We start from the raw sequence: 57,671 nt of genomic DNA on the forward strand, positions 1-57,671 counted from the left end.
CCTTTTTGAGCTCATCAACTGACTTAAAATTACCGTTGGACTCACGATGGTCGATGATATCCTGAGCACGTTTGGCTCCCAACCCCTTGACTTGTTTAAGTTCTTCTAAACTGGCTTTATTAAGATTGACTTTCTTATTTTCTTTGGTGTTGGAAGCATTTGAATGCGCCTCTTGACTGGTAGCTTCTTCCTTAGTTGGAACATAAACAAGTGCTTCGTCACTAATTCTCTGGGCAAGATTGATAGACTTACTATCAGCATTATCTGTAAGTCCACCAGCTTTTTGGACAGCATCGTTGATCCGACTTCCAACTGGCAAATCATAGATTCCTGGTGATTTGACAGCACCTTTGACATCGACAGTAATCAGATCTTGCTCCACCACTTCTTCCTTCTGATTTTTATCTTCCTTTTCATCCTTTGAAACAGTTGTAACTTCTGTTTGCAAATTGCTTTCCTTAGCCGGTGTTTGAGCGACTGGCTTTAGGAAGAAAAATCCGCCTAAGACCATGCCCAAACTAGCACAGATAACAATGATTTTATATTCTTTGATTTTCTCAATAAGTTCTTCCATAATTTCTCCTCTCTTATCTTATTCGTAAGAGAAAGAAAAAACAGCTGAAAAAACTTTTCAACTGCTTACTTATTTGCAAAATATTCTTCTTTGGTCAAGACATATCTTAAGTAGAGAAATAAGTTTTTCTTGCAATTTATAGCGGTTTCATATAAAATAAAAACATCACAAGAAAAGACTGGGTTCTTCCTGTGATGATTTCGTATAAGAACCTAGATGTTAAATAAGGAGCTAAACTCTATGTTAATTGGAATTCCAAAGGAAATTAAAAATAATGAAAATCGTGTTGCTTTGACACCTGCTGGTGTACAGAGTCTTGTTGGTCGTGGTCACCGTGTCCTCATCGAAACAAATGCGGGACTTGGATCTGGCTTTGCTGATGCTGACTATGAAAAGCAAGGAGCTGAGATTGTCGCAACTGCTGCTGAAGCATGGGCTGCAGAGTTAGTTGTTAAAGTCAAGGAGCCCCTTGCTAGTGAGTACCAGTTCTTGCATGACGATTTACTTCTCTTCACCTACTTGCACATGGCAGCAGCCCCAGAATTAGCTGATGCTATGCTTGCAGCGAAAACAACTGGTGTTGCTTATGAAACTGTACGCAATACTGAAGGTCAACTTCCGCTATTGGTTCCAATGAGTGAGGTTGCAGGTCGTATGGCTGTCCAAATCGGAGCTCACTTCTTGACGAAACAAGCTGGTGGTTCTGGAGTTCTTTTAGGTGGTGTCCCAGGTGTACCAAAAGGAAAAGTAACCATTATCGGTGGTGGTGTCGTTGGTACACACGCAGCACGTATCGCTCTTGGTTTAGGAGCTCAAGTAACTATTCTTGATATCAGCGCTAAACGTCTCTCTGAACTTGAAGATGTCTTTGGTCACCAAATCCAAACACTCATGTCTAACCCATTTAATATCGAAGCAAGTGTGCGTGAGGCAGACGTTGTTATCGGTGCAGTATTGATTCCTGGTGCCAAAGCTCCAAAATTAGTGACAGATGACATGGTTCAACAAATGCGTCCTGGTTCTGTCATCGTAGACGTTGCTGTAGACCAAGGTGGTGTTATTGCAACAGCTGACCGTGTGACAACCCATGATGAGCCTGTATATGAGAAACACGGTGTCCTTCACTATGCGGTTGCTAACATTCCTGGAGCAGTTGCTCGTACTTCTACTATCGCCCTTACAAATGTGACCCTTCCTTATATCGAAGCCTTGGCAGGAAAAGGATTTAAGAAAGCAATCCTTGAAGACGCAGGCTTGCTTGAAGGTGTAACAACTTACCAAGGTCAACTCACAAGTCAACCAGTTGCTGAAGGTTTAGAACGTGACTTCACACCTATCAGTGAACTTGTCTAATAAGAAATTCAAAAAATTAAGAGCAGTTTTTCAACTGCTCTTTTTTTTATTCTGTTTCTTCTTGATTTTCTTCAGCTTTGACAGGTCGAGGTTCATAGGCTCTGATAATCTGAGCAACGACTGGATGGCGAACCACATCCTTGGCTGAGAAGTGTACAAAGTCGATCTGGTGAATGTTCTTAAGTTTTTCCTGGGCATCAATCAAACCTGATTTAACATTACGCGGCAGGTCAATCTGGCTAATATCCCCATTGACAATCATTTTAGAATTGAATCCTAAACGTGTCAAGAACATCTTCATCTGCATGATAGTTGTATTTTGGGCTTCATCCAAAATGACAAAGGCATCATCCAAGGTGCGTCCACGCATATAGGCCAAAGGCGCAATCTCAATAATTTCTCTCTCCATGAGACGAGTTGTTTGGTCTTTCCCTAAGATCTGATATAAGGCATCGTATACTGGACGAAGATAAGGGTCTACCTTTTCCTTCAAATCTCCTGGTAGAAATCCTAAGCTTTCCCCAGCTTCTACTGCTGGACGAGTCAGGATAATACGCTTGACTTGACCACGTTTGAGGGCTGTAACAGCCAAGGTCACTGCTAGGAAAGTTTTTCCTGTACCCGCTGGACCAATTCCAAAGGTCACATCATGGTTCTTAACACTATCTACATAAAGTTTTTGACCCAGTGTCTTTACACGTATCGGCTTACCAGTATTGTCTTTGATAATCTCTTCTTCATAGAGGGCAACAAACTTATCGATTTCATTGTTTCTAACCATATTGATGGCTGTCACCACATCCGGAGTTCCTACTGTCATGCCACGATTGACCAAGACCATCAAGGCTTGAATTACTTGCCGTGCTTCTTCACAAGAAGACTCCTCTCCCAAGACTTGTACAATCTCTGTACGAGCATGGATGATAACATCTAACTCATCCTCCATCAAGCGAAGATGGCGTTCATTGGAACCAAAAAGATGAAACAGGTCATCTGGATGACTTAACTGAATGTCTATTGAATGTTCCTTCAAATAAAGAACCTCTCTAACTCTTTAATTTCTTTTTATTATAGCAAAGGCAATTAGAAATTGCTATACCTAACACCTATGCCTTTTTAATGTTCTAAATATTCCTGCCAGATGCGATCGAAGTCTCCCATATTAAAGGAAAAACTAGCATGTTCTTCTAAAAATCGACTCACCTGATCGAAATCATCCGTATGTTTTGGGAAGGCTGACTCCTCAAAGGCAAGATCCGCTAAAATTGCTTTGGGACTATGACTCTTAGGATTACGCTCTGTCATAAGCCAAGTATAAAATGATTTTCGCATAAGCCTCCCTAAATTAACTCTGTACCAAATTGGTCTTGTTTAATCTTTCCAGCTTTCATTAAACCACCAAGCGCTTTTTTAAACTGACCTTTTGAGATACCAAAGGTAGCCTTGATGTCATCTGGTGATGATTTGTCATTTAAGGTCATAAATCCACCATTACTTTCCAAGTAAGTCAGAATCATTTGTGCATCATTTTCTAACATCTCAAAAGAGCGAGGTTTTAGTGATAGATTAAGAGTTCGGTCAACTTCACGGAAACCAATGACACGCACATCTAACACTTGCCCCAAACGTGGCTCTGCATAGCGCTCACTTGGATGAATAAATCCAAGCATGTTGTTTTCTGGTAGATAGACAAAAGTGCCTGATAACTTAAGACGATAAACGATTGCGGGCCAATTCTGATTTTGCATGTTGTTGTATGCTGGACGTGCCAAACGTTGGAAGTCTTCCTGATAAGCCAAAACTCCCCAGATACGATCTTTCTTGTCTACTTCTAGACGAATATAAAGTTTATCGTCCTTCTTAGGCCAGAGCTCTTTTAGTTCAGGTAGGATATCAAGTGACACAACGATTTCCTTGTCAGGAAGCCCTGTATCAACAAAAACACCCAAATCCTTACGCACTTCTGTTACAGTTCCCCAACCAAATTGATCCTGAGTCGCAGTCACTTCTAGGGTAGTCAAGCGAATTTTTTGCTTCATATCTGTGTAGGCGAAACCTTTAACGGTATCACCAACTGTATGCTGACCTTCTTCCTTGGCAAGAGCGTATGTTTGACCATCCTTTTGGACAAAGTAAAAACGGTCATTTTCATCGATGATGAGTCCAACGATAAAACTTGCAAGATTTGTATTCATGTTTCCTTCTTTCGAATAAAACTCAGCCAGCAATGCCAACTGAGTTTTTCTGTTTATTTCTTAGACTTCCAAGATTTCTTTTTCTTTATTGGCAGTCATGTCGTCGATGTGTTTAACAGCATCGTCTGTCGCTTTTTGAATATCTTTTTCAAGAGTCTTCAATTCATCTTCAGTGATTTCTTTAGCTTTTTCTTGTTTTTTAGCTTCATCCATAGCATCACGACGGATATTACGGATCGCTACTTTAGCATTTTCACCAACTTTTTTCACTTCTTTAGCGAGGTCGCGACGAGTTTCTTCTGTAAGAGCTGGGATTACCAAGCGAATAACAGAACCATCGTTAGCTGGTGTAATACCAAGATCTGAAGCGTTCAAAGCACGCTCGATATCCTTCAATGAAGATTTATCAAATGGTGTTACCAACAAGACACGCGCTTCAGGAATTGTGATAGAAGCGATTTGGTTAAGAGGTGTTTCGACACCATAGTATTCAACAGTAATACGGTCAAGCAAGCTAGCATTTGCACGACCTGCACGGATACCACCAAATTCACGAGCAAGTGAGTGGTGAGATTGAGTCATTCTCTCTTTAGCTTTTTCTACAATTGCGTTAGCCATAATTTTTCTTATTCCTTTTCTTCGATATTGTTTGAAACAGTTGTTCCGATATTTTCGCCAAATACAACACGTTTGATATTGCCAGGTTGGTTCATATTAAAGACTACCAAGTCAATATCGTTATCCATAGATAGAGTTGAAGCTGTTGAATCCATGATACGGAGTCCTTTATTAATAACATCACGGTGAGTCAATTCTTCAAATTTAACAGCCGTTTTATCTTTCTTAGGATCCGCATTGTAGACACCGTCTACACCATTCTTAGCCATCAAAATAGCGTCCGCTTCAATCTCAGCCGCACGAAGAGCCGCTGTTGTATCTGTAGAGAAGTAAGGTGAACCAATTCCCGCGCCAAAGATAACGATACGTCCTTTTTCAAGGTGGCGAAGGGCACGTCCACGAATATAAGGCTCTGCTACTTGTTGCATGGCAATAGCTGTTTGTACGCGAGTATCAACACCAGCTTGTTGCAATGAATCTGCCATCACAAGAGCATTCATGACTGTCCCAAGCATTCCAGTATAATCCGCTTGAACACGATCCATACCAGCTTCTGCTGCAGGTTCTCCACGCCAAAGGTTTCCACCACCGATAACCAAGGCGATTTCAATTCCTAGCTCGTGAACTTCCTTGATTTCTTGGGCCATACTTTGGACGGTTTTGATATCAATACCGACACCACGTTCGCCAGCAAGGGCTTCACCAGATAGCTTGATTAAGATACGTTTATACTTAGGTTCTACCATTTTCTCTCTCCTTTTTTCATCCTACCTATTTTATCACAATTTCAAGGATTTTTATAGTATCATGAACAATTCTTTCAAAAAAATTAGACAGATAAAAATTTCTCTAAATCAGACAAGGCACGTTCTGCAATTTTCTCATAACGAGCCTTTTTATCACGAATACGCTCACCTTCTAACTCCTTGATAATCCCGAAGTTGACATTCATGGGTTGGAAATGCTTGCTATCAGCATGGGTGATATAATGAGCCAAACTACCGATAGCTGTAGTCTCTGGGAAAATAGCCTCGCTTTCTCCCTTGAAAAGACGAGCAGCATTGATTCCAGCAACTAATCCGGAAGCAGCCGACTCAACATATCCTTCCACACCTGTCATCTGACCAGCAAAGAAAAGATTTGGCTGTTTCTTAGAACGGTATGTCTGTTCAAGAAGATTTGGCGAATCCATATAGGAATTACGATGCATGACACCATAACGGACAAACTCAGCATTTTCAAGACCTGGAATCATTTGGAAGACACGCTTCTGCTCTCCCCATTTGAGGTGAGTTTGGAAACCAACGATGTTATAAAGACTTCCAGCCGCATTGTCCTGACGAAGCTGAACAACTGCATACGGTGTTTTAAAGTCACCATCACGAGGCCCCTTATAGTCTTCTGGATATTCTAGACCAACTGGTTTCATAGGGCCATAAAGCATGGTTTTAATGCCACGTTTAGCCATAACTTCAATTGGCATACAGCCTTCAAAGTACTTCTCTTTTTCAAAAGAACTAAGGGGTGCTTCTTCTGCATTTACCAAGGCTTCATGGAAATCCATAAACTCTTGCTTGGTCATCGGAGCATTGAGGTAGGCAGCTTCTCCCTTGTCATACCGAGACTTGAGATAGACCTTGCTCATATCGATGGTATTGACGTCTATAATAGGCGCTGCCGCGTCATAGAAATAGAAGCCATCGCCGTCATTAAGGGCATGAATTTTCTCAGCCAGGGCATCGCTAGTCAAGGGACCAGTAGCGACAACTGTAATAACATCTGTCGGCAATTCTGTAATTTCATCACGAACCACTTCAATCAAAGGGTGATTGGCAATTTTTTCAGTGACCATTTGGGAGAAACCATCACGGTCAACTGCGAGGGCTCCACCTGCAGGAACACGGGTTGCTTCTGCTGATTCTAAAATCACAGAACCAAGACGACGCATTTCTTCCTTGAGGAGCCCGACAGCATTTGTAAGAGCATCCCCTCGTAATGAGTTGGAACACACTAATTCTGCAAAATTATCTGTTTTATGCTGAGGTGTTGATTTGACACCACGCATTTCATAAAGTTTAACTGGAATACCACGCTCTGCGATTTGGTAAGCTGCTTCCGAACCTGCTAAACCCGCACCGATAACATTAATATAAGATTGAGACATGACACTAATACCTCTTTGGGTGGAACCTAAGTTCATATCAAAACAAGCTACCGGACTGTTTGACACCCACAAATCTTTCTAATTTTTCTTTTACTAGTATAACAAAAAAAGGGAAGAAGGCAAACTTCCCTGTTTAGTCATCCGATTGATTCTCTTCCCATTCATGATAAGCTGCGTAGAGCTGGCTTTTGTTCCACTGATAAATCTTAGCGACTTCCTTAATGGCTTGATTTTTCTTAACACCTTCTTGGATGCGCTCTTGTATTTCTGAGAATAAATCCTCTTCATCCTTATCTTCTACTTCTTGACTAGCACCTTCTACAATGAGAAGACACTCGCCCTTGAGCGGTGTTTCAGAGATACTTTCAAGCAACTCAGTGATTTTCCCCCGTTGGTATTCTTCAAAAATCTTAGTCAATTCTCGAACTAAGACAACTGAACGATCACCGTAGACCTCTAGCATATTTTCTAGGGTATCAACCACACGATGTGGAGATTCATAGAAAATCTGGGTCTCAGGATACTCTTTTTTTGATTCGAAAAATTGCTTTTGTTGTCCCGATTTTCGAGGTAAAAATCCATAAAAAATGTGGGGTTGTGGAGCTAAACCACTGGCAATCAAGGCAGAAATTCCTGCGCTAGCACCTGGAACTGTGACAACTGCTATATCTTCTTCAATTGCCGCCTTGACTAAATCATGACCTGGGTCAGAAATGCTAGGTAGACCTGCATCCGAAACCTGAGCGATATTTTGACCTTGTTTCAACAAACCAATCAAATCAGGAATCTTTTCCTTGGCATTGTGCTCATAAAAACTGATTTGTTTGGTTGAAATGTCGAAATGCTTCAGCAATAGACCAGTATTACGAGTATCCTCGGCAGCAATCCAATCCACTTCTTTCAAAGTCTGAATAGCACGAAAGGTCATATCTTCTAGATTCCCAATCGGCGTTGCGACAAGATATAACTTACCATAAGGTGACTGCCCTTTAAAACTTTTTTGAATCTGCATGCTTACTCCCTAAACAACAATTCATCACAAAACATACATTCTGCATCTTGTTCACGACGTTGGCCATAAAAGTCGCGACACACATGAAAACCGTCGTCATAGATTCGGCTCACGTTTTCTCTAACATGCTTGGTCTTAGTTGGAGCTGTTTCTTCTTCCTCATTCAAGCGCTCTCTCAGTTTATCGTTTTCTAAGCGAAGAGCTGTATTCTCCTCTACAACACTCTTGAGATTTTTTTTGATGGCTTCGACATCTGCCAAGGTTGCCAACAACTGTTGAGAAAAATCATCTAAGGCATCAAATAATTCTTTCTTGTTCATGAACAGCCCTTTCTTTTTCTGTTTTCATGTTCATTTTATTGTAAAACTAGGTATTCCAAAGAATTCTGGAAAGACACATTTGCTTTCCACATTTTTCTGGCTTCGAGAAGGTTTTGCAATATTGTACGTGCTGCATTTTTTTGAATCTCTTGGCCTGCTAAAACTTCTAAAATTCTAAAGACTTGGTCTTGTTTTTCTTTGTCATCTGCTAAACTAGCTAATTTTGCAACCTGTAAATAAGATTCCTTTTTCCCAGCATCTAACCAAGAATAGAATCGTTCACTTTCTTCAAGTAGAGTCCAAAAACTTGTTTGATTTGTCAGTTTTTCGGCTTCTGCTTGCGATTGACTAAACTCAGCTAAAAGCCTTGCTTTATTTTTGACCAATCCTGCTTGTTCAAGTTGATTCCTAAGGCTTTCGACTTGTTTCTTAAATTGAAAAATCTGTGTCCGACTTCGAATAGTTGGTAACATCTGCTCTTGATCATTGGTTAAAAAGAAAATATAGGTTTCACTTTGCGGTTCTTCAATGACCTTTAGTAATGAATTGGCGGCATTGGCATGCATTTTTTCTGCTTGTTCAATAATAAAAACCTGACGTTGATTTTCGATTCCTGATTGAGAAAACTGGCCAACTAATTCTCGGATTCTTTCCGTTTTAATGATTTGATTCATCGGACGAATAATGGTGACATCAGGAAATTCTTCCTGATCAATCAACTTACAATTTCGGCAAGACTCGCAAGGCAAGACACCCTGCTTTTCTGTACAGAACAAACTCTTAGACAGAAATAAGGCCATCTCCATGCTTCCGAAATACCCTGAAAAGAGATAGGCATGATTCAGCTGTCCTTGTTCTAAGATGTGAACAAAACGGTCAAATTGCTGGGGTTGACAAGCTTTTAATTGCTCTTGATTCATTCTGTCAGCCCCATCCTGTCAAATAAAACTTGTTTAGTATTTTCAACTACTTGATTTAGTGGTAAACTCGCATCGATTTTAACAATACGCTCACCTTCTTTCTCAAGAAGAGAAAGATAGCCTTGACGAACTTTTCTGTGCAGGTCTAAACCTTCCAAATCTAAACGATTGACTTCGCGATCGCTGTTTGCTGCGATTCTTTCAAGCCCCTTTTCTACTTCAATATCAAAATAAAGTGTCAAATCCGGCTTGAGACCATCTGTCGCAAATTGATTGAGCCAGTCAATAGCTTCAATATCCAAACCACGACCAAAGCCTTGATAAGCAACTGAACTATCAATAAAACGATCCATGATGACCAATTTTCCAGCTGCAAGTGCTGGCAAGACCTTCTCTACTAGGTGCTGTCTACGACTTGCAATATAGAGAAGCAACTCTGTCTTTGGATCCATCTGAGTATGACTAGGATCTAAAATGACTTCTCGAATCTTCTCACCAATCAAAACACCACCTGGCTCACGTGTTGTTAAAAACTCAATATTCTTTTCTTCTAACAAAGGAAGGATAGCTTCAAGCACACTCGTTTTACCAGCTCCCTCTGGCCCCTCTAAAGAGACTAAAAATCCTTTTGACATGACGAACTCATTTCTTTTTTTCTTCCTTCTATTCTATCAAAAAAACAGGCATTTGTGAAAAGCTTTTTAACCTAATAAAAATTTATTCTGAAAAACTAGGATATACATTCGTTAATAAATAAGATAATGATTTAATTAAGTTTCTATATTCGTAATCAACTACCATACTGTCTTATTTTGTCTTTGTATAAGTAGAAAAAAAGAACCTTGCATAGCAAGATTCTTTTAATGTCTGACTTAAATAATTGTTCTTCTGGGAACTAAATCGAATTAAGCTTCGATTTCTGTAACCATACCTGAACCAACAGTACGTCCACCCTCACGGATAGAGAATGTAGTACCTTGTTCTACGGCGATTGGGTGGATCAACTCAACGTCGATTGTCACGTTATCACCTGGCATTACCATTTCAGTACCTGCTGGAAGTTCGATTGAACCTGTAACGTCAGTAGTACGGAAGTAGAATTGTGGGCGGTAGTTGTTGAAGAATGGAGTGTGACGTCCACCTTCTTCTTTAGTAAGGATGTAAACTTCACCTTTGAATTTAGTGTGTGGGTTGATTGAACCTGGTTTAGCGATAACTTGTCCACGTTCGATTTCGTCACGTTGAACACCACGAAGAAGGACACCTACGTTATCTCCTGCAAGACCTTCGTCAAGTTGTTTACGGAACATTTCAACACCAGTAACAACTGCTTTTGAAGTTTCTTCTTTGATACCAACGATTTCGATTTCGTCGTTGACACGAACAGTACCACGGTCGATACGTCCTGAAGCAACTGTACCACGTCCAGTGATTGAGAATACGTCCTCGACTGGAAGAAGCAATGGTTTGTCAGTGTCACGTTCTGGTTCTGGAATGTACTCATCAACAGTGTTCATCAATTCCATGATGATGTCTTCGTATTTAGAGTCACCTTCAAGAGCTTTAAGAGCTGAACCTTGGATAACTGGAAGATCGTCACCTGGGAAGTCGTATTCTGAAAGAAGGTCACGGATTTCCATTTCAACCAATTCAAGCAATTCTTCGTCGTCAACCAAGTCGATCTTGTTCATGAAGACGATAAGGTGTTTAACACCAACCTGACGTGAAAGAAGGATGTGCTCACGAGTTTGTGGCATTGGTCCGTCAGTTGAAGCTACTACAAGGATAGCTCCGTCCATTTGAGCGGCACCAGTGATCATGTTTTTAACGTAGTCCGCGTGTCCTGGAGCGTCGATGTGAGCGTAGTGACGTTTTTCAGTTTCGTACTCAACGTGCGCAGTGTTGATAGTGATACCGCGTTCGCGTTCTTCTGGAGCAGCATCGATAGACGCATAGTCTTTAGGTTGGTTAACTGCTGAAGGCAAGCGACGTGCCAAAACAGTTGTGATAGCTGCAGTTAGGGTAGTTTTACCGTGGTCAACGTGTCCGATAGTACCAATGTTAACGTGTGGTTTACTACGATCGTATTTTTCTTTTGCCATTTGAGTAAAAGCCTCCAATAAAATATATTTTATAGATAGACAGTAGGCAATACAGTCTAACTTTCCTTACTATTTTATCAAATTTTAGCTAAATTGCAAGTCTTTTACAAAGTTTTTATTAATTATTCTTATTCTTACTATAAGTTGTCGATTTATTGATAAAAAAAGAAACAGATGAATCCGTTTCTTTTTAAAATCTTTATTTTTCTCCCACTTCTTGTACTTCTTTATGTTTTTCATAAAGTCGGACTAGGAATTTGGAAATTTCTTTGAGAATTGAGTAGGTAGGAACGGCAACGATCATACCTACGACACCATAGATATTACTTGACAACAATAATAGCACGAGAATTGTAATCGGATGAACTTTCATGACTCCACCAACAATACGAGGGTATAGGATATTCCCGTCTACTTGTTGGATAATCAGCATATAGATAACTGCTATAATCATCTTTTGAGGATCCGTAAACAGATTTGAAATAATCATCGGAATTAGTCCAATACTCGGTCCAACATAAGGAATCAAATTTGCTAAACCTGAGAAAATAGCAAAAACTAAAGCATATTTTAAGCCAATCACACTATAACCGATAAAAGCCAAACACCCGATAATAAATGCATCGATTGATACTCCACTTATGTAACGGGAAATAGTCTCATTCAAGTTTGTTATTAAACCAGATATATTGAGTTTGTCTCGCTTTAAAATAGTTCTTTCTAGCATCGGTAAGAATTTATGACCATCTAAAAGGAAATAAATCAAGAAAACCGGTGTCATAATGATAATTAAAACAGTGCTTACCAAAGCTGAAAGGACACTTCCCACACTATTTGTCACACTATTTAAGATATTTTGTAAAATATCGACATAAGAAAGATTTAATTGTTGGATTGTTTGTTGAATATCTAGCTCTTGGAAAGTAGGATATTTCGATAATTCTATCACTAAATCTTGGATTCGAGAATAGATATCTTGGCTAGAATTAATCAAGCTACTCAACTGATTAATTAAAATCGGCAAGAGATAGACGACAGCTATCACTATGGTTCCAAAGAGAACACAAAGTGTTAACAAAATACCAATGATTCGATTAATTTTACATTCCTTCTCTAAAAAAATGACAATTGGGTTTGTTAAGTAGTAGAGAAATCCACCCAATAAGAAGGGAATCATGATTGTATTTACGACACTTACAAACGGTGTAATAATAGCACCCATTTCTCGCCATAAGTAGAAAATAAGGGTTATTAATAATATCTCAGTGGTCCAGAAGAATAATTTATTTCTCCGAAACATATGCCACCTCCTCTTTTTCCTATTTTACCATATTTCGAAAAAGATTGATAACCTACATTATAAAAACAAGAATATTTTTTGTCTTTATGATAGAATAAAGTTACTATGAAGAAATTATTTTTAACATTAATCACGCTTATTTCATTTGGTTCTGCTACTACTGTTTTTGCTCAGGATTTTGATGTCGCAGCAAAACATGCCATCGCTGTTGAGGCTAACAGTGGTAAGATTTTATATGAAAAAGATGCGACACAACCGGTTGAAATTGCCTCTATCAGTAAACTACTTACCGTTTACCTAGTATATGAAGCTCTAGAGCAAGGCAAAATCACTCTTTCTACCCCAGTGGAAATTTCAGATTACCCCTACCAGCTTACAACCAACTCCGAAGCAAGTAACGTTCCCATGGAAGCTCGTAACTACACTGTTGAAGAGTTGCTAGAAGCAACATTGGTATCTAGTGCCAATAGTGCAGCTATCGCGTTGGCAGAAAAGGTTGCTGGATCAGAAAAAGACTTTGTTGATATGATGAAGGCTAAACTTCTTGAATGGGGAATTCAAGATGCCACCCTCGTAAATACAACTGGTCTAAATAATGAAACTCTTGGGAATAATATCTATCCTGGTTCTAAGAAAGATGACGAAAATAAGATGAGCGCCTATGATGTTGCAGTTGTCGCTCGTAATCTTATCCTCAAATATCCTCAGGTTTTAGAAATCACGAAGAAACCTTCTTCCACTTTTGCAGGAATGACTATTCATTCTACAAACTCAATGTTAGATGGTATGCCTGCTTACCGTGGTGGTATTGATGGTCTTAAGACTGGAACAACTGATAAAGCAGGTGCTTCTTTTGTTGGTACGACTGTTGAAAAAGGAATGCGTATCATTACCGTTGTCCTTAATGCGGATAATCAAGATACAAATCCTTACGCTCGTTTCACAGCAACTTCAGCTCTTCTGGACTATATCTCATCTAATTTTGCTCTCCAAACAATCGTTAAACAGGGAGAAAGCTACCAAGATAGCAAATCTCCAGTTTATGACGGGAAGCAAGATACGGTTACAGCAGTCGCTAAAGAAGATATAAAAATTGTTCAACGTCTTGGTAGTCGAGCGGAATCAAGTGTTACATACACACCTGATGCTACTGAGCATGTTGCTCCTCTAGAAGCAGGTACAGTTGTTGGACATCTGACTTACGATGACAAAGACTTAGTCGGTCAAGGTTATATCACCACTGACAAACCAACCTTTGAAATGGTCGCTGAAAAGAATGTTGAGAAAGCCTTCTTCTTAAAAGTATGGTGGAATCGTTTTGTTCGATTTGTAAATGAAAAATTATAAAAAAATCGCGAGAAATCGCGATTTTTTCTTTATTGATTTTTTGATAGTGTAGAGTTTTTATAGCCATAAGTAAAGTAAGTAATAACTCCTATTACTAAGGCTAATACAAATGCTATCCAAGTTTCAAGAGTATATTGAAGCATAAAGGACACACAGATCGCAGAAATCACGATAGATACCACAAGAGCAGGTCCTGCTAGTGTTGCTGCAGCTGTTCCTGTAATGGTAAAAATACCAGTTCCCACCATGGCTCCAATTCCTAAAAGAATTAAATCCCATAATTTCAAATGACGATGCATTTCTGTTTTACTTAGACTGAAGTCTTTAGTTCTAAAAATATTCATTCTTGAGCTCCACTAACAATAATTGTTTTATTTTACCACAGATAATGTATTTTGTGAATATTTATAAAATTGTATCTAAAAAACTGAACAAATGTAATATTTGCTCAGTTTTTATTTATAATGATTATCCAACTGACCCTTCCATTTCATAGCTAATCAAGCGATTCAGCTCAACTGCATACTCCATTGGAAGTTCTTTGGTGAAGGGCTCTACAAATCCCATGACAATCATCTCAGTTGCTTCAGTCTCTGACAAGCCACGACTCATAAGGTAATAGAGTTGTTCTTCTGAAATCTTAGATACCTTGGCTTCGTGCTCCAAAGCAACTTGTGAGTTGTGGATTTCATTAAATGGAATGGTATCTGATGCTGATAAGTCATCCATGATAATGGTATCACACTCGATGTGAGAAACAGATTTCTTAGAGTTCTTGTTGAAAGTCACTTGTCCACGATAGTCTACCTTACCACCGCCTTTAGCGATTGATTTAGAGACGATAGAGGAGCTCGTATGTGGAGCATTGTGGATCATCTTAGCACCCGTATCTTGGTGTTGCCCTGCATTGGCAAAGGCAATCGAAAGCATCGTACCACGCGCTCCTTCTCCATCTAGGTAAACAGATGGGTATTTCATGGTTGTTTTAGCACCCAAGTTTCCATCAATCCACTCAACTGTCGCATCTTTCAAAGCTTTAGCACGTTTGGTTACCAAGTTATAAACGTTGTCAGACCAGTTTTGAATAGTCGTATAACGCATATAAGCTCCGTCCAAAGCAAAGATTTCTACAATAGCAGCGTGCAAGCTGTTGCTTGAATAAGTTGGCGCTGTACATCCTTCTACGTAGTGGACACTTGCTCCCTCATCAACGATAATCAGAGTACGTTCAAACTGTCCAGTATTTTCATTATTGATACGGAAGTAGGTTTGAAGTGGAATATCTACCTTGACACCTTTTGGTACATAGATGAAGGTTCCACCAGACCATACTGCTGAGTTGAGGGCTGCCAACTTGTTATCTGTCGGCGGTACTAACTTCGCAAAATATTGCTTAAACAAGTCTGGGTATTCCTTAAGGGCAGAATCTGTATCTGTAAAGATAATTCCTAACTTCTCAAATTCTTCCTTCATGTTATGGTAAACCACTTCTGACTCATACTGGGCAGAAGCTCCAGCTAGATAGGCACGCTCAGCTTCAGGAATCCCGATTCGTTCAAAGGTTTCTTTGATTTTTTCAGGAACGTCATCCCAAGAACGGGCTGGTTTATCAGATGGTTTTTGGTAGTAGATCAAGTCATCAAAGTCAATCTCTGACAAATCTGCTCCCCAAGTTTGCATGGGCATTTTTTTGAAGGTTTCATAAGATTTCAAACGGAATTCCAACATCCACTCAGGTTCTCCCTTAGCTGCTGATAGTTCACGAATGACATCTTCATTCAATCCTTTTCCTGTCGATAGGACAGGCTCTACATCGTCATGGAAACCAAATTTATATTCACCAAGGTCAATTGGTTTTGGTTCTACTCTTTCTTCAGCCATAATATCCTTTCTTTCATTCTTTATTTCTAATGATTTATAAGACAAAGAAAGCTTGTCTTATTTATTTTCTTGGTCTTCAATTGTTTTTTTAAGGGCATTCCAAGCTAGGGTTGCGCATTTGATTCTTTGAGGGAATTTGGCAACTCCTGATAAGAAAGCTGCATCTCCAAGTTGATCTTGACGCTCATCCTTTTGACCTTGAACCATTTCAGAAAAAATGGTCGCAAGTTCTAAAATTTCTTGCTTGGTCTTACCTAAAACTGCATCCGTCATCATACTAGCAGAGGCAGTTGAGATGGTACAACCAGAGTTTAGAAAAGCGATATCTTCCAAACGATCATCTGCATCAAACTTGACAGAGAGGTTGATAACATCCCCGCAGGTTGGATTGTTAAGACTGATTTGCTCTGCATCTTCTAACTTTCCTTGATGATGTGGATTTTTCGAATGGTCTGCTACCACTGCCATATAAAGGCTATCTAGTTTAGAAAGTGCCATTGAAAAACTCCTTTGTCTTTTGTAGGGCATCTACCAACTTGTCGCAATCAGCCTTGGTGTTGTAGATATAAAAACTAGCGCGAGCTGTTGCTGGAACATCCAAATATTGAAGCAAAGGTTGCGCACAATGGTGACCCGCACGAACTGCTACTCCTTCATAATCCAGAGCAGTTGCAAGGTCATGAGGATGAAGATCGCCAAGGTTAAAGGCAACGACACCTGAACGTTGTGACAAATCTTGCGAACCGTAAATGGTCAAACCTTCAATTGCCTGCAATTTTGGAAAGACGTATGCAATCAATTCCTGTTCATGGGTTTCAATAGCATCCATACCAATCTTTTCAAGATAATCCACGGCAGCTGCAAGTCCAATAGCTCCTACCATATTGGGAGTTCCAGCCTCGAATTTCCAAGGCAATTCCTTCCAACTAGCAGATTGCTCGTAGACAAAATCAATCATCTCGCCGCCAAATTCTACTGGAGACATTTGCTCAAGATACTTTTCTTTGCCGTAAAGAACACCAATACCAGTCGGACCAGCCATCTTGTGACCTGAAAAGGCAAAGAAGTCCACATCCAAGTCCTGGACATCAATCTTCATATGTGGTGTAGACTGTGCACCATCCACCACCATAATAGCTCCAACTTGGTGAGCCATTTGCGTGATTTCTTTGATAGGATTGACCACACCAAGAACGTTTGATGCGTGAGCTAGTGAAACAAATTTAACTTTGTCAGTCAATTTAGAACGCAAGTCATCCATATCCAGAGCTCCATCTTTGAGATAGACATAAACAAGCTCTGCCCCAGTCTTTCGGCAAGCTTCCTGCCATGGAATAATATTGGAATGGTGTTCCATAACTGAAATCAAGACCTGATCTCCCTCAGTCAAGATTTCCTCAGCGAAACGTGCCACCCAGTTGAGACTAGTCGTTGTTCCTCTGGTAAAGAGTAGTTCCTTTGTCGAACCTGCGTTGATGAACTTGCGAATGGTTTCACGAGCAGCTTCATAAGATGCTGTCGCACGCTCTGCCAAAGTATGAACCCCCCGGTGAACATTGGCATTATCCTGCTCATAGTAGCGGTTAATGGCTTCCAGAACAGCTAGTGGTTTTTGTGTCGTCGCAGCATTATCCAAATAAACCAGAGGTTCGTCATTAACAATCTGATCTAAAATTGGAAAATCCTTGCGAATCACTTCTTCATCTAACATAGGCTTCCCCTTAGCGTTTTGACAATTTTTCTTCGATCGTCGCAATCATTTCATCACGAACTTCTTTGACTGGAATCTCAACGATTACTGATCCAAGGAATCCACGAACAACCAAACGTTCTGCAGTGGCTTTGTCCAGTCCACGGCTCATGAGGTAATACATGTCTTCTGGATCAACTTGACCAATAGAAGCCGCGTGACCTGCAGTGACATCATTTTCATCAATCAAAAGAATTGGGTTGGCGTCTGAACGAGCCTGATCTGAAAGCATGAGAACACGGCTTTCTTGTTGGGCATCTGCTCCCTTAGCACCCTTAATAATGTGGCCAATACCATTGAAAGTCAAAGTTGCTTTTTCAAGGATAACCCCATGTTGGAGTATATTTCCGATAGAGTTGCAACCATAGTTAGTTACTCGAGTATCAATCCCTTGTACCTGACGACCGCTTGAAAGTGCTACGACCTTAAGGTCTGCATGGCTACCATTTCCAATCAAGTCGCTATCAAAGTCTGCAACGACGTTCCCTTCGTTCATGACACCGATTGCCCAGTCAATACTTGCATCGTTGCCTAATTTACCTCGACGGCTAATGTAGGCAGTGACGTTTTCACCTAGACGGTCAATAGCCGCAAATTTCACTTGCGCACCAGAACGTGCAATCACTTCAACTGTGATATTTGCAGTTGCTTTGGCACTTCCTTCACCGCGTGACTCTAAACGTTCGAGGTAGCTGATTTTAGAGTTTTTACCAGCAATAATCAGAATATGCTTGTTGAATGGCACATCACTATCACTATCTTGGTAGAAAATTCCTTCGATTGGTTCTGTGATTTCTACATTGTCTGGAATATAGAGAACAGCGCCACTATTAAAGTAAGCTGTGTGGTAGGCTGCCAATTTGTCATCGTCGTATTTTACTGATGACATGAAAAATTCTTCTACGAGTTCTGGAATTTCTTCTAAAGCCGAATGGAAGTCTGTAAAGACCACTCCTTGTTCAGCCAACTCAACTGGAATTTGTTCGAAAACAGTTTGAGTTCCAACCTGTACCAATTTCAAGTGATTATCTAAAGCAGTGAAATCAGGAACATTTGCTGATGGTTCACTTTCTGTGATGGTACCATCACCAAGATTCCAACGTTGAAATTTTACACGCTCAATGACTGGCAATTCCAAACTTTCAATCTTATCAAAAGCTTTTTTACGGAGGTCTGATAACCAGCTTGGTTCAGCGTGCATTTCTGAAAAAAGTTTAATAGTTTCTTTAGTCATTTACTTCTCCTAAAAGATACGAGGGAATTACAATTCTTCCTTGTAGTCATAGCCAAGTTCTTCAGCTAGTTTCGCGTATCCTTCACGTTCCAAGCGTGCAGCCAATTCTGGACCACCAGAAAGAACAACACGACCTTCCATCATAACGTGTACCACATCTGGTGTGATATAGTTCAAAAGACGTTGATAGTGAGTAATGATCATAGCACCAAAACCTTCACCACGCATAGCATTCACACCTTTAGAGACAACTTTAAGGGCATCAATATCAAGACCAGAGTCAATCTCATCTAAGAGGGCAAAAGTTGGTTCCAACATCAAGAGTTGAAGAATTTCGTTACGTTTTTTCTCACCACCTGAGAAACCTTCGTTGAGGTAACGCTCTGCCATTTCTTCTTTCATGTTGAGCAATTCCATTTTTTCGTCTAACTTAGTGATAAATTCACGAACTGAAATCTTCTCATCATCTTCTTTACCAGCATTCATAGCTGCACGAAGAAACTCAGCATTGGTAATCCCAGGAATTTCTGACGGATATTGCATGGCAAGGAAAAGTCCCATACGCGCACGCTCATCCACTTCCAATTCAAGGATGTTTACACCGTCAAACAAGACTTCACCTTTAGTGACTTCATAGTTTGGGTTCCCCATAATAGCAGCTGAAAGAGTAGACTTACCGGTACCATTTGGTCCCATGATAGCTGCAATTTCTCCTGTTTTAAGAGTCAGATTGACCCCTTTTAAAATTTCTTTTCCTTCAATTTCAACGTGAAGATCTTTGATCTCTAATACTGACATGATTGTTCCTTTCTTTTCATCCTTTTTACTGTATTTACCTGAAATTTAACCTTTTTAAATCCCTAGAAAAACACAGTAAAATGTCAATAAATATACCTTAATAGTATAACAAAAAAAAGCCTAAAAGGCTTTGATTTTGTCTAGAAGCTAGGAGCTACTTCTTCCCTTGAAAATGATCATCTATAGCGCTCACAATTTTACCCATGATATAACTCACGCGAAAATTTCTCAGGATCAAAATAGCCCAAAGCAAGGCCACGATATACCGTTGCTCCATGATGGATTCATTAAAGAAATAAGTCTCAGCAGCAGTAAAGAAGGCCATGATAATAAATTGTTGTCTGTTCATAGTCTTTTACCACCAATTCCTTTTAATCTTCAGCTATGGTCACTTTATCTGCTAAAAATTCAAAGCCTTGAGGAAGTATGGACTCTTCAGTCTCTTCCTTCACGACTTGTTCTTGAGAACCTTTAGCTCTGCTTGAAAATGCAGCTCGAACTTCCTTCCATTCTTCCATAGAAATAGCAAGAATCTCTGGAGAAAATCCAGCGGCACGACTAAGAATATTGCCAAACATGGTATTAAGATTGTCTCGTTTCATGGTTTGACCAGCATTGAAATTCGATTCAAAAGCCAAAATCGCATGATGTTCATTAGCCGCAACTGGTTTAGAACCAGCTAAGAGTGCCTTATCTGGACCAGATAAGCTTTCAATGACTTCTCCCCAAGCATTCTGAAGACGGATTAAGTTTTGACGGGCTAAGTCTGGATTTTCTACTGCTTCTTGAAGAATAGACTGCACCTTATTTCGGTCTACACGATAGATTGATTTACTGTTAGTCGGACGACTTGGTGTAGAAACAGTTTGTTTGGGATTAGAACCAACATTTGCAAGAGCTTGTTTCAATCGTGCAACTTCTTCTCGAAGAGAAGACAATTCCTCAGCCACCTCACCTGAAAGTTCTGGTTGAGAATCAATTTCTGCTAAACGAATAGTCATCATTTCTGCATAAATTTTAGGTTGTAGGCTAGCCTTAATATCAGCTAGACTTTTAGTAGCAAGACTAATCATCTCAAACAAGACATCCTGCGGAAGAGCTAAGTTTCTCTCAAATGCATCACTATGATGTGTATTTTCTCCGCCTGCTTGAACAATTAAGATATCACGTAAATATTGCAGCAAATCGACTACAAAACGTGTCATGCTCTTTCCATTCTCAAAAATCAGATCAAGATTTTGAAGGGCTCCCGGTACATCCTTCTGAGCTAAAGCAGCTACGTAATGATCCAAAGCACTTAAACTAATGGTACCAGTGATTTCTTCTGAGACTGCAGTTGTCAATGTAGCTTCTTGGGTTAAGCTTAATGCTTGGTCTAGAATTGACAAGGCATCTCGCATCCCACCTTCAGCTCGTCGAGCAATAATTTCAACAGCTTCTGTTTCGTAATCAATCCCTTCTTTTTCTAAAATCTGGAAGATATGATCTCGAATATCCTGAGTCTTAATGGACTTGAACTCAAATCGTTGAACACGAGACAAAATAGTTGCAGGAATTTTATGAAGCTCAGTCGTTGCCAAAATAAAAACTACATTTGGAGTTGGTTCTTCCAGTGTTTTCAAAAGAGCATTAAAGGCACCAGTCGAAAGCATATGAACCTCATCAATGATATAAACCTTATACTGAGCTATACTTGGAGCATAGGTTGATTTATCACGAATATCACGAATTTCATCAACACCATTATTAGAAGCAGCATCCATTTCGATAACGTCTTCTAAACTTCCATCCGTAACAGCTTGACAGATATAACAGTTATTACAAGGTTCTCCCCCTACTTGATTAGGGCAGTTCATAGCCTTAGCAAAAATCTTAGCCACACTAGTCTTACCAGTTCCACGAGGCCCTGAAAAGAGGTAGGCGTGACTAATTTTATCCTGTTCTACAGCCTGTTTAAGAGTTCTAGCAACAACTTCCTGGCCCACTAACTGTGAAAAATTTTGACTTCTATATTTTCGATAAAGCGCCTGATACATTATGCCTTCTCCTCAAACATTGAAAATTTCCATTCTGTCTTATCTAGTAAAATGGACACAAACTCTTCTAAATAGCGTTGATCAATTTCATCATAATCATCAACATGAGATGAGTCCAAATCTAATACACCCAAAAGCTGTCCATTTTGTACCATTGGAAGTACGATCTCGCTACGAGCACTACTATCACAAGAAATATAGTTTGGATAAGTCTTGACATCACCAACGATAACTGTTTGACAGCTAGCCGCTGACTCACCACAAACTCCTTTTCCGAGCGCAATTCTAACACATGAGACTCCACCCTGAAAAGGGCCTAAAATAAGTTCATTTCCGTCATATAAATAGAAACCTGCAAAGACAGTACGAGGAAAGTTCATTTTTAAGAGAGCACTGGCATTTGATAGATTAGCCAACACATTGGTCTCACCTTCTAAAAGACTAGAGAGTTGTTCATTTACAATTTGGTAAATTGATTCTTTTTCGGAATGTAACATAAATCCATTATATCAAAAAATACTAGTTGAAAAAAGAAAAATCCCTTGTTTTACAACAAAGGATTTATAATTAGTTCTGATTGATTAAAGTTCGATGTCTCCGAACAAGTCAGCCATTGAGAATCCTGTTTGAGTTTCAGGAAGTTCAAAGTCACGTTTTTCTTGACGTTTTGGACGACGTGGACGTGGAGCACGTTTTTCTTCGTTTTGTCCTTCTTCTTGAGCTGGACGTTCTTCAAGAGCTTTGATAGAAAGTGATACACGTTCTGCATCAGCATTAACATCAAGAACTTTAACAGTAACTTCTTGACCAACTGTAAGAGCTTCTTTTGGATTTTCAATACGTTTGTGTGAAATTTGTGATACGTGAACAAGTCCATCGATACCTGGCAATACTTCAACAAATGCACCGAAGTCAGTCAAACGTTTAACTGTACCTTCTACAACGTCACCTTTAGCCAATTTTTGCTCAACGCCATCCCATGGTCCAGGTGTTGTTGCTTTAAGTGAAAGTGATACACGTCCTTCTTCTTCGTTAAGGTCAAGGATTTTCACTTCTACTTCTTCACCAACAGTTACAACTGATTTTGGTGAAACGTTACGTTCGTGTGACAATTCAGTCAAGTGAACCAATCCGTCAACACCACCAAGGTCGATGAAAGCACCGAAGCTTGTGATACGAGCAACTTTACCAGTTACTACATCACCAGCAGCCAATTTACCGAAAACTTCTGCACGAGCTGCTGCAGTAGCTGCTTCTACAACTTCACGACGTGAAAGGATGAAGCGGTTTTCTTTAGGGTCAACTTCTTTGATTTTAGCTTCAAATTCTTGACCTACAAAACGCTCAGTGTTACGTACGAAACGAGTATCCAACATTGAAGCTGGGATAAATCCACGCAAACCTTCAAATTCTACTGAAAGTCCACCTTTAACAGCGCGAGTTCCTTTAACTGTAACAACTTCTTCTTCGCGTCCTACAAGTTTGTCCCATGCTTTGCGAGCTTCAAGGCGTTTTTTAGATACAAGGTATGTTACTGTATCAGTATCTTTACCAACTACTTGACGAAGTACAAGAACATCAAATACTTCACCTACTTTTACAAAGTCATTGATATCTGCATCGCGATCGTTTGTCAATTCGCGAAGAGTCAAGACACCTTCAACACCAGTTCCAGAGATTGCAACGTTAGCTTGATTAGCATCAACTGTCAATACTTCAGCACTAACAACATCACCAGGTTCAACTTGGCTAACGCTATTTAGCAAATCTTCAAATTCATTCATCTAAAAAATCCTCCAACAATCAAGTCTTTTTAACTTGACATACTTATAATTTTTTTCCTAAGCACCCGCAACGACATGAACATCTCGAACGTCCTTCAATTATAAAAATAAAATACCCTAAGATATTTTTCTTTTTATCTTGAATTTATTACCTAAGAACTGGGGTAGCTGGATTCGAACCAACGCATGAGGGAGTCAAAGTCCCTTGCCTTACCGCTTGGCTATACCCCATTGATGATATGGAGAGAGAGGGATTCGAACCCCCGAACCCGAAGGAGCGGATTTACAGTCCGCCGCGTTTAGCCTCTTCGCTATCTCTCCGACAATCAACGAAAACTATTATATCATGAAAATTTGCAAAAAACAAGCATTATTTTGCTAAATTATAGTTCTCAATCAATATTTCCACAGCTTTTTCAAGATTTTTGTAAAAACTATCGACATTTCCATTCTTTATGATTGCAAATTGGTCATCTAGTTCGGCAATTTCACCGATTAACTTTTTACCAATCATTAAAGTATACCCATCGTACTTATCTTTTCCAACTGCTACTTTAGCATCTGATAATTGAATCTCAATTTTTTTATCTTTTTTACTCATACCATACCTCTTTTCACTTTTTCTATTTTACAAGAAATTCCCTAATCTAGCAAGAAAAAACTCTCTATCAAGCTAATCTTGATAGAGAGTTTAATGAATAAAATTAGGAATTTTCTAATTTGAAATTTGAATTATTAGTGAGTCGTCCCTCCGACCAACTTCAAATCTTTATCTTTATGGTCCACAATAGCAACAATCGCAGCTTCGATACCTCGGACAATATCTCTTAAGCACATGGATGCAGTATTAGGCTTATTTACCACTTGTTCTGTCATATAGGGAATATGCATAAATCCTGCTCTCATATGTGGAAATTTCTTATCCGCTAAATAGAGAGCCTGATACATCAGATGATTGCAAACAAAGGTTCCAGCTGTATTGGATACTGAAGCTGGTAGCCCTTCTTCTTTTATGGCTTGTACCATTGCTTTGATAGGGAGTGTGCTAAAATAGGCGGCTTCTCCATCAAGGCGAATTGGAGTGTCAATCGGTTGATTTCCTTGGTTATCTGGAATTCTAGCATCATCTTGATTGATAGCAACTCTCTCAGGAGTTAAACTCGCTCTTCCTCCTGCTTGTCCAATGCAAAGCACAACATCTGGATGGTATCGATTTATTTCTGCTTCTAAAACCTCTGCTGATTTATAAAAGACCGTTGGGATTACTGCCCAATGAAGCTCTGCACCATTGATTTCAGACGGTAATGATTTAACTGCTTCTAGAGCTGGATTAACCTTTTCACCACCAAAAGGATCAAATCCTGTAACTAATATTTTCATTTTATTTCCTTTACTAAAATGCCAAAAAGTACATCAGAAATACATGTATGATAATCATGACAATAGCCACTCCTACTTGCGCTTTGATAACGCCATTTGGATCTTTCATATCCAAAAGGGCTACAGGTAGAGTATTGAAATTGGCAGCCATTGGGGTTAATAAAGTTCCACAACAACCTGCTGTCATAGCAAGAGCACCCGCCATGATTGGATCTGCTCCCAAGGAAAATACAAAGGGAACACCAATTCCAGCAGTAATGACAGTAAAGGCCGCAAAGGCATTTCCCATAATCATTGAAAATAGAACCATTCCCAACACATAAGCCACTACACCCATCAACCGACTCCCCGAAGGCACAAAACCACTTATCAGATGTGACATTAAATCCCCAACTCCAGCTACAGTAAAAATAGCCCCCAAAGCTCCTAAAAGTTGGGGAACAATCCCACTAGTTGATACTTGCTGAACCATACGATTATTTTCTGCCAGCAAGCTTTTAGGAGAACTCTTAGTAATCAATAAAAGAGAGATGGTTGCAAAAAATGCTGCAAGGCTGATAGCAATCTTACTAAACTCAGGGATCATTTTTGCTAATACTAAAGCAATCAAAGCCATCAGCATAACCGGAATAAAAATTTTATTCTTTAGTCGTTTAGCTTCAAAGTTTGCCTTGACTTCATCCAGAGACGGCAAGGTTCCGATACGAACCTGTTTAAAGAGTGTTAGTAGGGCTAAGAGCACTACGATAATTCCAATACAGATAGATGGTAGATAGGAACCTCCAATAAAACTGATTCCCAATAAAGCCCAAAACCCAGCTGTTCCATATCGAACTGGGTTTGTTTTGTCTTTATAGCTACAGTAGGCCGTGTGAAGAAATTGACAACCAATCACAATATAGGTTAACTCTAATAACTGTCTTGCTAGATTGGTCATTCTTCTTTTCCTTTACTAAGCTTATTCGCTAGCAATTTTCTATCAAATAAGTAATTGTACAGCCCTACCACAAGCAAGGCAACTCCTGCAACAATAAGAGAAGCCGAAGCGATCCCTGCATAATTACTTTCGTAACCTAATTGGTCCAGAGTGCCCCCCACCAAGAGGACACCACCTGCACCAACGAAAGTGTTCTGAGCAAAGAAATTTGCAAAATTATCATTTGCTGCTGCACGCGCTTTTAGCGCTTCGCTTTCCTGCTCCGTTAATTTTCTACCTAATTGTGACTCTGCCGCTGCTTGTCCCATGGGTTGAACCAGAGGCCTTACAAACTGCGGCTGCCCTCCTAGACGAATGGCAAAGAACCCGTCGAGTTCCCGAAAAAAGAAATAAATTGTATAAAAACTTCCTACGGTCAGTCCTTTAATCTTTTGAATCAAGTCAATCGAACGTTGCTTGAGGCCAAAAGTTTCAGATAAACCAACCAAGGGCAAGGTTACCATAAAAATCGTAAGAACTCGTTGATTACTAAATTCTCTTCCTAAAATTTCCAAGAACTCAACAAGAGAAACTCCAGAAACTAGAGCTGTAACTAAACTAGCTAAGACTACCGTTGCGATGGTATCTAATTTATAGATAAAACCAACTACAATGATGACTATCCCTATTAGTTTAATCCATTCCATATAGGCCCCTTTATTCCAAAAATACTAGTCTGTTTTATTTGACATGACTTTCTAGTTCTTTTTGGTATTTACTGTTTGATTCCAATTTTTCTTTTTGCCATTTTTCAAGAGCTGCTTGATATTCTTTAGCAGATACAATTTCTTTTTGCAATTTCATTCCCTTGAAGATATATGGATCACCCTTAATACCTACTTGTGAGTATGGTTTAGAGAAAGGAACAACGTTGCTGACAACTGGTGAACCACCTGATGAAGCGGTTGGCATCAAGAGAGAGCTATCGGTGAGCCATGCTTGCGCTTTAGCATATTTTTCATATCTCTTGTCCAAATCGTTTGTCTCAGAAACTGCATCATCCAAGAGTTTCTTATATTCGTCCAGACCAAGTTGAGCTACTACTTCCTTGTCTTTACCTTTCGTAATACCAAGGTGTTTCATAGCAGAACCAGTCTTAGGATCCATGATATTAAGATAACTTGCTGGGTCTTGGTAGCTTGGAGCCCATCCAGTACTGTTCAAGTCATAGTCTTTTTGAGCTGGAACACGCGCCTGCGATGTAATGCTTTCCTTTTCATTATCGGTCATCTGAAGGACATCAATCACGACATTTTCAGAACCAAGTGTTGATTCGATTGATTGTTTAAAGGAATTGCTTTGTTGAACGGCAATGGTATCTGTTTGTTCAACCGGAACATCCAAATGAATTGGGAAGGTTACACCTTTTGCTTCCAATTCTTTCTTAGCTTTTTCGAATGAAGCTTTGGCTTTGTCTGGATTGTAGATGGTATCTTTTCCGTCTACAAGCTCAACGCCTTTCCATTGGTCTCCATAGTTGACCAATTCTTTTTGAGCGATATCACCAAAGTTTTTACCACCAGATTGTACAAAGTTATCTGGAACTAGACTGTTACGAATGATCTTGTCCGCACCACCTTCACCATTGAGTTGTGCAGCATATGAATGACGGTTGAAGGCAAAGTTGATTGCTTGACGGAAGTCCTTGTTCAACATCGCTTCTTTTGTAGAAGTTTTCTGTTCTTCACTTGTTTTCGCAGTCTTATTGTAAGATTGACGGTTTACGTTAAAGGTAAAGTAATAACTAGTTGAATCCTGTGGACTGTATGTGATTTTATCTCCGTATTGTTCCAATGTAGAAGCAAAGTTTGAGCTACTTGGGAAGATACGAGCTGTTGTATAAACACCTGAAGAGAAGCTACGGATTAATGATTCTTGGTCTGAACCATCATAGTAGGTCAATTTTACTTTCTCAATTTTAACCTTCTCTTTATCCCAATAATTTGGGTTCTTTTCGTATTCGATTAAAGATTTTGAAGTCAATGTCTTCAGGATATACGGACCGTTATAAAGAATTCCAGATGGACTTACTGCTCCGTAGTTCTTGCCTGAAGCTTTGAGGAATTCCTCGTTTACCGGCAACATGGTTGCTGAAGTTACTTTCGAATTCCAAAAACTTTCAGGTGCATTAAGAGTATACTGGACTGTGTAGTCATCCAATGCCTTAACCCCAACTGTAGAGAAGTCATTAGTCTCACCAGTCATATATTCATTCAAGCCCTTAATGGAGTTTTGAATAAGAGTGACACCGTCTGATTTACCATCTGCTACGTGTTTTAGTCCAGTAACAAAGTCATGCGCTGTTACTTCAGCGTATTCTTCACCTTCTGACGTGTACCATTTAACTCCTTTACGAAGTTTATAAGTATAAGTCAAACCGTCTTGTGAGACACTCCAGTCTTCTGCTAGTGAAGGAACCAAATTTCCATATTCATCGTTTTCCAACAATCCATCAACAACGTTACCAATAATATCCGTTGTTGAAGTACGAGTTCCAATACTGTAGTCCAAAGATGATGGGTCTACTCCATAGACATAAGAGAAAGTTGTAGGCGCATCTGCTTCTTTATCAGCTTTACCACAAGCAACAAGAAGAACTACTGTACTCAGGACAACTCCTGCTGTTAACATCCACTTTTTCTTTTTCATAAAGATCTCCTTTAATAATGTTTAATCTACTTTTACAATCCAACCATCTGGCGCTTCAATGTCACCAAATTGGATACCTGTCAATTCATCGTATAGTTTACGAGTCACTGGACCAACCTCTGTCTCACTGTAGAAAACATGGAAGTCGTCACCATGTTGGATTCCCCCAATAGGTGAGATTACTGCTGCTGTTCCACAGGCACCTGCTTCTACAAATCGATCCAGACTATCAATTGGTACATCTCCCTCGACAGGCTTCAAGCCTAAACGATGCTCTGCCAAGTAAAGCAATGAATACTTGGTAATCGATGGCAAAATTGACGGACTCAATGGGGTTACAAACTCATTATCAGCTGTAATTCCAAAGAAGTTTGCTGAACCAACTTCTTCAATCTTAGTGTGGGTTGATGGGTCTAGATAAATAACGTCTGAGAAATGACGTGATTTAGCCACTTTTCCAGGCAGTAGACTAGCTGCATAGTTACCACCGACCTTGGCAGCTCCTGTTCCATTTGGTGCAGCACGGTCATACTCATCTTGAATCAAGAAGTTTGTTGGAACCAATCCACCCTTAAAGTAATTTCCAACTGGCATAGCAAAGATGGTAAAAATATACTCCTCGGCTGGTTTTACCCCAATGATATCTCCAACACCAATCAAGAGCGGACGAAGATAAAGAGTTCCACCAGTTCCGTAAGGTGGTACGTATTCTTCATTAGCACGAACAACTGCTTTACAAGCCTCTACAAACATTTCTGTTGAAACTTGGGGCATCAATAGACGATCACAGGTACGTTGGAGTCGTTTAGCATTTTCATCTGGACGGAAGAGTTGAATACTGCCATCCTTTGTACGATAGGCTTTCAATCCTTCAAATGCTTGCTGTCCATAGTGAAGGCTTGGAGATGATTCTGAGATATGCAAGGTTGCATCTTCTGTTAATTCTCCCTGAGTCCATTGTCCATTTTTAAAATAAGCGATATAACGATAAGGTAGTTTCATATAGGAAAAACCGAGATTTTCCCAATCAATCGTAACGGTCATGACAATCTCCTTTATTCTAATCAAGCTTTGTGTTCTATTCTACACTATTCTCCTAAAAATTCAAGTATTATTTGTAATTTTCTGAAAATTTTATTTATAAAAAATCAGTCACTAGGACTGATTTTCTTATTAATTATCTTTTTCTTCTTTAAAGACTTCTTTGAGATAGGCATCGAAAACTTCCTCGTCTGAAATAGTATCTGAGATAAAGCTTCCATTACTTGTGCGCTCTGATAGATTCAAATCTTGTAGGATTGATTCGTAAATCGTTCCATTATTTGATTGAACAACCAGAGTTTGTTCGCCATCTTCTACTTCTGTACTGAAGAGATCTCCGATAAATCCTTGTTCTGAGACAGAACCGGCCAAGAAGACGCGATGTGGTTTACTCTTCAATTCTCTCAGAACTTGAAGACCACGCTTAGCACGACTGGTTGCTGGAATTTCCTCTGTTGATACACGTTTCAAGCTTCCACGTTGCGTTAACAGATAGAAGGATGAAGTATTGCAGATAAAGGCAGCTTGAAGCTCATCATCTGCTTTCAAATTCATAGCTTTAACACCTGCAGCCTTGGCTCCAACAACTGGAACCTCTTCGATATTAAAGCGAAGGGCATATCCATTTTTACTAATCAACAAAACATCATCAAGTTTGATTGGTGCAACAGCTACAATCTGGTCAGTCTCGTCTTTCAACTTAGCATATTTGACAGACTTAGAACGATAGGTTCTCCATGGAGAGAATTCTTTTCGTTCGACACGCTTGATCTGTCCAAGGCGAGTCGCTGCAAAGTAGGTCGTCGCATCATCAAACTGATCCACAACTTCAACGTATAGCACTTCTTCATTGGTTTCAAAGTTGGTAATCGTTTGGCTCAAGTGCTCCCCGATATCCTTCCAACGAATATCTGCTAATTCATGGACAGGACGGTAGATAACATTTCCTAGTGTCGTAAAGATTAAGAGATGTTGAGTTGTCTTAACAGATTGGATAAATAGCAATCGGTCATCATCCCGTTTACCAATTTCCTCTAACGTTGAAGCTGAGAAAGAGCGAGGGCTAGTACGCTTGATATAGCCAGCCTTCGTCACGCTGACATAGGTATCTTCCTCTGCGATAAGGCTAGCTGTATCAATCTCGATCACTTTTGCTGTATCTTCTAAAGAACTCAAACGAGGTGTCGCAAACTGTCTCTTGACCTCACGAAGTTCTTTTTTCATGAGATTGTACATAGTCCGTTCGTCACCAATGATAGCCGCTAGCATAGCAATTTTTTCGCGAAGTTCTGCTTCTTCTTCCTGCAAGACAACTACGTCTGTATTGGTCAAACGGTATAGTTGCAAGGTAACAATAGCTTCAGCCTGCTCTTCAGTAAAATCATAACTGACCTTGAGGTTTTCCTTGGCATCAGCCTTGTTCTCAGAAGCACGGATAAGAGCAATGACTTCATCTAAAATAGAGATGACACGAATCAAACCTTCCACGATATGGAGACGTTTTTCAGCCTTTTCCTTGTCAAAGCGAGAACGTGCCAAGATGACCTCACGACGGTGGGCAATATAGCTCGATAAGATAGGCACAATTCCAACCTGACGAGGGGTGAAATTGTCAATCGCAACCATGTTGAAGTTGTAGTTGATTTGCAAGTCAGTATACTTGAAAAGGTAGTTGAGAACAAGCTCGGTATTGGCATCTTTCTTGAGTTCGATAGCAATGCGAAGACCGTCACGGTCAGACTCATCTCGAACCTCAGCAATACCTGCCACCTTGTTATTGACACGGACTTCATCAATTTTCTTGACTAAATTAGCCTTATTAATCTCATAAGGAATCTCAGTGATAACGATTTGTTCCTTACCACCTTTCAGTTTCTCAATTTCAGTCTTGGAACGAACAACCACGCGCCCCTTACCAGTTTCATAGGCCTTTTTGATCTCGTCACGGCCTTGGATAATCGCTCCTGTAGGAAAGTCTGGCCCAGGCAAGAATTCCATGAGCTTTTCAACCTTAGCAGTTGGGTGATCAATCATATAAACCGTAGCATCAATAACCTCTGCCAAATTATGCGGTGGAATATCTGTGGCATAACCAGCTGAAATCCCGGTCGAACCATTGACTAAAAGGTTTGGAAAAGCTGCTGGTAAGACAGTTGGCTCTTTCTCGGTATCGTCAAAGTTCCAAGCAAAGGGAACTGTCTTTTTCTCGATATCCTGAAGAAGATAACCAGCAATCTCAGACAAACGAGCCTCAGTATAACGCATAGCCGCAGGTGGATCTCCGTCCATTGAACCGTTGTTTCCGTGCATTTCAACTAGAATCTCACGGTTTTTCCAGTCCTGAGACATACGAACCATGGCATCATAGATAGAAGAGTCCCCGTGTGGGTGGAAATTCCCCATGATGTTCCCGACAGACTTAGCCGACTTACGGTAGCTTTTGTCAAAAGTATTGCCATCTTTATTCATAGAATAAAGAATACGACGTTGAACCGGCTTCAATCCATCCCGAATATCTGGCAAAGCCCGGTCTTGAATGATGTACTTGGAATAGCGACCAAAGCGCTCTCCCATGATGTCCTCCAAGGACATATTTTGGATATTACTCATATAATATACAAAGGGACGATTCGGCGTGCCGAAAATTTCTGTAGAAAAATAGGAAATCGCTGCAGGGTTCGATGAACCCAAGGCGATTTATCTTTTTTCCTAAGTCTTAGTCCCGTGTTCAGTTACCTCTAGTAACCAAACTATCCTTTCTGTAGTTTAAAATACGTTTTAAAAGAAGCGTCAGGAGTTTTCACACAGTATTTAGGGCGTGTTCAACTCCTTTCAAAAAATGTTGAGTAGGTTTTATAGAAAAGGATTTCAGTTACTTTATATAACTAAACTATCCTCTCTGTAGTTTAAAGTTTTGAATTGTGTTCTTTATTTTCTAAGTGATTTAGAAGTTTTTCCTCAGCATATCTCATCATCTTCTCAGCCACTTCTTTTTCATACTTAAATCCCATCTTTTGAGCAAGATATTGAGCTTCTTGATGGAAAAATTCCATGGTTGCTAATAAAGACTGAGTGATTTTGTATAAACTTGAGAAATCAAGAAGAGCAGAGAATTCCTTCTCCTTCTCAGAAGGCAAGTAGTTAAAGAGGTACTTGTAGTTCTTACCGATGTCGACTACTCCTCTATCTCTTGCGACCTGCCAGGCTAAGATTTTCAAGAGTTCTTGCTGACAAATACCGTAGAGATGGTCAGTCGAATAAATGACTTGCTTACGACAAATTCCTTTGACCACGTAAGCAGAAACCCACCAAAATTCATTACAAGTTTTTTCAAAATCCGTCTCACTAGCTGAATGTATCCAAAAACGCTCTGGACTTGGAGAATATGACTCGAACAAGCCCTTCTCGTCTACTAAAACTGTATAGTCAGCTTCGCTAGCTACCCACTCGTTAAAGTGTTCTTTAGGACAGAGGGTTAGATCAATGCGATTCCCATCTTCAAAAAGCATGAGGTAGAGACGACGGTTTCCTAGGATATTATGTTGCTCAATGTTACGTGTACCAAACTGGTGCAACCAAGTAAGATCTCTTGTTAGAGTGTCTAAGTCGTCCACAACATAGACTACGTCGTAATCCTGAAACTCATCTTTTGGAGCTTTTGTATCAGTACGTGAACCAGATAAAGCGACAGCATCGACTTTTAAACTTTCAGCTATTTGTAAAATCAGATTCATCATTTCAGTTTCAGTTCTCATGGGAATACCTGCCTTTTTAGTGGAAACTCTTGATTCTGTAAAGGACATGTCTATAAAGCTGACTGTCTGCTGGAGCTTTTTCATTATCAAATTCTTTGACAAATTCCATGCTCAGTTTTGCATGACTTTTTGCGAAAGTTGATTGAGTAAGGACGTAAAAGAGTAAACTTCTGACAAGCCTGCTTGCTGAAAAGCAAAGTCTAGACAGGCTTGGGCAGCCTCCGTCGCATAACCATCTTGGCTAGTTCAAGCGAATCTGTCAGACCCAGTTTGTTGTCAAGCGTCATTGGCTGTCTCCTTTCATTCAGATTTTCTAAATCCTGTACCAACAGGCTTAAAACTTATTGACCGATAAAATCCATCTGCTTCAGATATTAATTCAATCCGTGTCAAAGGATATTTTTTGTGGATCTCCTCAATCAGCTGCTGCCCCAGTCTTTTTCTACGGTGGCATTTATCAATAACTATTTCAGCTAAAAAGGTCGTCATCACTTCATCTGTCAAGTAGCGGGCAAAACCAAGGATTTTCTGGTTCTCTTCAACTACCAAGTAATGGGACAGATTTGTTGAAAATAATGATGTCACTTTTTCCTCTGTAAAAGAAATCCATTTTTCATTTTGATAAAGGGCATAAATAGCTTGACAATCTTTTGTGCTTGCAGGTCTGATTATCATTCTCTACTCCTTTCAAATCCGATGCGACCACTAACAATTTTTCAACTCAAATTTAGTTATATTCTAGTTGCTCTCCGTCGCTTCTTCCCTCGCCTTCTTAGGTGGCTTGCTTTTTTTATAGCGGCTGCGGATGGTGTTGAGGGGGTCGCGAAAATTGACCATGTGAGTTCTTTCGGGATAAGCATAAGCACCGATGGCAGTATAGTCCACAAGGAAATCATAGATTTCCTGCAGCTTGAGGCGGACGGTCTTATTCTGGCTGGGAACCTTGCCCTTGAGCTCAGTCAGTCGAATAAATGACTTGCTTACGGCATATCCCTTTGACCACATAAGCAGACACCCACCAAAATTCATTGCATGATGCTGTAAATTCCTCTTCGGAGGGAGGAGCGATCCAGTAGCGCTTAGGATTAGGCAGATACGCTTCAAATAAACCTTTTTCGTCTTCTAAAACTATGAAGCCTGCCTCACTATCCACCCATTCCTGCATGTGTTCTTTAGGACAGAGGGTTAAATCAATCCGATTGCCATCTTCAAAGAGCATGAGGTAGAGACGTCGATGTCCAAGAGTAACCTCTTGCTCAATGACGCGTTTACCGAACTGGTCCAGCCAAGAAAGGTCATTCGTTAGAGTGTCTAAGTCGTCCACAACATAGACTACGTCGTAATCCTGAAACTCATCTTTTGGTGCTTTTGTATCAGTACGTGAACCAGATAGTGCCACAGCATCAACTTGTAACTTTTTAGCTGTTCCTAAAATCAGTTCAAGCATTTCCTGGTCAGTTCTCATGTGGTTCTTCCTCAGTGGTCTCTATGTTCTGAATAACAGCATCTTCATTTCTTTGCTTAAGAAGTTTCTGAACTCTTTTTCTTTCAAGTTCTCCGACTATAAATTGGATAATAGAACTGATTCCAAAAAGTGGTAGTAGCAACATAATTCCCATTTCTTCCGTCAGCATTAAAAAGAGGAAATTAATAACTGAAAATATTTCTAAAAACCAGGCATTTATCTTAAGAAATTTTGAGTAACTACTAGGATAATGTTTGAGATGTTTATTGCTCTTATAAATAGCTGTGAATCCAAAAGCAAGGCTCACTGGTGTGAAAATATAAAAGTCAAAAACATAGAAGAGCAAACCTGCATAAGGATTAGACCTAAAAGGATTATCAAATAAAAAGACACCTGTGGTTACTATAGTTAATAGTAAGAATTCAAGAAAGCGAATTTTCTCAGGTTTTCCTGGTTTAGCAATCATATACGTAACTGCGCCTAGTACCAGGACTATCACAAGAAAAGGAGTATCAAACAATAAACTGATCATGATTTACACCTCTTTTGGAGAGCTAAAAATTAAGAAATATAGACGATTTTTCAGATCAATCCTTGAGACTGACGCCATTTATCATAGGCTTCAATATCTGTTTTGACCATATTCATACAAAGTCCTACAACAGCCATATCATCCAAGAAGCCTGCTAACGGAATAAAATCTGGAATAATGTCAATTGGGGAAAGGAAATAAATAAGTGCGCTTAAAACAGCTAAAATAGTCCCATAAGGAACCGTGGTGTATTTCCCTTGAACATAATTTTTCACTAAAGAAATCATGACTGGGATCATTGTAAATTTCTTACCAACCAATGGCATCTCTTTAATTTTTTGCTCCAAACGATACAAAAAATCATCTAATTCATCTTTATCGTTTAATAAGGCCTCAGATTGCGCATAGCCACTTTCAAGAGCTTCTTTCACTTGCTCTTCACTAAGATTTTCAGACATATCTTGTCCTCCATTTGTATTTCTTTATAGTTTTTAAAACACAGTCGCTTCTTCCAGCGTAAACTTGACATTATCTTCAATCCACTTACGACGTGGTTCAACCTTGTCACCCATTAGGACATTGACACGACGTTCTGCGCGTGCTAAGTCTTCAATCGTGACACGGATGAGGGTACGAGTTTCTGGGTTCATGGTTGTTTCCCAAAGTTGGTCCGCATTCATTTCACCAAGCCCCTTGTAGCGTTGGAGGGTGGCTCCTTTGCCAAACTGCTTACGGAGTTCTTCCAGTTCTCCGTCTGTCCAAGCATAAGCCACCTCTTCTTTCTTGCCTTTACCTTTGGACATCTTGTAAAGAGGAGGGAGGGCGATATAGACATGTCCTGCCTCAACTAAAGGACGCATGTAGCGATAAAAGAAGGTTAAGAGAAGGGTTTGAATGTGGGCACCATCGGTGTCCGCATCGGTCATGATAATAATCTTGTCATAGTTGGCATCTTCAAGAGAGAAGTCTGCCCCCACACCAGCTCCGATGGTATAAATCATGGTATTGATTTCTTCGTTTTTGAGGATATCTGCCATCTTGGCCTTGGCTGTATTGATGACCTTACCACGAAGAGGCAAAATAGCCTGGAACTTACGATCACGTCCTTGTTTGGCAGATCCACCGGCAGAGTCCCCCTCGACCAGGTAGAGTTCATTCTTAGCTGGATTTTTAGACTGGGCTGGCGTTAATTTACCAGAAAGCAATCCCTTGTCTTTCTTATTCTTTTTGCCATTTCGGCTCTCATCACGCGCTTTACGAGCCGCTTCACGAGCATCACGAGCCTTGATAGCTTTACGAATCAGATTTGAAGCTAGTTCCCCATTTTCCATAAGGAAGAAAGTCAGTTTTTCAGCAACAATACTATCAACGATTGGACGAGCTAGTGGACTTCCAAGTTTGTCCTTAGTCTGTCCTTCAAACTGAAGATGTTCTTCCGGAACCAAGATAGAAAGAACGGCCGCCAATCCTTCACGGTAATCTGAACCTTCAAGATTTTTATCTTTTTCTTTTAGGAGACCTGTCTTACGTGCATAGTCATTCATAACCTTGGTGATGGCTGACTTAAGTCCTGTCTCATGCGTCCCACCGTCTTTGGTACGGACGTTATTGACAAAGGACAAGATGTTATCTGAAAATCCATCATTGTACTGGAGGGCTACTTCTACTTGGAAACCATTGTCTTCCCCTTCAAAGTAAAGGACTGGCGTCAAGGTTTCCTTGTCTTCGTTAAGATAAGAAACAAAGTCCTGTACCCCATTCTCATAATGGAACTCGATTGCTTCATCTGTTCGCTTGTCCGTTAATGACAAGGTTACGTTCTTCAAGAGAAAGGCTGACTCATTGAGACGCTCTGAAATAGTATTGTACTTAAAGTCTGTCGTAGAAAAGATACTTGCATCTGGCATGAAGGTCACTTTGGTACCTGTTTTTGACTTAGGTGCAGTCCCAACCTTTTCTAGAGTGGTAACTGGCTTGCCTCCATTTTCAAAACGCTGTCTATAAACTGTTCCATCACGAGTAATTTCTACCTCTAGCCAACTAGATAGGGCGTTTACAACAGAAGATCCAACCCCGTGGAGACCTCCTGATGTCTTATAACCACCCTGACCGAATTTCCCTCCGGCGTGAAGGATGGTAAAGATAACCTCAACCGTTGGAATTCCCATAGCGTGCATTCCAGTCGGCATTCCACGTCCGTGGTCTTGAACTGTCAAACTTCCGTCTTTATTAATGGTCACATCGATCCGGTCACCAAATCCAGACAAGGCCTCATCGACAGCATTATCGACGATTTCCCAGACAAGGTGGTGGAGACCAGCACCGTCAGTCGACCCGATATACATCCCTGGACGTTTTCGGACCGCATCCAACCCTTCTAGCACCTGAATGGCGTCATCATTATAATTGTTAATATTGATTTCCTTTTTTGACACAAGGAACCTCCTATTTGTTCATCTTTTCTATTTTACAGGTTTTCTAGGGATTTTGCAAAATTTTTCTAGTTAAAAAACCTATTCCCAAGTCTTTTTTAGCAAAAACATCACCTAGTTATACCAAAAAAAGAAACCAAGATAAAAATCTTAGTTTTCTTTTCCTTTAATTTGATTTGTAGTCACATCTTCACCAAACCATTTCTTGCTTATTTCTTGGAATTTACCTTCTTGATAAAGGTCCACAAAAGCTTTATTCAAATTTACTAACAAGGTCTTATCAGCTGGTCTCACACCAACTGCAAAAGACTCACTCTCAAAACCAGCAGGAAAAATCTCATACTGGTCTAGAATTCCTTCAGTTTCAAGATAATAATTGGCGTAAACACGGTCAATTAAAAGGGCATCAATCCGATCATTTTGCAAGTCAATCAAGGCTTCGTTAAAACTCTGATATTGGTTGGCTTTTTGATCTTTTACGATATTTTTTAAGAGTTCTGGTTGGGCTTCGAAATCTATATAACCAGAAGATCCTGCCTGGGCACCCAAAACCTTGCCTGTCATATCAGACACTGATTGTATATTCTGAGATTTCTTAGAGACTAGAACCTGCTGATTCTCCATATAAGGAATGGTAAAAGCAACCTTCTCACGGCGTTCATCAGTCGCTGAATATCCATTCCAGATAGCATCAATGGTGCCGTTTTGAAGTTCGGTTTCCTTCATGTCCCAATCAATGGGTTGAAACTGTACCTTGAAACCAAGTTTCTCAGAAACAGCCTGTGCTAAATCAATGTCAAATCCAGCATATTGCCCATTCTTTTCTTCAAAGCCCATGGGAACAAAGGTATTGTCAAACCCGATGGTAATTGTACCCTGTTCTTGGTATTTGTCCCAATTATCGACTTTGGGATCACTAGTCTTTTGTGTGCATCCTACCAGGAAAAAAGCCAGAAAGAATACAAAAACAAGGCTGATTTTCTTTCGATTCATAGATACCTCCTACTTAGGCTCTACTTTGAGAATCTGGTCAGCAATATTCTCTGCAAACTGGAGATCGTGAGTCACAACAATTTGAGTCATGCCTAATTCTCGATTTTGTAAAATCAGTTTTTCAACCTCAAGACGCAACTCAGGGTCAAGGGCTGAAGTTGGTTCGTCATACCCAATCACTTCAGGATCTATCATCATAGCGCGTGCTAAGGCAACCCGTTGCTTTTGACCACCAGATAATGAGAATGGATAGGCATCTGCATGAGCTTCGAGACCCAGACGAGTTAATAAGTCGACTGCCTTCTTCCTGGCATCTGCTTCAGACATTCCCATAGTCTTGATAGGTGATAAAATCAAGTTCTCCATAACGGATAAGTGAGGAAAAAGCTGAAAATCTTGAAAAACAAAACCTAACAAGTGACGCTTTTCAAGTTCATCCAAAGGTAGGGATTCTCCATTATAAAAAATCTCACCTGAATCAATGGTTTCAAGTCCAGCTAACATTCTAAGCAAGGTTGTCTTCCCACCACCAGAAGGTCCAACAATAGCCAAAATCTGCTTTTCAGGAATTGTTAAATTGAAATTGGATAAAATTTCTTTTTTTCCAAATTTTTTGCTGATATTTTTTAACTCTAACATGGAAAACCCTCCTATCTATAGTAGCTAAACTTTTTCTCAAGTTTCTTAGCTATAATCGTAACAATACCAATCATGAGAAGATAGATAGCTCCTGCTAGAAACATTGGAATCAAGCTCGCATCACGATTGGCTGCAGTACGACTAGCTAGGATTAAATCTGAAATACCGAGTGCATAGACCAAAGAAGTATCTTTAACCAAACTCATAACCTCGTTAAATACACTTGGTAAAACAATCTTGGTTACTTGTGGCAAGATAATATAGCGGACGGTATCGATAGGTTTGAATTTCAAAACCTTCGCTGCTTCATATTGTCCTTGAGGAATGGTTGCAATCCCTCCACGGAATATTTCTGCAAAGTAGGCTGCATAATTAAGCGTGAAAGCAATAATCGCTGCCGGTACCCGATCAAGTCGAATCCCGATACTTGGCAAAACATAATAGATAAAGATTAACTGCAAGAGCAAGGGTGTCCCACGCATCACCCAGATATAAACATCAATCATGTAATGGAGGGGTTTCCAATGGACCTGTAAGCAAAAGGCAACCAAAATACCTAAAGGAATTGAAAAGAGTAAGACCAGTGCAAATACTTGTAAAGTCATTGTCGCACCGCTCAATAAACTAGGTAATATCTCAAATAAGTAAGACATACTCCACCTCCTAAAAATAATTGTTCCTATTATAGCATAAATAAACACAAAATCAAGTTTTTCAGAAATTTTCATGAATTTTTAAAACTTTAGCCTTTATTTTTGAATAAAAATAGTACTCATGAAAAACTTATCAACTTTGGCAAAGTTTCAGATGTCACAGCTAGTAAACAGATTCAGTTCCGTTTCTCTCCCAATTCATGGTATAATAGAAACATGATGACAATAGTATTATTAATTTTAGCTTATTTATTGGGTTCAATTCCTTCAGGCTTGTGGATTGGACAAATATTCTTTAACATCAATCTAAGAGAACATGGATCTGGTAATACCGGAACGACCAATACCTTCCGAATCTTAGGCAAAAAAGCTGGAATGGCAACCTTTGTAATTGATTTCTTTAAAGGTACTTTGGCTACTCTACTTCCACTAATCTTCCATGTGCAGGGAGTTTCACCAATCGTCTTTGGGCTTTTAGCAGTCATCGGCCACACCTTCCCTATCTTTGCCAAATTTAAGGGTGGTAAGGCTGTTGCAACCAGTGCCGGAGTTATTTTTGGTTTTGCTCCTCTTTTTTGCCTTTACCTTGCGGTCATTTTCTTTGGAATCCTTTATCTGGGAAGTATGATTTCCCTCTCTAGTATTTCAGCTGCTATTGCTGCGATTATTGGAGTCCTTCTGTTTCCTCTCTTTGGATTTATTTTAACTAGTTATGACCTACTTTTTACTGTGATTATTATTGGTCTTGCAAGTCTAGTGATTGTACGCCACAAGGACAATATCAAACGTATCCAAAATAAAACTGAAAATCTCATTCCTTGGGGACTTAACCTAACGCACCAAGAACCAAAAAAATAAAACGTCAGTTTCAACTGACGTTTTTTTATGTTATTTAGACTTGATATAGTTGATACCATCTGCCTTCGGCGCAACAGCTTTACCAAAGAAGGCTGCTAGGACGACAATGGTCAAGAGATATGGTGCGATTTGCAAGTAAACGGCTGGAACTCCTTGCAAGAAAGGAAGTTGAGAACCGATAACTGCCAAACTTTGTGATAGCCCAAAGAAAAGACTAGAAAGCATAGCCCCAACAGGATTCCATTTACCGAAGATCATGGCTGCAAGCGCGATGAATCCAGGTCCTACGATAGTTGTAACTGAGAAGTTGACGGAGATTGACTGAGCGTAAATAGCTCCACCGATTCCTCCAAGGAAGCCTGAAATCACAACTCCAAGATATCTCATCTTGTAGACATTGATACCCAAAGTATCTGCTGCTTGTGGGTGTTCACCAACTGAACGAAGGCGAAGTCCAAAGCGAGTCTTAAAGAGGATAAACCAAGCTAGGAATGAGAAAGCAATTGCTAGGTAACCTAGTAGACTAGTTGACTTGAAGAAGATATCTCCGATAACAGGGATATTAGCTAATACCGGGAAGTCAAAACGACCAAAAGTTTGCGTTAAGTTATCCGTTTGTCCCTTATTATAAAGCACCTTCACCAAGAAAACTGCCAAAGCTGGCGCCATCAAGTTAAGCACAGTACCACTGACGACATGGTCTGCACGGAAATGAATTGTAGCCACTGAGTGAATGAGCGAGAAGATAGCTCCGACTAATCCACCAACTAGAAGAGCTAACCAAGGAGTTAATGCTCCCAAATCTTGAGCAAATTCAAGGTTAAAAACAACTCCAGAAAAGGCACCCATGACCATGATTCCTTCAAGACCAACGTTAACAACTCCACCACGTTCTGAGAAAACTCCTCCGATACTTGTGAAAATAAGTGGTGCTGCATAAATCAACATCGAAGAAACCATAAGGGTTAACATTGTTGTAATCGACATCCTTATTTACCTCCTTTAAGTTGTTTTCTTGGTTTGACAAAGCGTTCGATGATGTAGTGAACGCTGACAAAGAAGATAATTGAGGCTGTAACGATACTTACAAGCTCAGATGGTACTTGTGCAGCATTCATACCAGGGGCTCCAACTTGAAGAACACTGAAAAGGAAGGCTGCAAATAGAATTCCAACTGGTGAGTTTGAAGCAAGTAGGCTTACTGCCATACCGTTAAATCCGATTGCCAATGATGAACCTTGAACATAAACGTTTTGGAAGGTACCAAGTCCTTCTACTGCGCCACCAAGTCCTGCAAGGGCACCAGAAATAATCATTGATAGAATAATGGTGCGTTTCGCTGAAATACCTGCATATTCAGAAGCATTTGGGTTTAATCCAACTGCACGAATTTCAAAACCAAGAGTTGTTTTCTTGAGCAAGAACCAGATAACCGCTACTGCTATGATGGCAAAGAAAATCCCAATGTTCATACGAGAGTTTCCAGTTAACTCAGCAAGCCATGGTGTCTGATAAGTTGCATTTGCACTTACTCGAATGGATGAGTCAGTACTTTGCATGATTTCTTTAGGGAAGTGATGAATAAAGGCATTGCCCACATAAAGAACAATGTAGTTCATCATGATGGTTACAATAACTTCAGATGTCCCAAGGTAGGCTCTTAAGATACCAGGAATAGCACCAACGATCCCTCCTGCAACTAAGGCAATTACAATTGTCGCAAGAATCATCAATGGTCGTGGCAAATCTGGGAAAGAGAGAGCGAACCAGCCACTCATAACCCAACCTGCGAGAGCTTGTCCTGGAAGACCAACATTAAAGAAACCAGCACGACTTGCAACTGCAAATCCAAGGGCAATCAGAATTAAAGGTCCCATAGCACGGAAGATTTCTCCGATTCCACGAACACTACCAAATGCTGTGTAGAATAGTTCTTCATAACCCCAGATAGCATCGTAGCCGAAAATCCACATGACGATGGCTCCGAGTAGAATTCCTAAAATAACAGAAATCAAAGGAACCGAAATTTGTTGTAATTTTTTAGACATCACTCTTCTCCTTTTCCAATTCACCACCAGCCATCAAGACACCAAGCTCTTGCTTGTTGGTTGTTTCTGGCGTTACAATCCCTTGAATCTTACCATCATGGATAACAGCAATTCTATCAGAGACATTTAGAATCTCATCTAGTTCAAAGCTGACTACAAGGACAGCTTTCCCATTATCACGTTCTTGAATCAAGCGTTTGTGAATGTACTCAATGGCACCGACGTCCAAACCACGAGTAGGTTGGCTGACGATAAGGAGATCAGGATTTCGATCGACTTCTCGAGCGATGATAGCTTTTTGTTGATTTCCTCCAGAAAGAGCTGATGCTGGAACAATCTCACTAGCAGCACGCACATCGAATTCTTGCATTAACTGTTTAGCGTACCCGATGATATTGGTGTAATTTAAGATTCCCTTCTTGCTATGAGGTTCCTTATAGTAGGTTTGAAGAGCAATGTTTTCTGAAATCATCATGTCCAAAACCAAACCATCGCGATGACGGTCTTCTGGAACGTGTCCTACACTCATTTCTGTAATTTGACGAGGGTGTAAACCTACGATAGACTGGCCTTTCAACTCCACGCTACCAGACTCAATCTTACGAAGACCAGTGATAGCTTGGATTAATTCAGATTGACCATTTCCATCAATACCGGCAATTCCGACAATCTCACCAGCTCGAACATCGAGTGAGAGATTTTTAACAGCAGGGACACCACGGTTTTCGTTTACTACTAGGTCTTTAATAGACAGAATAACTTCTTTAGGTTGAGCTTCCTGTTTCTCAGTTTTAAAGGAAACAGAACGTCCTACCATCATCTCAGCTAAGTCAGCATTAGTTGCACCAGCAATCTCTACTGTTTCAATAGATTTACCACGACGGATAACTGTAACACGGTCAGATACAGCACGAATCTCATCCAACTTATGGGTAATCAAGATAATTGATTTACCTTCTTTAACCAAGTTCTTCATGATAGCCATCAATTCATCAATTTCTGATGGCGTCAAAACAGCAGTAGGTTCGTCAAAGATAAGAATATCAGCTCCACGATAAAGTGTCTTTAGGATTTCAACACGTTGTTGAGCCCCGACAGAGATGTCTGCAACTTTGGCGGAAGGATCCACAGCAAGGCCATAACGTTCAGACAACTCATTGATTTCTCGAGTTGCACGAGAAATATCTAGCACACCATTTTTGGTCAATTCACTCCCCAAAATGATATTTTCAGCAACAGTGAAAGCTTCTACCAACATAAAGTGTTGGTGGACCATCCCAATCCCTAAGCTAGCTGCTTTTGATGGCGAATCTAGTTTTACAACTTGACCGTTTACCACAATTTCACCACTAGTTGGTTCTAAAAGCCCCGCTAGCATGTTCATAAGAGTGGACTTCCCAGCTCCATTTTCTCCTAAAAGTGCATGAATTTCACCTTTACGAAGTTCAAGGTTAATCTTGTCGTTAGCGACAAATTCACCAAAAACTTTGGTAATTTCACGCATCTCAATGACATTTTCGTGTGCCATGTGCTCTTCCTTTCAGAATTATATTTTATTTCAATAAAACCTGCTAAAGAAACTTAGCAAGCTCTATTGAGACAAAACCATTTGTCTCAATTCTTAAAGAAGCGGCCACTGGCCGCTTCCTAAGAAATGACTTCCTTCAATTATTTTTCAGGAACTTTGATGCTACCATCAAGGATTTTAGCTTTTGCATCTTCAACAGCTTTTTTACCTTCTTCAGAAAGGTTAGTTACTGCCAAGTCAACACCTTTATCCTTCAATGAGTAAACGATAACTTGACCACCAGGGAATTCCCCTTTTTCAGCTTTGTTGGCAAGGTCTTTTACAGCTGTACCAACTTGTTTCAAAGTAGAAGCAAGTACAAAGTTAGCTTCTTTACCATCTTTAGAAGTGTATTTACCTTCATCAACTTGGTCACGGTCTACACCGATAACCCAAACTTTTTCGTCTTCATTTTTGCTTTCATTCAGAGATTTAGCTTCTGAGAAAACACCTGCACCAGTACCACCAGCTGCTTGGTAGATAACGTCTGCACCTGCAGCGTATTGAGCTGCAGCGATTGTTTTACCTTTAGCGGCATCACCAAATGAACCAGCGTAGTCTACTTGTACTTTGATAGATGGGTCAACTGACTCAACACCAGCTTTGAAACCAGCTGCGAAACGAGAAATAACTTCAGATTCCATACCACCTACAAAACCAACTTGTTTTGTCTTAGTAGTTTTAGCTGCGGCAACACCTGCAAGGTAAGCTGCTTCATTGTCAGCAAAAGTAGCACTTACAACATTTTTTTGATCTTTAATGACATCATCAATCAGAACATAGTTTAAGTCTGTATGTTCTTTGGCAGCATCAGCAACTGCATTTTTAAGCGCAAAACCAATACCATAAATTAAGTTGGAGTTTCCAGCTGCTTGTTGCAAGTTGTTTGCGTAGTCAGCTTCACTTGTTGATTGGAAGTAAGTGTAACCATTGTCTTTTGAAAGGTTGTGTTCTTTACCCCAAGCTTGAAGACCTTCCCAAGCTGATTGGTTAAATGATTTATCATCAACACCACCAGTATCTGTAACGATAGCTGCTTTAGTCTTCACATCAGAAGAAGATGAAGCTGCGTTACGAGAAGAGCGATTACCACATGCAGCAAGTCCAAATGCTGCTACTGCAACTAGACCAAGGCCTAGCCATTGTTTTTTGTTCATTACTGAACCTCCTAAATAAGATGCGCAACTAAGTTGCAAGTATAGATAGATAGGTCACTAGGACCCTTGTCACTCAGTGAGTGACACAGACTAATGCAAGTCTGTAAAAGAATATGGAAGTAATTCCCCGACCGTCATCTCGACCGTCGTTTTATCTTTGGCGACTAGAGTCACCTTTAGATCTGGTTTAAAAAATTCGACCATAACTTGGCGACAAGCACCGCAAGGCGAAATTGGTTTTTCAGTTTGACCATAGACAATCAATTCTGAAAAGTCTCGTTGTCCTTCAGAGACCGCCTTAAAGATTGCAGTTCTTTCGCCACAGTTGGTCAAGGGGTAGCTAGCATTTTCAATGTTAACCCCTGTATAGATACTTCCGTCCTTGGCTACCAAAACAGCGCCAATCGGAAAATGTGAATAGGGAACGTAAGCTTTCTTACTAGTTTCAATCGCTAATTCAATCAACTCAGTAGTCGCCATCAGCTAATTCTCCTTTTAAGATTGCAACACCAGAAGATGTTCCAATTCGAGTAGCTCCTGCTTCAACAAAGGCAACTGCATCTGCATAAGAACGAGCTCCTCCAGCTGCTTTGACTCCCATATCAGGACCAACTGTCTGACGCATTAATTGAACATCTGGCAAAGTTGCTCCACCTGTTGAGAAACCTGTAGAAGTCTTGACAAAGTCTGCACCAGCTTTTTGAGCAAGTTGGCAAGCCAGAACTTTTTCTTCATTCGTTAACAAACAAGCTTCAATAATAACCTTTACAAGTTTGTCTCCACTTGCTTCCACAACAGCTTGAATGTCTGTCTCAACTAATGAAAGATTTCCTGATTTTAGTGCACCAACGTTGATAACCATATCAATTTCGTCGGCACCATTTTGGATGGCTTCTTTGGTTTCATAGGCTTTGACAGCTGAAGTTGTAGCTCCAAGAGGAAAACCTACAACTGTACAAACCTTGACATCAGTATCTGTTAGACCAGCTTTTGCATGCGAAACCCAGCAAGGATTCACACAAACACTGGCAAAATCGTACTCTCTTGCTTCAGATAGCAAACGATCGATTTGTTGTTCGGTTGCATCTTGCTTTAAAAGTGTATGGTCAATGTATTTATTTAATTTCATTTCGGATTTTCCTTAAATTAGGAGATAATTTCGATGATTTCACGCATTTTTAGCGTTTCATCACTCATTTTAATTTTAACATATTTTTGGAAATCTGTAACTAGTTCCGGAGAAATTTTGCCATTTGCATATACTTTTGCGACAATTTCACCTTTTTTGACTGATTCTCCAACTTTCTTCTCAAAAACAATTCCTGTTTCATAATCAAGAGCATCTGTTTTGACTGCACGACCAGCACCTAATCTCATAGCGAAAAGACCGAACTCCATGGCTGGAAGTTCTGCGATAATACCATCCTCTTGAGCAGGAATATCAATTACATGGTCAACTTTTACTGGACGATAGAGGTCCTCTAGGTTTCCACCCTGAGCTAGAACCATCTCTTCAAATTTCTTGAGTGCCTGACCATTTTCAAGATGTTGCCTTACTTCCTCGACTGTTTTTTCAACATTTGCCAGAGAAAGCATAATCTGAGCTAACTCACAGATAAAGTGACTAATATCCTCGCGTCCTTTACCCTGAAGAATTTCTAGTGCTTCTAGAATTTCCAAGCGGTTCCCAATGGCACGCCCTAAAGGTTGACTCATATCCGTAATGACTGCTACTGTCTTGCGACCAACAGCTTTCCCGAGATTCACCATGGTTTGAGCCAGTTCACACGCCTCGTCGACTGTTTTCATAAAGGCACCTTCTCCGACAGTAACATCCAGCAAAATAGCATCCGCTCCAGCAGCAATCTTTTTACTCATGACAGAACTAGCAATCAGTGGAATAGTATCAACTGTTGCTGTCACATCACGTAGTGCATAGAGCAACTTATCCGCTTTGACTAGTTGGTCAGATTGACCAATAACTGAAACCCCGATATCTTGGACTTGTTTGATAAAGTCATCCTGACTGCGTTCGACTTTAAAACCTTTGATAGATTCTAATTTATCGATAGTGCCTCCGGTGTGTCCTAGACCTCTACCACTCATCTTGGCAACTGGTACGTCAAAACTAGCTACCAAGGGTGCTAGGATTAAAGTTACCTTGTCACCAACACCACCCGTAGAGTGTTTATCAACCTTGATACCTTCAATAGCGGATAAATCAAATTCTTGACCTGTCTTGACCATATTCATCGTCAGGTCAGAAATCTCACGTGTGGTCATTCCTTTAAAATAAACAGCCATGGCAAAGGCTGACATCTGGTAATCAGGAACAGGTCCTGCTACATAACCTTCAATCAGCCATTGGATTTCACTTGAGGTTAGTTCTTGACCGTCTCTTTTTTTCTGGATTAGATCTACTGCTCTCATTCTTTCACACTTCTAAGGATATAATATCCTTTGTCTTTCTTCACGACCTCACAATTACCAAAGACTTCTTCCATCTTGTTTTTGGCACTTGGAGCTCCTTGTTTTTTCTGGATAACAATAGTCAAATCTCCACCATCCATAAGATAATCAATACTTTTCTCGATGATTTCATGAACGACCTGCTTGCCTGCACGTATGGGCGGATTCGAAATGACATGATCGAATTGACCTTCTACCTGCTCATAAATATTGGACTGGAAGATAGTCGCTTGAACATTGTTTTTCACTGCATTTTGCTGGGCTAAATCCAGGGCACGATTATTGATATCCACCATGGTCGCTTGGGCACCATAAGCTTTAACCAAAGACAAGCCGATGGGACCATAGCCACAACCAACATCAAGGATTTTTTCATCTTTTTCGACATCTAGACATCTTAACAATAACTGACTTCCGAAATCAATCATTTTTTTACTAAAGACACCAGCATCTGTCAAAAAGGTCATCTTTTGCCCAAGTAGGTCAACTCTAAGTTCATGAACATCATGGGCTGCATCTGGATTTTCTGCATAATACATTTTACTCATAGTTTCATTTTACCATAAAATTTAGATATTTTAAATCGTTTACACGGTCTATACCATCTAAGGCCCTAAGAAGAGATAACCTAGGAACATACTAATAAAAAATGAAAATAGACAAGCTAGACCAATCAATATCAGCCACCATTTTCTTGTTAAAATGGTGAGAATCAAATAAATAAAACCAATAATTGGTAGCAAGAATAACAAGACAAAGGCAGACCAACTATAGGTTTGACTTCCTAAATTCACAGTAAACTCAATCAATGTTGGAGACAACCACAAAATAGCAACAAGTAAACAACTTAGTTTTAGTATTTTATCACTTATTTCTACTCTCATAACATCACCTCTTTTGATGTTTATTCTACCTCTATTCTAACAAAGAAAGCGCTTTTTCTCAAATGATTCAGATGTCTTTCTTTGTAAATTATGGTATACTGAGGTATCAAACGAGGAAATTTTATGACCAACGAATTTATACATTATGAAAAAATCAGTCGCGGAACTTGGCAATCTTTACATCGTAAGACAACACCTCCTTTAACCGAGGAGGAATTGGATTCGATTAAGAGTTTTAATGACCAGATTAGTCTCCAAGATGTAACAGATATTTACCTGCCGCTAGCTCATCTGATTCAAATCTACAAACGCTCCAAAGAAGACCTAGCCTTTTCAAAAGGGATTTTTCTCCAAAGAGAAAGTAAAAATCAGCCTTTTATTATTGGAATTTCAGGTAGTGTCGCTGTTGGCAAATCAACTACTAGCCGACTCTTACAAATTTTGCTTTCCCGTATTTTTCCAGAAGCAAGTGTTGAATTAGTGACAACCGATGGATTTCTCTATCCTAACAGTATCTTAAATGATCGAAATATCCTAAACCGAAAAGGTTTCCCTGAGAGTTATGATATGGAAAGCTTGCTCGATTTCCTTGATCAACTTAAAAACGGTCAGGATGTAGATATCCCCGTTTATTCTCACGAAATCTACGATATCGTACCTGATAAAACACAAAGAGTTCAAGCAGCGGATTTTGTCATTGTAGAAGGTATCAACGTCTTTCAAACACCACACAACAGCCGTCTTTATATTACAGACTTCTTCGATTTTTCAATCTATGTAGATGCTGCAGTCGAGGATATCGAGAGCTGGTATTTGGATCGTTTCTTGAAACTTCTTAGCTTTGCACAAGATGATCCAAACAACTATTACTATCGTTTCACCCAGCAACCCATTAGTGAAGTAAAAGATTTTGCCCATCAGGTTTGGACAAGTATTAATTTGACCAATCTACAAAACTACATCGAACCGACAAGAAATCGGGCAGAAGTCATTCTTCATAAATCTAAAAATCATGAAATTGATGAAATTTATTTAAAAAAGTGATTTCCCCTTGTCAAAATAATAGTTTTCAGATATAATGGTATAGTTAGTAAATATGGAGGTAAGAACATTGGCAAACATTAAATCAGCTATCAAACGCGCTGAATTGAACGTTAAACAAAACGAAAAGAACTCAGCTCAAAAATCAGCTATGCGTACTGCTATCAAAGCTTTTGAAGCAAACCCATCTGAAGAACTTTACCGTGCTGCTAGCTCAGCCATCGATAAAGCAGAAACTAAAGGTTTGATCCACAAGAATAAAGCTAACCGTGATAAAGCACGTCTTGCAGCTAAACTTGGTTAATCTTTAACTGGATACAAAATGAGCTCTTCGGAGCTTTTTTTGTACACATTTTTATGGAGGTTATCATGAAAATTGCTATTATAGGATATTCAGGCTCAGGTAAATCTACTCTGGCAGAAAAACTTTCCAGCTACTACTCCATTCCTAAACTCCATATAGACCGATTGCAATTTCAGCCTGGGTGGCAAGATAGCAATCGCGATTGGATGTTAAAGGAGATGAAGACTTTCCTTTCTAAACATGAGGATTGGGTTATCGACGGAAACTATACATGGTGTAGCTACGAGGAAAGGATGGAGCAAGCTGATCAGATTATCTTTTTAAACTTCTCAGCATGGAATTGTTTAGTAAGAGCCTTTAAACGCTATCTAAGATACAGAGGAAAGGTTAGAGAAAGTATGGCAGAGGGGTGTCCTGAACGTTTTGACTGGGAGTTTATCCGCTGGATTCTTTGGGATGGACGTAACTCTTCTCACAAAGACCATTATCAACAGATCTGTTCAGACTATGCTGACAAGGTAACCATAATCACTAATCAAAAAGAACTAGATGGCTTTCTTCATAAAAAAGAGGTTTCCTGTTAAGGAAACCTCTTTTCTTATTCTGCAATTAAAGTCTCTAGACCAACCTTCATCATATCAGTGAAGGTGTTTTGACGTTCTTCTGCAGTTGTATCTTCATCTGGATTAACCAAGCTATCAGAAATGGTCATAATAGCAAGAGCATCGACATGGTGTTGAGCAGCAAGATAGTAAAGAGCTGCTGCTTCCATTTCTACAGCTTTCACACCCCATTTACCAAGTTCAATGTTCTTCTCAAAGTAGTTTGAATAGAAAACGTCTGATGACAAGACATTTCCGACATGAGTAGTCATACCAAGGTCTTTGGCAATGTGGTAAGCCTTATCTAAAAGATCAAAACTAGCGATTTGTGGGAAATCGTATTGAGGCCAGTCGTTACGGATGATGTTTGAGTTGGTTGCAGCTGCTTGAGCCAAGACCAATTCACGGACGTGAACATCCTCATTCAAAGATCCAGCTGTTCCCACACGGATCAATTTCTTTACTCCGTAGTCGACAATCAACTCACGCGCATAGATGGAGATGGATGGCATCCCCATCCCTGTTCCCATAACAGAAACACGGTGACCTTTATAAGTACCTGTGTAACCAAACATGTTACGGACTTCGTTAAAGCAAACAGCATCTTCAAGAAAATTCTCAGCGATAAATTTCGCACGAAGAGGATCCCCAGGAAGAAGAATTTTATCAGCAATTTCACCTTGCTTAGCAGCAATATGGATAGACATAGTTTATGATACAAAGAGCGACCAGAAAGCGACTGAAAATTAGGAATCTGACGAGAAATCCTGATTTCTCAGTCAGATTATCTATTTTCCGAGCTTTCCGCTCGTGTTCAAATCTGAACACCTCGCCCTACCTTTCTTTCTTAATTTTGATTTAGAGGAGAGCCGCCCGTATTCAGTTCAGCGAATACGGTAAACCCATCCTTTCTTTTTTTTATTGAGTAATTAGAAAAGTTTTCCGATCGTGTTCAAATCAGAACACATGCCCTACCTTTCTTTTTTAAATGATATTGATTATAAATTTAAAATATATTTTGGATTAGAAAAACTAGAGTATTCTTATTAATTTTCTATTATCCTTGTCTTTGGTCGTAAGTATTTCTCCCAAGAGATTCGGTCCAGCATTTTAGCAAAACCAAATGCCAAGTAAGCAGTCACCAAAAGAAAAGGTATAGCCTCTAATGATTGACCAGTGAACCCCATTACCAATCCAGTTGCAGACAGGGGTGCCTTCAAGGTCACAGCTAAAAAGCAAACCGAACCTAATAGTAAGACTGCTGGCTGGTTGCCACCTCCTAGAATCATGGTCAAGAGTGCAGCTCCTGCCATCCCTAAGGCAAAAGATGGGGTCAAGGTACCGCCATAGGCACCTGCCCAAAGGGTGACTAAAACGACCGTGGCTTTCAAGACAAATAAGAGGATTACCGTCTTGGCATTACTACCGTTTAAAATCTCCTGAGCCATCATACGCCCGTTACCAAGTAGATGAGGCAAATGGCTAGCCAATCCAACAAGGAAAAGAAATGTTACAGGCAGAGTATAGAGTATCCGCTTGTCCTTTATTCTCTTTGAAGAAACTTGTTTGTTGAAGCGACTAAAAAGCCAAGCGAGTGGAGTCAGGAAAAGAACTAATAGGGGAACAAGCCACATATCACCTAGTGACCAAGTCAAAGCTGGAATCTGGTAGAGAGCACGATCTGAAACAACAAAGCCTGCTATAAAGGCTGATACATATGTAGTCAGACCGACCAAGAAAAAACGTTTGACAGATAAAGCAATTCCCAAGGTTTCAAAAACGAAAAACACACTCGTTAACGGAACCTGATAGACAGCTGCTAAACCCGCACCAGCTCCACAGGCAATGAGAAAGATTTGGTCCTTCACGGAGAGAGAAAAAATATTGGCAATAGGTCTTGCAAATAAAGCTCCAATCTCCCGTGGCGCAGCTTCCTTACCGATAGGCGTTCCTCCTCCAACTGCAACAATCTGCCAAATTGAATGAACTAGCTGTTTTAAAAAATGAAGTTTGGATTGTGATGTTTCATCTTTCATCTGCGCTTTGATGGAAAAAATCTTTGCTTTTCTTTGCAAGAAATACCAGACCAAGGCAGAACTGACACCCACGATGATTAAACTGAAGCCTATTCGTGATGAGGCAACCCCATCTGTCAAGAATCCAGTGTTATGTTCTGTCTGGCCAAAAGCAATCCCTTCAACCAGCTCTAAAAGATAATGGAGCAAAATTCCGAATATACCTGTAACTAGCCCTAGCATGATAACCGCTAGGATTAATTTGAGGTTATATGGGATCTTATGAAAACTGCTCCTCAACTCATGTACCATGATTATAATTCAGTAAGAATCGCTTTCAGCAATCCTTTGAAGTCGCCTTTGACGCGTTCTGTCACTTCCACTACTTCTTCGTGGTTGAGTTCTTCTTGGAAACCAGCAGCATGGTTAGTGATACATGAAATTCCTAGAACTTTCAAGCCTGAGTGGGCTGCCACAATAACTTCAGGAACAGTTGACATACCGACAGCATCTGCACCAAGAGTCTTATATGCACGGATTTCAGCTGGAGTTTCATAAGTTGGACCTGTCACACCGATATAAACCCCATCATCCAGTTTAATGCCCAATTTGTCTGCTACTTGATGAGCAGTCTCACGGTATTCTTGAGTGTAAGCTTTCGACATATCAGGGAAACGTGGACCAAAGTCATCCAAGTTTTCACCAATCAATGGGTTTTGACCAGTCATGTTGATGTGGTCAGTAATAGCCATCAAGGTACCAGGACCGAAGCCGATACCTCCAGCAGCGTTGGTTACAATTACACCTTCGCATCCCAAAACTTTCATGACACGGACAGGGAAAGTCACAACTTCAAGAGGATTTCCTTCGTAGAAGTGGAAACGACCTTGAAGAGCCAAGACTTTACGTCCAGCAAGATCACCATAAACCAATTTCCCAGCATGTCCGACTACTGTGGATTGACCCCAGTTTGGAATGTCAGAGTAGTCTACTACGACTGCATTTTCGATTTCTTCAGCCAATTCTCCAAGACCTGAACCAAGGATCAAACCGAACTCAGGAGCTTCGATTCCTTTGCCCTTCAAAAATGCTGCTGTTTCATTGATTTTATTTAATAATGTCATTAGGTATCTCCTTCTTTATGTTTTAAAAATTGACCAATTTTGTCAAAGGTATTAGCGTTACGAATGGTAATATTACGATAGAAAGGCATCTTAAGCAAGTGCTTGTGATAAGCTGTTTTAGAGTAGCTAGCTTCTGACAATTTACCCCAGAAGATCCCTAATTCCCCAAAATGAAGCACTTCATCGACCAGTTCCAAACTGTTCACTTTCTCGATGACTTGATCCACATCCAAGCTCTCAGTGTAAAAGAGCACATCCTTGCGAGCCATCTCATGATTCCACCAATCAGGAAGATTTCTAAGCTCCTTTTCATAGTCTTCAAGACTCAGCAAGGAAAAACTCTGAATAAATGGATAGCGTCTTTCAAAGAAAGCCTGTAAATTCTCTATTAATTTAGTTCTAGGCACAATGCTATTAAAGAAAATATTGCCACTATTGATGTAGGTTTCAACCTTTTCCAGTCCCAACTCTGTCAGTTCTTGACGAAGTTGCGCCATGACAACTTTATTTTTCCCACCGACATTAATTCCCCTAACAAGTAGAGCGTAGCGAATCATCTTAAACTAATTTATCTAAGAAACTTTCACCGATCATGGCTTTTTCAACACCAAAGTTCTCTGCAATCGTTGCTGAGATGTCAGCGAAGTGTCCAACTGGAATTAATCCATTGCCTTTAAAGGATGGACTGTATGCCAAAAGTGGAATATATTCACGAGTATGATCTGTACCAGCATAGGTTGGGTCATTTCCGTGGTCAGCAGTAATCAAAAGAAGATCGTCTTCTCTCATTGCTGCCATAATTTCTGGCAAGCGCTCATCAAACTCATGCAAACAATCACGATAGCCGTGTGGATCACGACGGTGTCCATATAAAGCATCAAAGTCTACCAAGTTTGTGAAGGAGAACCCTTTTTCAAATTCAGGAAGTCCCATAGTCTTCAATAGTGTATCAATTCCATGACTATTTGACTTATTGTGACCCATATCGTGGTTGATACCAGCACCGTTGAAGATATCGTTGATCTTACCAACTGCATAGGTGTCGATACCAGCTTCATTCAATTTGTCCAATACAGTTGGAGCAAATGGAGATACAGCCAAGTCACGACGGTTAGCCGTACGAGTGAAGTTTCCAGGCTCACCAACATAAGGACGAGCAATGATACGACCTAGAAGAGCTGGCCGTTCCAAAGTGATGGAACGAGCATATTCACAGATACGGTAGAGTTCATCCAAAGGAATGATGTCTTCGTGAGCTGCGATTTGAAGAACTGGGTCAGCTGATGTATAGATGATCAACTCGCCAGTTTCCATTTGGCGTGGTCCGAAGTCATCGATAACAGCTGTACCAGAATAAGGTTTGTTGGCTTCGCGGATGACCTTGCGACCTGAGAATTCTTCGATTTTTGTCAAGATTTCTTCTGGGAATCCATTCCAGAAAGTATCAAAAGGTTCAGTGATATTAAGTCCCATGATTTCCCAGTGACCAGTCATGGTATCTTTACCTAGAGATACCTCTTCAAGCTTAGTCGCATAACCTGTTGGATTGCTCTCAGCTGGAACTGTCTTCAATGGTGTTTCGCGAGGAATGTTCCCAAGACCAAGTTTTGCCATATTTGGCACATTCAAACCAACTGATTTTGAAATGTGTCCAAGCGTGTCTGATGCACCATCAGGAACACCAGCGTTGACAAAGTTATGAGCATCTGGTGCTGCACCGATTCCTACAGAATCTAGTACCACCAAGTGAATACGATTAAATTTTGGCATAGTGTGTCTCCTTTTTATTTTGATTATTTTGCTTTTGTTGAAGTTAAAATCTGAACGCCCTCTTGTCCAGCAACGATGACCTTATCCACCATTTGGTTAAACAATCCATGCTCGACGACACCAACGACATGATCCAATTCTTGTCCCAGAGCAATTGGGTCTTCAATCACTTCCAGGGCCAAATCGATGATAAAGTTCTGCATATCCGTCACAAAACGTTGACCATCTTTTTCACGAAAGCTCGGTTTATAGCCAGCTCGTTCAAATCGACGGAAGACCTGTTCGGCACCATATTGAACAACCTCTACTGGTAATTTAAAGGCACCGAGTTTCTCTACTAGCTTACTTTCATCAACTACCCAGATATATTCTTTAGATGGAGTTGCGACAACCTTTTCCATGAGAAGGGCCCCACCACCGCCTTTGATGCCGTTAAACTGACTGTCTACTTCATCTGCACCATCAACTGTCAGGTCTACAAAGTCTACTTGATCAATAGACTTAAGAGGAATATTGAGTCCTTCTGCCTGCTTGCTGGTCACACTAGAAGTCGTTACAGCTGTAATCTGTAAGCCCTCTTCCTTGATACGACGACCTATTTCTTCTACGAAATAGTAGGCAGTTGAGCCTGTTCCAAGCCCGATAACCATACCATCTTTGACGAACTCGGCAGCTTTAATCCCTGCCATTTTTTTCAGATTTTCCACTTATACACCTCCAAATAGAGCTACTTCTATTATAGCATGAATACGCTTCAAATTCATCCTTACACTAGAAAAACCCGAACAATTTATGTCGGGTTTTGTGATGTTTACTTAACCATATCAGGGTCATAGTCGTAAAATCCAGTATCCAAGAAACGATTTTTAGGATGCAGCTTGCGAACTTCTTCATCGAGCAAGAAGGCCTGGTCATGAGTAAAGTTACCTTCTTGAATTAAATTGCGCGCTTGAATAAAGAGTTTTGTAATTTCTACAAAGTTTTGGCCAGGTGTATAAAGACCTTCAAGTTTCCAGTGGGTAAATCCATGCTCTACCAACTCAGTCAACTTGGTCATCAAATCAAGGTCATTGTTCGCAAAGATATGAGTCCCATGATTGTCTTCAAAAATAGAGTAATGGCTCCCTGGATCACTTGGCTCAGCTAAGAACAAGTCACGTTGACGAGATTTTTCATCATCTATTTGAGTGAAATTATAGTAGTTTTGCAAGAGTGGACGCTTCGAATGGTGAATGACACTAGCACCGTATACCAAGACCTCAGCAGGAATTTCTAAAATTTCAGGCATTTTGAAAAGTTCTGCAGATGGAATTTCACGCGCCAAAACTGCTTCTGACGCTCCTGCTTTTTGTCCCCAGAAGTTAATCTGACGACTGCTTGTAACCATGGTTGAGGCATCGTAAATCGTTTTGAAAGAATAGTTATCACGGTTAACCACATAAAAGACACCTGCGTCCCCAACTGTGATATAGTCCGTTTTGATTTCTTCTAAAAAGTCCAAGAAGGGCTTGATACGGTCCATCATGTCTTGGTGCATAAGAGCATTGACCGCAACGATTAATTCCTTACCGGCATCATGAACAATTTTTGCGATTTCACGCAATTCTTCATGACTAAAGGTAGTTGGCAAACGAAGACCAAAATCTTTCTCACCGACATAAATGCGGTCGACACCAGCTTCAAGTAGCTGTTTTACTTGTTCAATACTTTCAGCAGTTGCTGTAATGATAATCTTTTCCATAGAGAAAATTATACCACATTTCCAAAAAATCAGCTATATAGAAAAGTGGGTCTTGTTAGTCCAAATTTTAAAAAAGTGAACCGTACCACTAACAGTTCACTTTTTAGATTTAAGCTTGTGTCTTTTCAACAAGTCGTCCGTCATTCATCACATAAATACGATCAACCTTATCTAGCAAGCGAGTATCA

At 40.0% G+C, this 57,671-nt stretch carries 59 protein-coding genes, 2 tRNA genes and 5 pseudogenes (2 of these 66 running past the window's edge); 6 read left to right on the forward strand and 60 right to left on the reverse strand.

Going from position 1 to position 57,671, the window contains the following annotated elements:
- On the reverse strand, positions 1–574 hold the 5' portion of the coding sequence (locus O3643_RS02465) for a helix-hairpin-helix domain-containing protein (protein ID WP_371499606.1). 59 nt of this gene lie to the left of the window's left edge; the window shows 574 of its 633 coding nt (coding positions 1–574); it begins with the start codon at positions 572–574; its stop codon lies off the left edge, out of view.
- 240 nt (positions 575–814) lie between these two features.
- Here O3643_RS02465 and ald point away from each other — a divergent pair, with 240 nt between their 5' ends.
- A complete protein-coding gene (gene ald / locus O3643_RS02470) occupies positions 815–1,927 on the forward strand; it encodes an alanine dehydrogenase (RefSeq protein WP_371499608.1) in 1,113 nt (370 codons plus the stop codon).
- A gap of 46 nt (positions 1,928–1,973) precedes the next feature.
- On the opposite strand, the gene O3643_RS02475 is transcribed toward ald, so the two are convergent.
- The 12 genes from O3643_RS02475 to O3643_RS02530 all read right to left on the reverse strand — a co-directional run bounded on the left by O3643_RS02475 (position 1,974) and on the right by O3643_RS02530 (position 12,558).
- Positions 1,974–2,960 carry a PhoH family protein gene (locus O3643_RS02475; protein ID WP_036752940.1) on the reverse strand — a complete coding sequence of 329 codons (987 nt, stop codon included), beginning with the start codon at positions 2,958–2,960 and terminating at the stop codon, positions 1,974–1,976.
- 83 nt (positions 2,961–3,043) lie between these two features.
- Complete coding sequence (locus O3643_RS02480; protein ID WP_006154472.1) at positions 3,044–3,259, reverse strand: YozE family protein; 216 nt, start codon at positions 3,257–3,259, stop codon at positions 3,044–3,046.
- 8 nt (positions 3,260–3,267) lie between these two features.
- The gene (gene cvfB, locus O3643_RS02485; protein ID WP_371499611.1) at positions 3,268–4,122 is read right to left on the reverse strand and encodes an RNA-binding virulence regulatory protein CvfB; all 855 of its coding nucleotides are present in this window, start codon (positions 4,120–4,122) and stop codon (positions 3,268–3,270) included.
- A gap of 60 nt (positions 4,123–4,182) precedes the next feature.
- The gene (frr, locus tag O3643_RS02490) at positions 4,183–4,740 is read right to left on the reverse strand and encodes a ribosome recycling factor (protein ID WP_006152642.1); all 558 of its coding nucleotides are present in this window, start codon (positions 4,738–4,740) and stop codon (positions 4,183–4,185) included.
- An 8-nt stretch (positions 4,741–4,748) separates the two neighbouring features.
- The gene (gene pyrH, locus O3643_RS02495; RefSeq protein ID WP_004253279.1) at positions 4,749–5,486 is read right to left on the reverse strand and encodes a UMP kinase; all 738 of its coding nucleotides are present in this window, start codon (positions 5,484–5,486) and stop codon (positions 4,749–4,751) included.
- Positions 5,487–5,569: 83 nt separating this feature from the next.
- Complete coding sequence (trmFO, locus tag O3643_RS02500) at positions 5,570–6,904, reverse strand: methylenetetrahydrofolate--tRNA-(uracil(54)-C(5))-methyltransferase (FADH(2)-oxidizing) TrmFO (protein WP_281137301.1); 1,335 nt, start codon at positions 6,902–6,904, stop codon at positions 5,570–5,572.
- A gap of 133 nt (positions 6,905–7,037) precedes the next feature.
- Complete coding sequence (gene rsmI, locus O3643_RS02505) at positions 7,038–7,916, reverse strand: 16S rRNA (cytidine(1402)-2'-O)-methyltransferase (RefSeq protein ID WP_371499614.1); 879 nt, start codon at positions 7,914–7,916, stop codon at positions 7,038–7,040.
- Between the two features lie 2 nt (positions 7,917–7,918).
- Positions 7,919–8,236 carry a DNA replication initiation control protein YabA gene (gene yabA / locus O3643_RS02510; protein ID WP_223332880.1) on the reverse strand — a complete coding sequence of 106 codons (318 nt, stop codon included), beginning with the start codon at positions 8,234–8,236 and terminating at the stop codon, positions 7,919–7,921.
- 35 nt (positions 8,237–8,271) lie between these two features.
- Positions 8,272–9,156, reverse strand: a complete 885-nt coding sequence (locus O3643_RS02515; RefSeq protein ID WP_371499616.1) for a DNA polymerase III subunit delta' — start codon at positions 9,154–9,156, stop codon at positions 8,272–8,274.
- Entirely contained in the window at positions 9,153–9,791 is a 639-nt protein-coding gene (gene tmk, locus O3643_RS02520) for a dTMP kinase (protein WP_006153211.1), read from the reverse strand. Before tmk ends, O3643_RS02515 begins: the two co-directional genes overlap by 4 nt.
- A 270-nt stretch (positions 9,792–10,061) precedes the next feature.
- Positions 10,062–11,258, reverse strand: coding sequence for an elongation factor Tu (gene tuf, locus O3643_RS02525; protein ID WP_004253262.1), 1,197 nt, complete (start codon positions 11,256–11,258; stop codon positions 10,062–10,064).
- 199 nt (positions 11,259–11,457) lie between these two features.
- The gene (locus tag O3643_RS02530) at positions 11,458–12,558 is read right to left on the reverse strand and encodes an AI-2E family transporter (protein ID WP_006153242.1); all 1,101 of its coding nucleotides are present in this window, start codon (positions 12,556–12,558) and stop codon (positions 11,458–11,460) included.
- Positions 12,559–12,663: 105 nt separating this feature from the next.
- On the opposite strand from O3643_RS02530, the gene pbp3 reads away from it, so the two are divergent.
- The gene (gene pbp3, locus O3643_RS02535; protein ID WP_314945217.1) at positions 12,664–13,905 is read left to right on the forward strand and encodes a D-alanyl-D-alanine carboxypeptidase PBP3; all 1,242 of its coding nucleotides are present in this window, start codon (positions 12,664–12,666) and stop codon (positions 13,903–13,905) included.
- A gap of 122 nt (positions 13,906–14,027) precedes the next feature.
- On the opposite strand, the pseudogene O3643_RS02540 reads toward pbp3, so the two are convergent.
- The 30 genes and pseudogenes from O3643_RS02540 to O3643_RS02685 all read right to left on the reverse strand — a co-directional run.
- Positions 14,028–14,249 (reverse strand): annotated as a pseudogene (locus tag O3643_RS02540) (amino acid permease); the annotation flags it as partial.
- 124 nt (positions 14,250–14,373) lie between these two features.
- Entirely contained in the window at positions 14,374–15,786 is a 1,413-nt protein-coding gene (sufB, locus tag O3643_RS02545; protein WP_004253255.1) for a Fe-S cluster assembly protein SufB, read from the reverse strand.
- 57 nt (positions 15,787–15,843) lie between these two features.
- Entirely contained in the window at positions 15,844–16,284 is a 441-nt protein-coding gene (sufU, locus tag O3643_RS02550; RefSeq protein ID WP_049503779.1) for a Fe-S cluster assembly sulfur transfer protein SufU, read from the reverse strand.
- Positions 16,271–17,497, reverse strand: coding sequence for a cysteine desulfurase (locus tag O3643_RS02555; RefSeq protein WP_371499620.1), 1,227 nt, complete (start codon positions 17,495–17,497; stop codon positions 16,271–16,273). The genes sufU and O3643_RS02555 overlap by 14 nt, the downstream gene beginning before the upstream one ends.
- Positions 17,498–17,507: 10 nt before the next feature.
- Entirely contained in the window at positions 17,508–18,770 is a 1,263-nt protein-coding gene (sufD, locus tag O3643_RS02560; protein WP_371499622.1) for a Fe-S cluster assembly protein SufD, read from the reverse strand.
- A gap of 27 nt (positions 18,771–18,797) precedes the next feature.
- The gene (gene sufC / locus O3643_RS02565) at positions 18,798–19,568 is read right to left on the reverse strand and encodes a Fe-S cluster assembly ATPase SufC (protein WP_000114489.1); all 771 of its coding nucleotides are present in this window, start codon (positions 19,566–19,568) and stop codon (positions 18,798–18,800) included.
- Between the two features lie 154 nt (positions 19,569–19,722).
- Positions 19,723–19,917, reverse strand: a complete 195-nt coding sequence (locus O3643_RS02570) for a DUF3272 family protein (protein WP_006153320.1) — start codon at positions 19,915–19,917, stop codon at positions 19,723–19,725.
- 22 nt (positions 19,918–19,939) lie between these two features.
- Positions 19,940–21,604, reverse strand: coding sequence for a DNA polymerase III subunit gamma/tau (dnaX, locus tag O3643_RS02575; RefSeq protein WP_371499624.1), 1,665 nt, complete (start codon positions 21,602–21,604; stop codon positions 19,940–19,942).
- A complete protein-coding gene (locus O3643_RS02580; protein WP_371499626.1) occupies positions 21,604–22,101 on the reverse strand; it encodes a GAF domain-containing protein in 498 nt (165 codons plus the stop codon). The genes dnaX and O3643_RS02580 overlap by 1 nt, the downstream gene beginning before the upstream one ends.
- Before the next feature lie 84 nt (positions 22,102–22,185).
- Positions 22,186–23,388: a 30S ribosomal protein S1 gene (gene rpsA / locus O3643_RS02585; RefSeq protein WP_004253232.1), complete on the reverse strand. Its 1,203-nt coding sequence runs from the start codon at positions 23,386–23,388 to the stop codon at positions 22,186–22,188.
- 159 nt (positions 23,389–23,547) lie between these two features.
- Positions 23,548–23,619 (reverse strand) — tRNA-Gln (locus O3643_RS02590).
- A 9-nt stretch (positions 23,620–23,628) separates the two neighbouring features.
- A tRNA-Tyr gene (locus O3643_RS02595) sits at positions 23,629–23,709 on the reverse strand.
- A 49-nt stretch (positions 23,710–23,758) separates the two neighbouring features.
- The gene (locus tag O3643_RS02600) at positions 23,759–23,989 is read right to left on the reverse strand and encodes a DUF2969 domain-containing protein (RefSeq protein ID WP_314946179.1); all 231 of its coding nucleotides are present in this window, start codon (positions 23,987–23,989) and stop codon (positions 23,759–23,761) included.
- 134 nt (positions 23,990–24,123) lie between these two features.
- Positions 24,124–24,768: a pyroglutamyl-peptidase I gene (gene pcp / locus O3643_RS02605; protein ID WP_371499629.1), complete on the reverse strand. Its 645-nt coding sequence runs from the start codon at positions 24,766–24,768 to the stop codon at positions 24,124–24,126.
- A 13-nt stretch (positions 24,769–24,781) separates the two neighbouring features.
- Positions 24,782–25,705, reverse strand: a complete 924-nt coding sequence (locus O3643_RS02610) for a DUF979 domain-containing protein (RefSeq protein ID WP_371499631.1) — start codon at positions 25,703–25,705, stop codon at positions 24,782–24,784.
- Positions 25,702–26,391, reverse strand: a complete 690-nt coding sequence (locus tag O3643_RS02615; RefSeq protein WP_371499633.1) for a DUF969 domain-containing protein — start codon at positions 26,389–26,391, stop codon at positions 25,702–25,704. Before O3643_RS02615 ends, O3643_RS02610 begins: the two co-directional genes overlap by 4 nt.
- Before the next feature lie 34 nt (positions 26,392–26,425).
- Positions 26,426–28,393, reverse strand: a complete 1,968-nt coding sequence (locus O3643_RS02620) for a peptide ABC transporter substrate-binding protein (RefSeq protein ID WP_371499635.1) — start codon at positions 28,391–28,393, stop codon at positions 26,426–26,428.
- A 21-nt stretch (positions 28,394–28,414) separates the two neighbouring features.
- The gene (locus O3643_RS02625) at positions 28,415–29,437 is read right to left on the reverse strand and encodes a branched-chain amino acid aminotransferase (protein WP_371499637.1); all 1,023 of its coding nucleotides are present in this window, start codon (positions 29,435–29,437) and stop codon (positions 28,415–28,417) included.
- Between the two features lie 129 nt (positions 29,438–29,566).
- Positions 29,567–32,044, reverse strand: coding sequence for a DNA topoisomerase IV subunit A (gene parC / locus O3643_RS02630; protein ID WP_371499639.1), 2,478 nt, complete (start codon positions 32,042–32,044; stop codon positions 29,567–29,569).
- 296 nt (positions 32,045–32,340) lie between these two features.
- The gene (locus tag O3643_RS02635; RefSeq protein WP_371499712.1) at positions 32,341–33,189 is read right to left on the reverse strand and encodes an aminoglycoside 6-adenylyltransferase; all 849 of its coding nucleotides are present in this window, start codon (positions 33,187–33,189) and stop codon (positions 32,341–32,343) included.
- A 16-nt stretch (positions 33,190–33,205) separates the two neighbouring features.
- Positions 33,206–33,423, reverse strand: a pseudogene (locus O3643_RS02640) (GNAT family N-acetyltransferase); the annotation flags it as partial.
- A gap of 66 nt (positions 33,424–33,489) precedes the next feature.
- The gene (locus O3643_RS02645) at positions 33,490–33,864 is read right to left on the reverse strand and encodes a GNAT family N-acetyltransferase (protein ID WP_254724074.1); all 375 of its coding nucleotides are present in this window, start codon (positions 33,862–33,864) and stop codon (positions 33,490–33,492) included.
- A gap of 63 nt (positions 33,865–33,927) precedes the next feature.
- Positions 33,928–34,155 (reverse strand): annotated as a pseudogene (locus O3643_RS02650) (hypothetical protein); the annotation flags it as partial.
- Positions 34,148–34,654 (reverse strand): annotated as a pseudogene (locus O3643_RS02655) (aminoglycoside 6-adenylyltransferase); the annotation flags it as partial. The pseudogenes O3643_RS02655 and O3643_RS02650, both read right to left, overlap by 8 nt.
- Positions 34,644–35,186 carry a hypothetical protein gene (locus O3643_RS02660; RefSeq protein ID WP_371499642.1) on the reverse strand — a complete coding sequence of 181 codons (543 nt, stop codon included), beginning with the start codon at positions 35,184–35,186 and terminating at the stop codon, positions 34,644–34,646. The gene O3643_RS02660 and the pseudogene O3643_RS02655, both read right to left, overlap by 11 nt.
- Positions 35,187–35,305: 119 nt before the next feature.
- A pseudogene (locus tag O3643_RS02665) lies at positions 35,306–35,404 on the reverse strand (YkvA family protein); the annotation flags it as partial.
- A 273-nt stretch (positions 35,405–35,677) separates the two neighbouring features.
- Complete coding sequence (parE, locus tag O3643_RS02670) at positions 35,678–37,621, reverse strand: DNA topoisomerase IV subunit B (RefSeq protein WP_371499644.1); 1,944 nt, start codon at positions 37,619–37,621, stop codon at positions 35,678–35,680.
- A 147-nt stretch (positions 37,622–37,768) separates the two neighbouring features.
- Entirely contained in the window at positions 37,769–38,611 is an 843-nt protein-coding gene (locus O3643_RS02675; RefSeq protein WP_371499646.1) for an amino acid ABC transporter substrate-binding protein, read from the reverse strand.
- A 9-nt stretch (positions 38,612–38,620) separates the two neighbouring features.
- Positions 38,621–39,250, reverse strand: a complete 630-nt coding sequence (locus O3643_RS02680; protein WP_371499648.1) for an amino acid ABC transporter ATP-binding protein — start codon at positions 39,248–39,250, stop codon at positions 38,621–38,623.
- 11 nt (positions 39,251–39,261) lie between these two features.
- Positions 39,262–39,903, reverse strand: a complete 642-nt coding sequence (locus O3643_RS02685; RefSeq protein WP_006155687.1) for an amino acid ABC transporter permease — start codon at positions 39,901–39,903, stop codon at positions 39,262–39,264.
- Positions 39,904–40,119: 216 nt separating this feature from the next.
- Here O3643_RS02685 and plsY point away from each other — a divergent pair, with 216 nt between their 5' ends.
- On the forward strand, positions 40,120–40,761 hold the full coding sequence (plsY, locus tag O3643_RS02690) for a glycerol-3-phosphate 1-O-acyltransferase PlsY (RefSeq protein WP_049495867.1): 642 nt from the start codon (positions 40,120–40,122) through the stop codon (positions 40,759–40,761).
- Positions 40,762–40,791: 30 nt separating this feature from the next.
- On the opposite strand, the gene O3643_RS02695 is transcribed toward plsY, so the two are convergent.
- The 9 genes from O3643_RS02695 to O3643_RS02735 all read right to left on the reverse strand — a co-directional run bounded on the left by O3643_RS02695 (position 40,792) and on the right by O3643_RS02735 (position 48,886).
- Positions 40,792–41,748 (reverse strand): ABC transporter permease, encoded by a 957-nt coding sequence (locus O3643_RS02695; protein ID WP_371499651.1) that lies wholly within the window; start codon positions 41,746–41,748, stop codon positions 40,792–40,794.
- A 2-nt stretch (positions 41,749–41,750) separates the two neighbouring features.
- Complete coding sequence (locus tag O3643_RS02700; RefSeq protein ID WP_225750201.1) at positions 41,751–42,809, reverse strand: ABC transporter permease; 1,059 nt, start codon at positions 42,807–42,809, stop codon at positions 41,751–41,753.
- Positions 42,802–44,337, reverse strand: coding sequence for an ABC transporter ATP-binding protein (locus O3643_RS02705; RefSeq protein ID WP_371499653.1), 1,536 nt, complete (start codon positions 44,335–44,337; stop codon positions 42,802–42,804). The genes O3643_RS02700 and O3643_RS02705 overlap by 8 nt, the downstream gene beginning before the upstream one ends.
- A 140-nt stretch (positions 44,338–44,477) precedes the next feature.
- A complete protein-coding gene (locus tag O3643_RS02710) occupies positions 44,478–45,533 on the reverse strand; it encodes a BMP family protein (protein ID WP_371499655.1) in 1,056 nt (351 codons plus the stop codon).
- 90 nt (positions 45,534–45,623) lie between these two features.
- Positions 45,624–46,013: a cytidine deaminase gene (locus O3643_RS02715; RefSeq protein WP_371499657.1), complete on the reverse strand. Its 390-nt coding sequence runs from the start codon at positions 46,011–46,013 to the stop codon at positions 45,624–45,626.
- Positions 46,000–46,662: a deoxyribose-phosphate aldolase gene (deoC, locus tag O3643_RS02720; protein ID WP_371499659.1), complete on the reverse strand. Its 663-nt coding sequence runs from the start codon at positions 46,660–46,662 to the stop codon at positions 46,000–46,002. The genes O3643_RS02715 and deoC overlap by 14 nt, the downstream gene beginning before the upstream one ends.
- A 17-nt stretch (positions 46,663–46,679) precedes the next feature.
- Positions 46,680–47,963 (reverse strand): pyrimidine-nucleoside phosphorylase, encoded by a 1,284-nt coding sequence (locus O3643_RS02725; protein ID WP_371499661.1) that lies wholly within the window; start codon positions 47,961–47,963, stop codon positions 46,680–46,682.
- The gene (locus O3643_RS02730; protein WP_371499663.1) at positions 47,960–48,550 is read right to left on the reverse strand and encodes a class I SAM-dependent methyltransferase; all 591 of its coding nucleotides are present in this window, start codon (positions 48,548–48,550) and stop codon (positions 47,960–47,962) included. Before O3643_RS02730 ends, O3643_RS02725 begins: the two co-directional genes overlap by 4 nt.
- 57 nt (positions 48,551–48,607) lie before the next feature.
- The gene (locus O3643_RS02735) at positions 48,608–48,886 is read right to left on the reverse strand and encodes a 1,4-dihydroxy-2-naphthoate prenyltransferase (protein ID WP_371499665.1); all 279 of its coding nucleotides are present in this window, start codon (positions 48,884–48,886) and stop codon (positions 48,608–48,610) included.
- 123 nt (positions 48,887–49,009) lie between these two features.
- Between O3643_RS02735 and coaA the strand changes: the two genes are divergently transcribed.
- The 3 genes from coaA (at position 49,010) to O3643_RS02750 (ending at position 50,815) form a co-directional block, all read left to right on the forward strand.
- A complete protein-coding gene (gene coaA / locus O3643_RS02740) occupies positions 49,010–49,930 on the forward strand; it encodes a type I pantothenate kinase (protein ID WP_074324201.1) in 921 nt (306 codons plus the stop codon).
- Between the two features lie 52 nt (positions 49,931–49,982).
- Entirely contained in the window at positions 49,983–50,231 is a 249-nt protein-coding gene (gene rpsT, locus O3643_RS02745) for a 30S ribosomal protein S20 (protein WP_029689886.1), read from the forward strand.
- A gap of 65 nt (positions 50,232–50,296) precedes the next feature.
- Entirely contained in the window at positions 50,297–50,815 is a 519-nt protein-coding gene (locus tag O3643_RS02750; RefSeq protein WP_371499668.1) for a DNA topology modulation protein, read from the forward strand.
- A gap of 14 nt (positions 50,816–50,829) precedes the next feature.
- On the opposite strand, the gene deoD is transcribed toward O3643_RS02750, so the two are convergent.
- The 8 genes from deoD to O3643_RS02790 all read right to left on the reverse strand — a co-directional run.
- Complete coding sequence (gene deoD / locus O3643_RS02755; RefSeq protein WP_025173256.1) at positions 50,830–51,540, reverse strand: purine-nucleoside phosphorylase; 711 nt, start codon at positions 51,538–51,540, stop codon at positions 50,830–50,832.
- 339 nt (positions 51,541–51,879) lie between these two features.
- The gene (locus tag O3643_RS02760; RefSeq protein WP_371499670.1) at positions 51,880–53,160 is read right to left on the reverse strand and encodes a chloride channel protein; all 1,281 of its coding nucleotides are present in this window, start codon (positions 53,158–53,160) and stop codon (positions 51,880–51,882) included.
- Positions 53,161–53,162: 2 nt separating this feature from the next.
- Positions 53,163–53,972, reverse strand: a complete 810-nt coding sequence (locus O3643_RS02765; protein ID WP_371499673.1) for a purine-nucleoside phosphorylase — start codon at positions 53,970–53,972, stop codon at positions 53,163–53,165.
- Positions 53,972–54,529 (reverse strand): DUF1697 domain-containing protein, encoded by a 558-nt coding sequence (locus tag O3643_RS02770; protein ID WP_371499675.1) that lies wholly within the window; start codon positions 54,527–54,529, stop codon positions 53,972–53,974. The genes O3643_RS02765 and O3643_RS02770 overlap by 1 nt, the downstream gene beginning before the upstream one ends.
- 1 nt (position 54,530) lies before the next feature.
- Positions 54,531–55,742 (reverse strand): phosphopentomutase, encoded by a 1,212-nt coding sequence (locus O3643_RS02775; protein ID WP_223332850.1) that lies wholly within the window; start codon positions 55,740–55,742, stop codon positions 54,531–54,533.
- Between the two features lie 23 nt (positions 55,743–55,765).
- Positions 55,766–56,449, reverse strand: a complete 684-nt coding sequence (gene rpiA, locus O3643_RS02780) for a ribose-5-phosphate isomerase RpiA (RefSeq protein WP_371499677.1) — start codon at positions 56,447–56,449, stop codon at positions 55,766–55,768.
- Between the two features lie 104 nt (positions 56,450–56,553).
- Positions 56,554–57,483 (reverse strand): peptidase U32 family protein, encoded by a 930-nt coding sequence (locus tag O3643_RS02785; protein WP_371499679.1) that lies wholly within the window; start codon positions 57,481–57,483, stop codon positions 56,554–56,556.
- A 109-nt stretch (positions 57,484–57,592) separates the two neighbouring features.
- Positions 57,593–57,671, reverse strand: the 3' portion of a protein-coding gene (locus O3643_RS02790) for an ABC transporter ATP-binding protein (protein WP_371499681.1). Its footprint extends 602 nt past the window's final position; 79 of the gene's 681 nt are visible here — the last part of the coding sequence; its start codon lies beyond the right edge, outside the window; the stop codon is at positions 57,593–57,595.

Origin of the sequence: Streptococcus sp. 20925_1_44 (assembly GCF_041432435.1) — a bacterium.
Lineage (GTDB): Bacteria > Bacillota > Bacilli > Lactobacillales > Streptococcaceae > Streptococcus > Streptococcus infantis.

Bases quoted from the DNA above. Each gene is read 5' to 3' on its own strand.
- O3643_RS02730 (WP_371499663.1), bottom strand. From the start codon at position 48,550: ATGAGTAAAATGTATTATGCAGAAAATCCAGATGCAGCCCATGATGTT.
- sufC (WP_000114489.1), bottom strand. From the start codon at position 19,568: ATGTCAGTATTAGAGATCAAAGATCTTCACGTTGAAATTGAAGGAAAA.
- O3643_RS02600 (WP_314946179.1), bottom strand. From the start codon at position 23,989: ATGAGTAAAAAAGATAAAAAAATTGAGATTCAATTATCAGATGCTAAA.
- sufB (WP_004253255.1), bottom strand. From the start codon at position 15,786: ATGGCTGAAGAAAGAGTAGAACCAAAACCAATTGACCTTGGTGAATAT.
- rpsT (WP_029689886.1), top strand. From the start codon at position 49,983: ATGGAGGTAAGAACATTGGCAAACATTAAATCAGCTATCAAACGCGCT.
- sufU (WP_049503779.1), bottom strand. From the start codon at position 16,284: ATGGCACTTTCTAAACTAGATAGCCTTTATATGGCAGTGGTAGCAGAC.
- O3643_RS02770 (WP_371499675.1), bottom strand. From the start codon at position 54,529: ATGATTCGCTACGCTCTACTTGTTAGGGGAATTAATGTCGGTGGGAAA.
- ald (WP_371499608.1), top strand. From the start codon at position 815: ATGTTAATTGGAATTCCAAAGGAAATTAAAAATAATGAAAATCGTGTT.
- pbp3 (WP_314945217.1), top strand. From the start codon at position 12,664: ATGAAGAAATTATTTTTAACATTAATCACGCTTATTTCATTTGGTTCT.
- O3643_RS02580 (WP_371499626.1), bottom strand. From the start codon at position 22,101: ATGTTACATTCCGAAAAAGAATCAATTTACCAAATTGTAAATGAACAA.
- O3643_RS02680 (WP_371499648.1), bottom strand. From the start codon at position 39,250: ATGTTAGAGTTAAAAAATATCAGCAAAAAATTTGGAAAAAAAGAAATT.
- O3643_RS02610 (WP_371499631.1), bottom strand. From the start codon at position 25,705: ATGACCAATCTAGCAAGACAGTTATTAGAGTTAACCTATATTGTGATT.
- yabA (WP_223332880.1), bottom strand. From the start codon at position 8,236: ATGAACAAGAAAGAATTATTTGATGCCTTAGATGATTTTTCTCAACAG.
- O3643_RS02785 (WP_371499679.1), bottom strand. From the start codon at position 57,483: ATGGAAAAGATTATCATTACAGCAACTGCTGAAAGTATTGAACAAGTA.
- O3643_RS02735 (WP_371499665.1), bottom strand. From the start codon at position 48,886: ATGAGAGTAGAAATAAGTGATAAAATACTAAAACTAAGTTGTTTACTT.
- O3643_RS02700 (WP_225750201.1), bottom strand. From the start codon at position 42,809: ATGTCTAAAAAATTACAACAAATTTCGGTTCCTTTGATTTCTGTTATT.
- O3643_RS02705 (WP_371499653.1), bottom strand. From the start codon at position 44,337: ATGGCACACGAAAATGTCATTGAGATGCGTGAAATTACCAAAGTTTTT.
- O3643_RS02760 (WP_371499670.1), bottom strand. From the start codon at position 53,160: ATGGTACATGAGTTGAGGAGCAGTTTTCATAAGATCCCATATAACCTC.
- sufD (WP_371499622.1), bottom strand. From the start codon at position 18,770: ATGACTAAAGAAACTATTAAACTTTTTTCAGAAATGCACGCTGAACCA.
- rpsA (WP_004253232.1), bottom strand. From the start codon at position 23,388: ATGAATGAATTTGAAGATTTGCTAAATAGCGTTAGCCAAGTTGAACCT.
- frr (WP_006152642.1), bottom strand. From the start codon at position 4,740: ATGGCTAACGCAATTGTAGAAAAAGCTAAAGAGAGAATGACTCAATCT.
- O3643_RS02750 (WP_371499668.1), top strand. From the start codon at position 50,297: ATGAAAATTGCTATTATAGGATATTCAGGCTCAGGTAAATCTACTCTG.
- tmk (WP_006153211.1), bottom strand. From the start codon at position 9,791: ATGTCAAAAGGATTTTTAGTCTCTTTAGAGGGGCCAGAGGGAGCTGGT.
- O3643_RS02695 (WP_371499651.1), bottom strand. From the start codon at position 41,748: ATGTCGATTACAACAATGTTAACCCTTATGGTTTCTTCGATGTTGATT.
- O3643_RS02675 (WP_371499646.1), bottom strand. From the start codon at position 38,611: ATGAATCGAAAGAAAATCAGCCTTGTTTTTGTATTCTTTCTGGCTTTT.
- O3643_RS02625 (WP_371499637.1), bottom strand. From the start codon at position 29,437: ATGACCGTTACGATTGATTGGGAAAATCTCGGTTTTTCCTATATGAAA.
- deoD (WP_025173256.1), bottom strand. From the start codon at position 51,540: ATGTCTATCCATATTGCTGCTAAGCAAGGTGAAATTGCTGATAAAATT.
- O3643_RS02615 (WP_371499633.1), bottom strand. From the start codon at position 26,391: ATGGAATGGATTAAACTAATAGGGATAGTCATCATTGTAGTTGGTTTT.
- cvfB (WP_371499611.1), bottom strand. From the start codon at position 4,122: ATGAATACAAATCTTGCAAGTTTTATCGTTGGACTCATCATCGATGAA.
- O3643_RS02515 (WP_371499616.1), bottom strand. From the start codon at position 9,156: ATGAATCAAGAGCAATTAAAAGCTTGTCAACCCCAGCAATTTGACCGT.
- O3643_RS02765 (WP_371499673.1), bottom strand. From the start codon at position 53,972: ATGACATTATTAAATAAAATCAATGAAACAGCAGCATTTTTGAAGGGC.
- O3643_RS02775 (WP_223332850.1), bottom strand. From the start codon at position 55,742: ATGCCAAAATTTAATCGTATTCACTTGGTGGTACTAGATTCTGTAGGA.
- pcp (WP_371499629.1), bottom strand. From the start codon at position 24,768: ATGAAAATATTAGTTACAGGATTTGATCCTTTTGGTGGTGAAAAGGTT.
- O3643_RS02685 (WP_006155687.1), bottom strand. From the start codon at position 39,903: ATGTCTTACTTATTTGAGATATTACCTAGTTTATTGAGCGGTGCGACA.
- tuf (WP_004253262.1), bottom strand. From the start codon at position 11,258: ATGGCAAAAGAAAAATACGATCGTAGTAAACCACACGTTAACATTGGT.
- O3643_RS02530 (WP_006153242.1), bottom strand. From the start codon at position 12,558: ATGTTTCGGAGAAATAAATTATTCTTCTGGACCACTGAGATATTATTA.
- O3643_RS02635 (WP_371499712.1), bottom strand. From the start codon at position 33,189: ATGAGAACTGAAACTGAAATGATGAATCTGATTTTACAAATAGCTGAA.
- rsmI (WP_371499614.1), bottom strand. From the start codon at position 7,916: ATGCAGATTCAAAAAAGTTTTAAAGGGCAGTCACCTTATGGTAAGTTA.
- O3643_RS02715 (WP_371499657.1), bottom strand. From the start codon at position 46,013: ATGGCGACTACTGAGTTGATTGAATTAGCGATTGAAACTAGTAAGAAA.
- O3643_RS02480 (WP_006154472.1), bottom strand. From the start codon at position 3,259: ATGCGAAAATCATTTTATACTTGGCTTATGACAGAGCGTAATCCTAAG.
- trmFO (WP_281137301.1), bottom strand. From the start codon at position 6,904: ATGTCTCAATCTTATATTAATGTTATCGGTGCGGGTTTAGCAGGTTCG.
- coaA (WP_074324201.1), top strand. From the start codon at position 49,010: ATGACCAACGAATTTATACATTATGAAAAAATCAGTCGCGGAACTTGG.
- O3643_RS02645 (WP_254724074.1), bottom strand. From the start codon at position 33,864: ATGATAATCAGACCTGCAAGCACAAAAGATTGTCAAGCTATTTATGCC.
- O3643_RS02710 (WP_371499655.1), bottom strand. From the start codon at position 45,533: ATGAACAAAAAACAATGGCTAGGCCTTGGTCTAGTTGCAGTAGCAGCA.
- plsY (WP_049495867.1), top strand. From the start codon at position 40,120: ATGATGACAATAGTATTATTAATTTTAGCTTATTTATTGGGTTCAATT.
- O3643_RS02555 (WP_371499620.1), bottom strand. From the start codon at position 17,497: ATGTTAGATGAAGAAGTGATTCGCAAGGATTTTCCAATTTTAGATCAG.
- O3643_RS02725 (WP_371499661.1), bottom strand. From the start codon at position 47,963: ATGAGAGCAGTAGATCTAATCCAGAAAAAAAGAGACGGTCAAGAACTA.
- O3643_RS02660 (WP_371499642.1), bottom strand. From the start codon at position 35,186: ATGATCAGTTTATTGTTTGATACTCCTTTTCTTGTGATAGTCCTGGTA.
- O3643_RS02570 (WP_006153320.1), bottom strand. From the start codon at position 19,917: ATGAACAGACAACAATTTATTATCATGGCCTTCTTTACTGCTGCTGAG.
- O3643_RS02620 (WP_371499635.1), bottom strand. From the start codon at position 28,393: ATGAAAAAGAAAAAGTGGATGTTAACAGCAGGAGTTGTCCTGAGTACA.
- deoC (WP_371499659.1), bottom strand. From the start codon at position 46,662: ATGAAATTAAATAAATACATTGACCATACACTTTTAAAGCAAGATGCA.
- dnaX (WP_371499624.1), bottom strand. From the start codon at position 21,604: ATGTATCAGGCGCTTTATCGAAAATATAGAAGTCAAAATTTTTCACAG.
- pyrH (WP_004253279.1), bottom strand. From the start codon at position 5,486: ATGGTAGAACCTAAGTATAAACGTATCTTAATCAAGCTATCTGGTGAA.
- parC (WP_371499639.1), bottom strand. From the start codon at position 32,044: ATGAGTAATATCCAAAATATGTCCTTGGAGGACATCATGGGAGAGCGC.